Source organism: Ornithinimicrobium cavernae, from assembly GCF_003121625.1.
GTDB classification, from domain to species: domain Bacteria; phylum Actinomycetota; class Actinomycetes; order Actinomycetales; family Dermatophilaceae; genus Ornithinicoccus; species Ornithinicoccus cavernae.
The window spans coordinates 172,241-228,613 of record NZ_QDDJ01000008.1; the positions used below are offsets into that span (position 1 = coordinate 172,241).

Here is a 56,373-nt window from a genome sequence, read left to right on the forward strand (position 1 = left end):
TCGGCGCTCGCCGTCAGGTCACGTCGGGCTCGGCGTCAGCCGACGTCGGCCGGCCCCAGGCCCATCGGGCCGTAGACCTCGTGGTCCCCGTTGAGCAGGGTCACCGACTTCACCCCGGCGTCGGCCAGGTGGTGCCACTCGTCGGAGAGCCAGGCCTCCGCGTCGGCCTGCGTCGGGAAGGCCAGCCCGGTGAGCCCCAGGTCGGGGATCGGTGCCCCGGTCTCGTCGCCGTACCGCCACGTAAAGACATCGCTCATGGGTTCTACCCTAGGCGCAGACGCCCCGGACTGCCCTAGTGTCGGTGCAGGTTCGGTCCGCTCGGGACCGATGGCCCGAAGGGTGGAACACGATGAGCCAGTACGACGAGCTGCTGTCCGCGATCCCCGTGTCCCGGCTCGCGCAGCAGGTGGGCGCCGACGAGGCGGAGGTGGAGCAGGCCGTGCGGCAGGTGCTGCCCGCGCTGGTGGGCGGCCTGAGCGCCAACGCCCGCAACCCCGAGGGGGCCGCCTCGCTGACCGGCGCCCTCGGTGAGCACACCGACCGCGACCCGCTGAGCGACCCGTCCGGCATCGACACCGCCGACGGCGCGAAGATCGTCCATCACATCTTCGGCAACCAGAGCGAGGACGTGGTCAACCAGCTCGGTGGCCTGGGCGGTGCCGGCGGCACACTGATCCGGAAGCTGCTGCCGATCCTCGCTCCCATCGTGCTGTCCTGGCTGGCCAAGAAGCTCAGCGGCAGCGGCGGTCTGGGCGGCGCCCTCGGGGACGCCCTCGGCGGCGGGGACGCGCCGACCCGGACGCCTAAGGCTCCCAGCGGCCCGGCGGACACTCCTGCCGGCGGACCGGCCGGCTCCGGTGAGGTCGGCGACCTCCTCGGGGACCTGCTCGGCGGCGCGCTCGGCAAGACTCCCCAGAAGGGGAAGGCCGGTGCCGCGGGCGGGTTCGGTCTGGACGACCTGCTGGGCGGCCTGCTCGGCGGCCCCAACCGCTGACCCCCTCCCCCCTCCCGACCGAGCGCGTGGTCGCCCGGGACATCACCCGACCGAGCGCGTCGTCGCCCGGGCGGTCACCCCACCGAGCGCGTCGTCGCCCGGGCGGTCACCCCGCCGAGCGCGCTGCAGATGTCCTCGATCTCGTTACGGTGAGGGGATGACCCGACTCCGCCGACTCGCCGCGGTGCTCGCCCTGGCCGTGACGTCCGTTCTGGTCGCCCCGCTGGCTGCGCACGCGGTGGGCTACCAGTTCTGGGGCTACTACCACCTCGTCGACGGCGAGTGGGCCTTCGCCGTCGAGGGCGTGGCCACGACCGTCCCGGAGGACGGCACCGTCCAGGGCCTCCGGTTCGCCGTCTCCTCCGGCGAGGACGTGCGATCGCCCCGCGACGTGCTCGCCTTCGACGACGTGTGCGCGGACGTGCCCGCGGAGGACGGCAGCAAGCGCGTCGCCCTGGTCATCGACCCGGGACGCGATGTCGACGCCCCCGAGGGCGCGACCCCGCCCGGACCGGGCGCCCAGTGCGTCGCCGCCGACCCCGACGCCACCATGCTGGACCTCGTGCGCCAGGCGGTCGGGGACGTGCGCACCGACGAGGCGGACATGCTCTGCGGTCTCGCGCGCTTCCCCGCGACCGGCTGTAGCGACGAGGTCGCCGAGCCGTCGCCGGAGCAGCTGGCTCCGGACGAGCCGATCGAGATCCCGGTCGTGCCGGTGGGCTCCGCCATCGTGACACCGCCCACTGACGGCCAGCCCACGGAGCAATCTCCGCCCACCGAACAGCCGACCGACAGCGGACAGCCGACCGGGCAGACCACCGAGGGCGAGGCCGGAACAGGGACGGCCACCGAGCCGCCGACCGACCCGACCACCGGCGAGGGGACGGCCGGGGACCCCACGACCGAGGAGACCGCCTCCGGGGACGGGGCCGCCAGCACCACCCCCTCGGAGACCCCGGACGAGGCCGCAGCGGAGGACGAGGAGCCCGGCGAGGGCGTGCCCCCGTGGGCGTGGGTGGTGGGCGTGCTGGTGCTGCTCGGCATCCTCGCCCTCGTGGCCACGTCAGCCCGCAACCGGCGCCTGAGGGACGCCCAGGGGATGCCGTATGACGAGGGGTTCCGTGACGCGTCGGACGGCCCGTCCCGAGGGGGCCCCGACGACCGGTCGCCGAGGGACGGGGAGGGCCGCTGACGGAGTGGGCCGGTGGCGTGTCCACCCCACGGGAGTCGACTAGTCTGGGAGCCACTCTCCTCTTCTCCTGAAGGTTCTGGCATGGCTACGACACTCGTGCTGGGTGCAGCACGCAACGGCAAGTCCGCCTACGCGATCTCTCTCCTCGCCGCCCACGAGCGCGTCACCTACATCGCGACCGGCCCCAGGGCGCTCGACGGGGCCGACCCCGGGTCCACCGCACGGGTCGAGGCCGAGCGGGCCCGGCGCCCGGCCGGTTGGCGGACGGTCGAGACCACCGGGCTCTCCCAGGCGCTGGTCTTCTCACGGCACCCGGTGCTCATCGACACGCTGGCCCACTGGGTCTGGCGGATGCTGGAGCAGCACGACCTGTGGCGCGAGCCGGACAGCGCGATCGCGACCCTGGAGCCGGTGCTCGACGAGCTGCTCGTCGCCTACACCGCCCTCCCCCACGACATCGTGGCGATCTCCGACGAGGTGGGCTGGGGCGGGGAGGCGGCCTCCGAGCGGGAGGCGACCTACCGCGCGGTCCTCTCGCACGTGAACCACCGGTTCAGCGCCATGAGCCAGCGGGTCCACCTCATCGTCGGGGGCCGGATCGTGGATCTCAGCGACGCACCGTCAGCGCTCGGCACCAGCACCTTCGCGGCCCTCAGCCGCTGAGTGGGGAGCGGCCCAGCGGCCGAACCGGTGCGCGGCGACCGCCCGGCCGGGGTGCACGGAACCTGCCCCGCCGGGCTGCACGGAACCTGCCCCGCCGGGTGCGCGGCACCCGCCCGGCTGGGCACGGCCTGGCACCACGGTGCATACTGGCCATGATGTCCAAACCACCCGCACGGCGACGCCAGCTCGCCAACAGCCCCTTCCGACCCGACCCCGAGCCGGTCATCGCGGAGTTCGCCCAGGACGACCGGGTGATCCACGACTCCTACGGGATGGGGCGCGTCGTCGGCGTGGAGGCCCACGCGGTCACGGTCGACTTCGGCACCCAGACGGTGCGCATCGTGAGCCCGTTCGCCAAGCTCACCGTCCTCTGACCCCGGTCCCTCACGACGCGTCACGGATCCGGCGCCACCGGTGTCTCCATGGTCACCGGCCCGCCCGGACCGGTCGACCGAGGAGGAGCACCAGATGTCCACCACCAGCCACACGGCACCCCCGAGACCATGAGTGACCCGTTCCTGGAGCACCGCAACCTGCTCTTCACCGTGGCCTACGAGATGCTCTCCTCGGCCGCCGACGCCGAGGACGTGGTGCAGGAGACGTGGCTGCGCTGGTCGGAGGTGGACCGGTCCACGGTCCGGGACCCACGTGCCTACCTGGTCCGGATCGTCACCCGCCAGGCCCTGAACCGGATCCGCACCCTGCAGCGCCGACGGGAGACCTATGTCGGTCCGTGGCTGCCCGAGCCGCTGCTGACCTCGCCGGACGTGGCGGAGGACGTCGAGCTCGCGGACTCGGTCTCCACCGCCATGCTCATGGTGCTGGAGACCCTGAACCCGACCGAGCGGGCGGTCTTCATCCTGCGGGAGGTGTTCGGGTTCGAGTATGCCGAGATCGCGGCGGCGGTGGACAAGTCGCCGGCGGCGGTGCGACAGGTGGCGAGCCGGGCCGGGCGTGCCGTGCGCAGCCGACGGCCCGAACCCGTGCCGACGGCCGAGACCGAGGAGGTGCTGCGGCGCTTCCTGGAGGCCACCTCGGGCGGCGACCTGCAGCCCCTGATGGAGCTCATGGCCCCGGATGTCGTGATGTTCTCCGACGGCGGCGGTCTGAGGCAGGCGGCGCTGCGCCCGATCCACGGCGTGAGCAAGGTGCTCCGCTGGATGGCGGCCGTGTTCGGCAGGTACCCCGGTCAGATGACCTACGACATCGCCTCGGTCAACGGGCACCCGGCGCTGCGGATCTTCGGCGACGGCGTGCTCGACGTCGTGGCGACCCTGCGCATCGAGGGCGGCCTGATCACGGCGCTGTACCTCGTGCGCAACCCCGAGAAGCTGGCCCGGGCGGACGGGGGCGCGGCACCACTGACCCGGTGACTACGCTGGTGCGGCCATGGACACCCGCCAGCTCACCTACTTCCTCGGGGTGGTCACGCACGGCGGGTTCGGCCGTGCCGCCAGCCAGCTGCACGTCAGCCAGCCGGCCCTGTCGCAGGCTGTCGCCGCCCTCGAGCGTGACCTGGGGGTGCCCCTGTTCCACCGGGTGCCCAGCGGTGCCCGCCTGACGGATGCCGGCGCCGCGCTGGTGCCGATGGCCCGGCAGGTGCTGCGCGACCTCGCGGTGGCGCGGACCGCCACCCGCTCGGTCGGCATCGACCACACGGGACGCATCGACCTCGCCCTCATGCCCTCCCAGAGCGTCGAGCCGTTCACCCGGCTGACGCGGCACCTGAGCCGCCGCTATCCAGAGATCACCATCAACGCCCTGGCCACGTTCGGTCGGGACGACTCGGTGGCCCTGGTGCTCAGCGGGGCCTGCGAGCTGGGCCTGGTCGGTGCGCTCGCCAGGCCCTACCCGCCCACGATCGTGCGGCACACCCTGGGCCAGCAGGAGATGGTGCTGATCGCGCCGGCCGACAGCGAGCTGCCCGCCGACCACCCGATCGGGCCCGGCGACCTCGACGGGCAGCGGCTGGTCGTGTCCCCGCCCGGCAGTGTCATGCGGCAGATGGCCGACCAGCTCACCTACGAGTCCACGATGACCATCGCCATCGAGGTCGAGCACCGGTCGGCGATCCTCCCCCTCGTGCTGGACGGCGTCGGCATCGCGGTCCTCTCCTCAGCCTGGGCCGACCTGGCGCGCCGGGCCGGCGCGAAGGTCTGTTCGCTGCAGGAGCCGATGCGGCTCCAGGTCGACCTGATCCACCGCCGGACCCGCCTCACCCCCGCCGCCCAGGCGCTGCTGGACCTCGCCCTCTCCCTGGACTGGCCTGCGGACATAAGCGATTTTGATGACCCACATCCATAACAAGTCTTGGACACGACGGACCGCGCGGACCTAGCGTCGCCGTCCATGACACGCACCTACCGGATCGCGGCGATCCCCGCCGACGGCGTCGGGAGCGAGGTGGTCGAGGCCGGCCGCGCGGTCCTCACCGCCCTCCAGGACCGCCACCCCAGCTTCGCGCTGGAGTGGCAGGACTTCCCGTGGGGAACCGACTACTACCACCAGCACGGCGTGATGATGCCGGCTGACGGTCTGGAGCAGCTCCGCGGCTTCGACGCGATCTACTTCGGGGCCGTCGGCTGGCCGGACGTGCCCGACCACATCACGCTCTGGGGCCTGCGCCTGGCGATCTGCCAGGGCTTCGACCAGTGGGCCAACATCCGCCCCGTCACCTTCCACGCCGGGGTGCCCTCCCCCATCGTCAACGCGCACGACCGCGGGCTGGACTGGATCGTGGTCCGGGAGAACAGCGAGGGAGAGTACTCCGGCTTCGGCGGGCGCAACTTCGGTGGCCGTCAGGGCCCCTCCGAGGTCGCCGTGCAGAGCGCGGTCTTCACCGAGGCGGGCAGCGAACGGATCATCCGCTTCGCCTTCGACCTGGCCCTGACCCGCGAGCGCAAGAAGGTCTCCTGCGTCACCAAGAGCAACGCCCAGCAGCACGGCATGGTCCTGTGGGACGAGGTCTTCGACCGTGTCGCGGCCGACTACCCGGACGTGGTCACCGAGCGCGTCCTGGTCGATGCCATGGCCGCCAGGTTCGTGCTGCGGCCCGAGGACCTCTCGGTGGTCGTGGCCTCCAACCTCCACGCGGACATCCTGTCCGACCTTGGCAGCGCCATGGCCGGCAGCCTCGGCCTCGCCGGCAGCGCCAACCTCAACCCGGACCGGACCGCCCCGTCGATGTTCGAGCCGGTGCACGGCTCGGCCCCCGACATCGCCGGTCAGGGCCTGGCCAACCCCGTCGGCGCACTCATCAGTGCCGCCCTGATGCTCGACCACCTCGACCTCCCCGAGGAGGCGGACCGGATCCGCGGCGCCGTCGACAAGGTCATGGAGTCCGGCACCCGCACCAGGGACGTCGGCGGCACCGCGACCACCGACGAGTTCGTCGAGGCCGTCATCAACGCGCTGTAGGCGGCCCACCTGCCGCCGCACGGCGGCCACTCACCTGCCACACGGCATACCGCCCCCTGCGCCACACACACCGTTGCAGAAACCCACCATCCCCGGCAGCACCCAAGGAGTCAAAGATGATTCGCCAGCGCGCCCTCGCCATCGCCCTCGTCCCCGCCGCCGTCCTCGGCCTGGCGGCCTGCTCGGGGGGCGGTGGGGAGTTCCCCAGCAAGCGCATCGACTACATCCTGCCGTTCGATCCCGGCGGCGAGTCCGACATCACCGCCCGACTGCAGCAGCAGCCGCTGGAGGAGGTGCTGGGCGAGAGCGTGTCCATCTCCTACAAGCCGGGAGCCGGTGGCGCCCTCGGGTGGTCCGAGCTCACCCGCAGCCGTCCCGACGGCTACACGGTGATGGGCTGCAACATCCCGCACATCATCCTGCAGCCGATGCTGCGCGACGACGCGGGCTACGAGACCAAGGCGATCAAGCCGGTCTACTTCTTCCAGAGCACCCCCAACGCCCTGGTCGTCAAGGCCGACAGCGAGTTCGAGACCCTGGAGGACTTCGTGGCGGCAGCCAAGGAGAAGCCCGGTGGTCTCTCCGTGGGTGGCAGCGGTGACTTCAGCGCCAACCACATCGGGACGCTGCAGTTCGCCGACGCGGCGGGCATCGAGGTGTCCTACACCCCCTTCGACGGCACGGGCGCGGCGGTGCCCGCCCTGCTCGGAGGCCACGTCGACGCGCTCATGACCTACACCCCGCAGATCGACGCCCTCGGGGACCAGGTGCGTCCGCTCGCGATCATGGCCGAGGAGCCGATGGAGGGCGTCGACGCCCCGACCTTCGCCGAGGAGGGCTACGACCTCGCCGACGGCGCCTACCGCGGTGTCTGCGTGCAGGAGGACACCCCCCAGGAGATCGTCGACACGCTCGCGGAGAGCTTCGCCGCGGTCAACGAGGACCCGGCACTGGTCGAGGACTTCAAGGCGCAGGCCTTCAACCTGGAGAACTATGACCCGGCACAGTCCCTGGAGCTGATCGACGCGAGGACCCAGGAGTACACCGCGCTCCTGGACAAGCTCGGGATGCTCGGCTGATGGGCGACGCCCTCCAGGGGCTGGTCGACCTCCTCTCGCCCCTCACCCTGCTCCTGGTCCTCGTCGGCACGGTGGCCGGCATGGCGATCGGCGCCATGCCCGGGCTGAGCGCCACGATGGGCCTGGCCCTCCTCGTCCCGTTCACCTTCGCGATGGACCCGGGGGCGGGTCTCGTGCTCCTGGGCGCCTTCTACATGGGCGCCATCTACGGCGGCTCCTTCACCGCGATCCTGGTCAACGCACCAGGCACCCCGAGCTCGATCGCCACCGCGTTCGAGGGCTACCGAATGACCAAGCAGGGGCGCAGCGAGGAGGCCATCGTGGCCGCCACCCTCGGCTCGGTGGTCGGCGGACTGGTGGGCGTCCTCTTCCTGCTCTTCCTGGCCCCGCCGCTCGCGGACTTCTCCCTGCGCTTCGGGCCCCAGGAGTACTTCTGGGTCGCCATCTTCGGGCTCACCATCATCATCGGGATGAGCACCGGCTCCGTCCTCAAGGGCCTGGTCGGTGGCGCCCTCGGGGTCCTGCTGGGCACGGTCGGCATCGCCCCTGTGGGCGGCGACGTGCGGTTCACCTTCGGTGAGCCCTCGCTGCAGGGCGGTGTGCCGCTGGTGCCCGCGCTGATCGGTCTGTTCACCGTCCCCGAGGTGCTCAAGCTCATCGCGCGCCGCTCCCGGGAGTTCGAGGTGCAGCCGGGCGCCGAGGCCGAGTCGCGGCACTGGACGAGGATGACGACGGACCTGTTGCGCAAACCGGTGAACCTGGTGCGGTCCTCGGTGATCGGCGCGCTCATCGGCATCCTGCCCGGAGCAGGTGGCAGTGTCGCCAACCTGGTGGCCTACAACGAGGCCAAGCGGGCCTCCAAGGAGCGCCACAAGTACGGCCACGGCGCCGTCGAGGGGGTGGTGGCCGCGGAGTCCGCCAACAACGCCACGGTCGGTGGTGGCTTCATCCCGACCCTGACGCTCGGGGTGCCCGGCACCCCTCCGGACGCCATCGTCCTCGGCGTGCTGCTTCTCCAGGGCCTGCGCCCCGGCGCCGACCTGTTCACCCAGTCGGGCGACCTGGTCTACACCTTCGCCTTCGCGCTGGCTCTCTCCGCGCTGATGATGGCGCCGGTGGGCCTGCTGGCCGGTCGCGCGCTGCAACGTGGGGTCGTCCTGCTGCCGGCGCGCTACCTGGCACCGGCGATCGCCGTCACCTCGATCGTGGGCGCCTACGCGATCCGCAGCTCGGTCATCGACGTGGCGATCATGGTCGTCCTGGGGGTTCTGGCCTACTTCCTCGGCCGGGTCGGTGTGGGCGTCGCCCCGATCGTGCTCGGCCTGGTGCTCGGGCCGATCGCCGAGCGCGGGCTGGTCCAGGGGCTGCTGGTCTCGACCGACCACGCGCTCCCGTGGCTCACGTTCTTCACCCGCCCCCTCAGCATCGTGCTGATTCTGATGTGCGTGGCGGGCATCGTCTGGCCCATGATCCAGAACCGCAAACAGGCAGTGGTCACCGAGATGGTGGCCGAGGCAGAGAAGGACCGGGCATGAAGAACATCATCACGGCCCTGGGCCTGCTGGTCCTCGTGGCGAGCTTCGTCGTGCAGCGGGACTACCGGTTCCCGCACACCAACCTGCTCCCGGACGCCTCCCTGGTCGTCCTCGGCGTCCTCAGCGTGGTCCTGCTCGTGCAGGGTCTGCGCCAGCGCGCCCTCGCCGGTGCCGCACCGGACGACGCGGCTGTCGACGACGAGGAGGCCGTGGGGCTGTGGGATCTCGGCCGCGCGGTGCTCCTCATGGCCGCCTGGGTCGTCGCCCTGCCGCGGCTGGGCTTCCTGGCTGCCGGCATCGCGTTCTGCACGCTCATCTCGCTGACCATGCGCAGCGAACGGATCACACCCAAGGCAGTCCTCATGGATGCTGCGGTCGCCACCGTGATCGTGCTCGTCCTGTACCTCTCCTTCACCCAGGTCCTGTATGTCCGGCTCCCCGAACTCGGAGGTCAGTGAATGTCATCCCCCGACGCCCGCCGCCCGGTGTCCGTCGCCGTCATCCCCGGCGACGGGATCGGCACCGAGGTGATGGGTCCCACCCTCGGCATCCTGGAGGAGGTGGGACACCGGCACGGCATCGGTTTCTCGTGGCAGCACTACGACTGGAGCTGCGAGCGCTACACCCGGACGGGGGCGATGATGCCCGAGGACGGGCTCGAGCAGCTGGCGGCGCACGACCAGATCCTGCTCGGCGCGGTCGGGTTTCCCGGTGTGCCCGACCACGTCTCCCTGTGGGGTCTGCTGATCCCGATCCGTCGCGCCTTCCAGCAGTACATCAACCTGCGCCCGGTGCGGCTGCTGCCCGGCATCGAGTCCCCGCTGAGGCTGCGCGAGGGCACCGAGATCGACTTCGTCGTCGTGCGGGAGAACAACGAGGGTGAGTACTCCGAGGTCGGCGGCCGGATGTACCGCGGCACCGAGCACGAGCTCGCGGTCCAGGAGTCCGTGTTCACCCGTCGCGGCGTGGAGCGTGCAGCGCGCTTCGCGCTCGACCTCGCGGCGAGCCGTGCCGGCACCCTGGCCTCGGCGACCAAGTCCAACGGCATCGTGCACACCATGCCGTTCTGGGACGAGGTCGTGCACGCCACCGCCGAGGGCTACCCCGACATCGAGGTCCGCGACTACCACATCGACGCCCTGTCGGCCATGTTCGTCCTGGACCCGGGTCGCTTCGATGTGGTCCTGGCGTCCAACCTGTTCGGTGACATCCTGACCGACCTGGGCGCCGCCATCATCGGTAGCATCGGCATCGCCCCCTCGGCCAACCTCAACCCCGAGGGCGAGTTCCCCTCGATGTTCGAGCCCGTCCACGGCTCGGCGCCGGACATCGCCGGCCAGGGCGTCGCCAACCCGCTCGGCCAGATCTGGGCCGCCTCCATGATGCTCGACCACCTCGGGCACCCGGAGGCAGCTGCGGAGCTGGTGGGGGCCATGGAGGCCTCGCTCGCCGCGGGCGTGAAGACCCCAGACCTGGGTGGCACCGCCACCACCACGCAGGTTGCGGAGGCAGTCCTCCAGCACCTGACCGACCGAGAGGCAGCACAGTGAAGATCGTCGATATCAGGGAGCGCACCTTCCCGATCTCCAGCCAGATCCGCAACTCCTTCATCGACTTCTCGAAGATGACGTTGAGCCTGGTCGCCGTGGTCACCGACCAGGTGCGCGATGGCAGACCGGTGGTCGGCTTCGGCTTCAACTCCAACGGTCGCTACGGCCAGGGCGCCCTGATGAAGGAGCGGTTCGCCCCGCGCCTCCTGGAGGCCGACCCGGAGTCCCTGCTGGACGAGACCGGGCTGCTCGACCCCCACCGGGCCTGGGACACGCTGATGACCAACGAGAAGCCGGGCGGCCACGGCGAGCGCTCCGTCGCGGTCGGCGTGCTCGACATGGCGCTCTGGGACGCGTGCGCCAAGCTCGAGGAGCGTCCCCTGTTCGACCTCCTCGCCGAGCGCTACGGCAGCGGGACACCGGACCCGCGCGTCTTCGTCTACGCGGCGGGCGGCTACTACCACCCGGGCAAGGGCCTGCAGGGCCTCAAGGACGAGCTGACCAGCTACCTGGACCGCGGCTACACCGTCGTGAAGATGAAGATCGCCGGCGCCAGCCTCACCGAGGACCTGACCCGGATCGAGGCGGCCCTGAGCATCCTCGGCGAGGGCCAGCGGCTGATGGTGGACGCCAACGGCCGGTTCACCGGCGCGGAGGCGGTGGAGTGCCTCGAGGCGATCAAGGACTACGGCCTCTACTGGTACGAGGAGCCGGTCGACCCCCTGGACTACGAGGGGACCCGACAGGTCGCCGAGCGTGCCGGCACGCTGCCCGTCGCCACCGGGGAGAACCTGTTCTCCCACTGGGACGCCCGCAACCTGGGTCTCTACGGCGGCATGGACAGCACCCGCGACTTCCTGCAGTTCGACTGTGCGCTGAGCTACGGGCTCGTCGAGTACCTGCGCACCCTCGAGGCGATGAGCGAGCTCGGGTGGGCACCCGACCGCTTCATCCCCCACGGCGGGCACCAGATGTCGCTCAACATCGCCGCCGGTCTCGGGCTCGGCGGCAACGAGTCCTATCCCGACCTCTTCCAGCCGTTCGGCGGCTTCCCCGACGGGTGCACCGTCGAGGACGGCTACATCCGTATGCCGCAGCTTCCGGGCATCGGTTTCGAGGGCAAGTCGGACCTGGCCGAGGTCTGTGCCAGTCTGCTCTCCTGAACAGGAGTCGGTCGGCAGGGAGGCCAGGATGGGTCAGCGGTCAGGCGCGGGTGAGGGGACGTCGGCACTGCGGGTGCTGATCGCACCCGACAAGTTCAAGGGCACGCTCACGGGCCCGCAGGCGGCGGCTGCGATGGCCGCCGGCGTGCGGGCCGTGCTGCCCGACGCCGTGGTCGAGCAGCTCCCCCTGGGTGACGGTGGCGAGGGCACGGTCGAGGCCGTCCTCGCCACCGGTGCCGGGGTACGGCGCCGCACGTGCACCGTCCCCGGGCCGCTCGGCGATCCGGTCGAGGCGCACCTGGCACTGCGGGGAGCGACCGCCGTCATCGAGGTGGCCCAGGCCTGTGGCCTGCAGCTGCTGGACCCGACGCCGGACAGCGCGCTGCGGGCCAGCAGCGCGGGCGTCGGCCTCCTCGTCCGCGAGGCCTGGGCCGCGGGTTCCACCCGGGTGATCCTCGGTCTCGGAGGTGTCGCCTGCACCGACGGCGGGGTCGGCCTGGCCACGGAGCTCGGGGCGGAGTTCCTGGACGCCGACGGTGCCGCCGTCGGGCCGGGCGAGCTGCACCGCGTGAGCCGGGTGCGCGTGGACGGACTCGACCCGCGCGTCTCCAGCACCACCTTCGTGGCCGCCACCGATGTCACCAACCCGCTTCTCGGGCCGACCGGCGCCGCCGCCGTCTACGGCCCCCAGAAGGGCGCCGGACCGGACGAGGTGGAGCTGCTGGACCGCGGCCTGCGCACGGTCGCCGATGTCGTCGAGACGGACCTGGGGACCGGCGTGCGCGACCTGCCGGGCGCGGGGGCGGCCGGGGGCCTGGGGTGGGGACTAGTGACCTTCCTGGACGCCCGGATCCAGGCCGGCGGCGACCTGGTGATGGACCTCATCGGCCTCCCTGCTGCCCTGACCCGCGCCTCCCTGGTGCTCACCGGAGAGGGCAAGCTGGATGCGCAGAGCCGCTACGGCAAGGGACCGGTCGCGCTGGCTGCCCGTGCCGCCGGTGGCGGCGTGCCGACGATCGCGGTGGCGGGCACCGTGGACGCCGAGGGGCGCGAGGACACGGGCTTTGCCGCCGTGTGGTCGCTGGTCGAGGAGGTCGGCGTGGACGCGGCGCTCGACGACACCGCCACGAGCCTCACCGAGGTGACCGCCCGCGCCCTGCGCCGCTGGATCGAGCCCGCGGGCCACGCATAGGGCGTGCGGGCCCGCGATGAAAAGGCGGGCGGATCCTGCGAGACCGCGACGAAAGACGGGTCACACCTACGAGACCCCTACGAAAACGCGGGGAGCACCTACGAGACCATACGAAAATGCGGGGCTACTCGCGGACGCCGACCTCGACGAACGGCGGCTTCTTGACCACGGCCGTGACGTCACGGCCCCGCACGTCGATGACGACCTCGTCGCCCTCGGCGGCGGTGCGGTCCAGCAGCGCCAGCGCGATGCCCCTGCCCAGGGTCGGCGAGAAGGTGCCGGAGGTGACGGTCCCGATGACCGTGCCGTCAGGCGACCTCACCTCGCAGTGCGCACGCGGGATACCGCGTCCGGTGACGTCCAGGCCCCAGGAGATCCGCGTGTTCTTGGCCTCCTTCTCGGCCTCGAGCGCCGCCTTGCCCCAGAACGCGTCCTTCTTCCAGCCCACGGCCCACCCGGACCGGGCCATGACCGGGGTGATCTCCGGCGAGAGCTCGTTGCCGTGCAACGCGTAGCCCATCTCGGTCCGCAGGGTGTCCCGCGCGCCGAGGCCGGCGGGTGCGCCGTCGTACGGCTTCATCGCGGTCAGCAGGGCGTCCCACAGGTCACCCGTCGCGCCCCACGCCGGAAGGAGCTCGTAGCCGCGCTCCCCCGTGTAGCCCGTGCGGCACACGATGACGGGCTGCCCCTCCCAGCTGGCCTCCACGAAGCTCATGTAGTCGTGGCCGACCGGCAGGCCGAGCGCCGTGAGCACCTCGTCGCTGTGGGTGCCCTGCACAGCGATCACGCCGTAGTCGGTGTGCTGGTCGATCACCTCGATGCCCTCGGGAGCGGCCTCGGTGAGCATCCGGATCACCTCGGCGTTGTTGGCGGCGTTGGGGATCAGGAAGATCTCGTCGTCGGAGCGGAGGTAGGCGATCAGGTCGTCGACGACACCACCGGACTCGTTGCAGCACATGGTGTACTGCGCCCGGCCCGGCTCGATGCGGTTCAGGTCGTTGGTGAAGCAGCTGTTCACGAAGTCCTTGGCCCCGGGCCCCCGCACCAGTGCCTTGCCCAGGTGACTGACGTCGAAGACGCCCACCCGCTCACGCACGGCGGTGTGCTCGGCCTTCACCCCGGCATACTCGATGGGCATCTGCCACCCGCTGAAGTCGGCCATCTTGGCGCCGAGTGCAACGTGACGGTCGTGGACGGGGGAGGTCTTCGGCGACTCGGCAGACATGGCTCACACGGTAGCCCCCGGTGCCGTTAGGCTCAACGCGGCCCCAACGCACCGTCGACGACGACTGAAATGGACAACGATGACCACTCTCACGCTGACTGACAGCAAGATCGCGACCGCCAAGGTGGACGCCCTCGTGCTGGCCTCCACGGCCGGCGAGGACGGCGCGGTGCTGTCGGAGGGCACCGAGCTGCCCAAGAACGCCCTGACCCACGTCAACCAGAACCTCTCCGCGACCGGGGCCACCGGCAAGGCGGACGAGGTCGTCAAGCTGGCCGGGGTGCCCGGGGTCTCAGCAGCACTGGTCGTGGTGGTCGGCACGGGCAAGGCCGACGCGCCGGTGCCGGACGCCGCCGAGCGCTACCGCCGGGCCGCGGGCGCCGCGACCCGCGCGCTGGCCGGCAAGGAGTCCGCGCTGTTCGCCCTGGGGGGCGGCGCCGAGCAGGCCCGAGCGGTGGCCGAGGGAGTGCTGCTGGGCGGCTACGCCTTCCAGACCTTCCTGGGCGAGGGCAAGGCGGCGAGCGCCAAGGCGCCCCTGGCGACTGCACAGGTGCAGCTGAAGGGCCGCCACAAGGAGGACATCGCGGGGCAGGCCAGCACGGTCGCCGAGGCCGTCCGCTACGCCCGCGACCTGGTCAACACCCCGCCCAACGTGCTCTTCCCGGAGAGCTTCGCCGAGTCGGTGTCCCGGCGCGCGGACGGCAGCAAGGTCACGCTCGAGGTGTGGGACGCCGACCGCCTGCAGCAGGAGGGCTGCGGCGGGATCCTCGGTGTGGGGCAGGGGTCCGGCCGCCCGCCGCGCCTGGTCACGATGACCTACAAGCCGCGGGGCGCGAAGGCGCACCTGGCCTTCGTCGGCAAGGGCATCACCTTCGACTCCGGCGGCCTGTGCATCAAGCCGGGCACGGGCATGGTGACGATGAAGTGCGACATGGCTGGGGCCGCCGCCGTGGCCGCCTCGATCCTCGCGCTCGCCGAGCTGAAGGTCCCGGTCGCCGTGACCGGCTACCTCTGCCTGGCCGAGAACATGACCGGCGACCTGGCGCAGCGCCCCGGTGACATCGTCACCATGCGCGGCGGCCGGACGGTCGAGATCATCAACACCGACGCGGAGGGCCGCCTGGTGATGGCCGACGGCATCGCCCTGGCCTCCGAGCAGCAGCCCGACGCCATCGTCGACATCGCGACGCTGACCGGAGCCTGCATCATCGCGCTGGGCAACCGCACGATGGGTGTCATGGCCAATGACGACGAGCTGCGGGAGCGTGTCACGGGCGCGGCCACCGTCGCCGGGGAGGCGGCGTGGGGCATGCCGCTGCCGGAGGAGATCCGCGGCTCGATGGACTCCCCCGTCGCGGACCTGAAGCACACCGGCGACCGCGCCGGCGGCATGATGGTCGCGGCGAAGTTCCTCGAGGAGTTCGTCGGCAAGGACGGCTCGGGGCAGGCGATCAAGTGGTCGCACATCGACATCGCCGGCCCGGCGTTCAACGAGAAGGGCGCCTGGGGCTACACCCCGACGGGCGGCACCGGCTCCGGGGTCCGTGCCCTGATCGAGCTGGCTCGTTCCTACGCCTGACAGCGACCGTATGCCGAGGCTCCCGTCCCCCGGGCAGCGCACCTCCGCTGGCACCTGGGGACTGGTGGTCCTGCTCCTTCCGCCGTTCACCCTCGGCGTCGCGGTCCTGGCGTTCCTGACCTCGGTCGTGCTCGGACTGGAGCGACCGGGCACCCTCTGGGGATGGGTCGGGTTCCTCGGCATCGTCGCCGGAGCGCTCGCCTTCGCCATCCGGACGGGCGTGCGGGCAGCGCCGTGGTGGCTGGCGATGCTCAGCGTCCTGGTGCTCGTCGGCGGCGGCTACGCACTGAGTGCGAGCGAGTGGAGCGCCCCTGGTGTCGCGACGGCTGCGGTCGCCCTCATGGTCGTGCTGCGCAGGCAGCCCCGGCTGCCGGACACCAGCCTGCCGCCGACCGGGTTCTCCCGGGCACCGGCTCCGCCGGCCCGGCCGGGCCCCACCGTCTCCGGGCCGGCCCTGCCACCCCGCTCGCTGCCCCTCGCCGGACCTCCGGTCCGGATCCGCCTGCTGTCTCCCCTGTCCTCGATCGGCCTCACCGCCTGTGGCCTGCTGGTGCTGGCGCTCGGCGCCTGGGTGGGGTGGCTGCTGTGGACCCAGCCGGAGCCCGTCCCGCTGGTGATCAGGCTCGTGATGTCGTGCTTCGCCGGCTTCCTGGCCCTGCTGGGTCTGGCGGTCACCGTCGCGGCCGTCGAGGCGTGGGGCGACACGATCGAGGTGAGCTCCCGCGGGCTGCGACGCTTCGGCGTCGCCCTCGGGTGGACGATCGGCTGGGAGGAGGTGCTGGCGATCGGGCTGATGGACAACTCCCGCGTCATCCCGCACGGCCTGACCCCGACGCCGCGCCGGCTCCGGGAGCGACGCGACGTGCGGCTCGTGTTCGCGCTGACCGACGACCGCGTGGCCGAGCGTGCTCATCTGCTCCCCGACCCCGGGCTGCCCGCTCCCTTCCGGCACCAGCAACGGCTGACCGAGCTCGCACCGTTCCGGCGGGGCAAGGGCCTGGTCCCCGAGCTCGACCGGGCGCTCGCCGGGCGCGTGCCAGACCGTTACCTCGGCTCTCGCGTCCAGCGCCCCGACCAGCAGCTGCCCTGACCGGTGTCGTGCCCGGCCTGCCGTGACGCAGGCACCGGTGCCGACGACGACGATGCCCCGGACCGCAGACGGTCCGGGGCATCGTCGGTGGCTCAGCCGCCGCTCTTGCGGCGGAACATCTGCTGCGCGCCGGAGGTCTTGGCGCGGCGTGACCCGGCGACCTTGCCGTGCTCGGAGTGGTCCGAGACGTCCTTGCCGCCGTGCGCGTGCTTCCTGTCCAGGGCCTCCCGGAACTTGCGCTTCACATCGTCCTCGACGTGCTCGTTGTGACTGTCCGTGTCTGTGGGCCTGTCCTGCGTCATAGGGCGCCTCCCGTAGTCGATGCGTCCGCACAGCCTCCCATGAGCCGCGCCACGACACGACCGCATTTCAGGACTTCTTGTGCCGCCGGTTCCACTCGCGCATCCGGGACGGGTAGCCCGTCTGGTTCACGTCGTAGACCGGGATCCCGAGCAGCCGGCCCAGCTCGAACCCGGCCCTGGGGGTGCCCACGGCGCGGCGGGTCCACTCGCCGTCGGTCGCGATGAGGATGACGGTGGTCGTGCTCACGTTGGTGGCCGGCTCGACATACGCCTCGACGCCCTTGTGGCTGGCCACCCAGCCCTCCATGTGGGCCCGCACGGCCTTGTGGTCGATCGCCATCGACGGCCCGTCCGTGCGCCCCCGGACGGTCCCGACCGCCCCGTCCGCGCCACGATTCTTCCGTCGCCTCCACCACGCCATAGGTGGGAGATTACCGCGCGTGGCCGACTGTTCCGGCGCGTCAGCGCCCGTGACGCCCCCTCGGTGGTCCGCCGCCCCGGCGTTTGACAAGATGACCCCATGCCTCAGACCGCACCCGGTGCAGACAGTGCCTTCGACGTCGTCATCCTGGGCGGGGGCAGCGGCGGCTACTCCTGCGCGCTGCGGGCCGCACAGCTGGGTCTGACGGTCGCCCTGGTCGAGAAGGACAAGCTCGGGGGCACCTGCCTGCACCGCGGCTGCATCCCCACCAAGGCGCTGCTGCACGCCGCGGAGGTGGCCGACTCGGCCCGCGACGGCGCCCGGTTCGGCATCAACGCCACGCTGGACTCCATCGACCTCGACAAGGTCCACTCCTACAAGGACGGGGTCGTCGGCCGGCTCCACAAGGGCCTGCAGGGCCTGGTCAGCTCGGCCACGATCGAGTATGTCGAGGGGCACGGCACCCTCGCCGGTCCCGGTCAGGTGGTGGTCGGGGACCGCACCCTCACCGCGCGGAACGTCGTGCTGGCGACGGGCTCCTACGCGCGCAGCCTCCCCGGCCTGGAGATCGGCGGCCGCATCATCACCAGCGACCAGGCGATGACCCTCCCGGAGCTGCCGGAGCGCGTCATCGTGCTCGGCGGCGGGGTGATCGGCGTCGAGTTCGCCTCGGTGTTCCGCTCCTTCGGCTCCGAGGTGACCGTCGTCGAGGCGCTCCCCCGCCTGGTCGCCGCCGAGGACGAGGCGGTCTCCAAGACGCTGGAGCGCGCCTTCAGGAAGCGCAAGATCACCGTCAGGACCGGGGTGAAGTTCACCGGTGCCACCCAGGACGAGCGCGGCGTGCAGGTGTCCCTGGAGTCCGGCGACACGCTCGAGGCCGACCTGCTGCTGGTCGCCGTCGGCCGCGGCCCGGTCACCGAGGGCCTGGGTTACGAGGAGGCCGGCGTCACCCTCGACCGCGGTTTCGTCACCACCGACGAGCGCTGCAGGACCGGCGTCGAGGGTCTGTATGCCGTGGGAGACATCGTGCCCGGCCTCCAGCTGGCGCACCGCGGCTTCGCCCAGGGCATCTTCGTCGCCGAGCAGATCGCCGGCCTCGAGCCGACACCGATCGACGAGGCGGGCATCCCCCGCGTGACCTACTGCGACCCTGAGATCGCCTCCGTGGGGCTCACCGAGGAGCAGGCCCGGGAGAAGCACGGCGAGGTCACCACCTACGAGTACAACCTGGGGGGCAACGGCAAGTCCCAGATCCTGGGCACCGCCGGCTTCGTGAAGCTGGTGCGGGCCGCTGACGGGGCCGTCGTCGGCGTGCATATGGTGGGTGCCAGGATGGGTGAGCAGGTGGGCGAGGCCCAGCTGATCTACAACTGGGAGGCACTGCCGGATGATGTGGCGCAGTTGATCCACGCACACCCCACCCAGAACGAGGCGCTGGGCGAGGCGCACCTGGCCCTGGCGGGCAAGCCGCTGCACGCCCATGCCTGACGCGCCACCACACACGTCCTGCCATCAGGCAGGAGAATCCGTAGACTGCAAGGCCCCGGACGAGGAGACGTCGAATGTCTGAACGCGTGACCATGCCGGCCCTGGGTGAGTCCGTCACCGAGGGCACCGTGACCCGCTGGCTGAAGAACGTGGGTGACACCGTCGAGGTCGACGAGCCCCTGCTGGAGGTCTCGACCGACAAGGTCGACACCGAGATCCCATCGCCGATCGCCGGCGTGCTGCAGGAGATCCTCGCGCAGGAGGACGACACAGTCGAGGTCGGCGGCGACCTCGCCGTGATCGGTGACGGCTCCGGGGGTGGCGACTCCGCCGGTGGCGGCGAGTCCGCGAGCACCGAGACGCAGGCCGAGGAGGCGCCGGCCGCACCTGCGGAGGAGGCACCTGCCGAGGAGGCCGCACCGGAGGCCCCTGCACAGGAGGCCCCCGCACAGGAGCCGCAGGCCGAGCAGTCCCAGCCCGCCCAGGGCGGCGACAGCGGTGGCGGCGAGGGCGAGACGGTCACGATGCCGGCCCTGGGTGAGTCCGTCACCGAGGGCACCGTGACCCGCTGGCTGAAGGCCGAGGGTGACACCGTCGAGGTCGACGAGCCCCTGCTGGAGGTCTCGACCGACAAGGTCGACACCGAGATCCCCTCACCCGTCGCCGGTGTGCTCACCAAGATCCTCGCCCAGGAGGACGAGACAGTCGAGGTCGGTGGCGCCCTCGCTGTGGTCGGTGGATCCGCCGGTGGCTCGGCCGCAGCCGCTCCCGCCGAGGAGCCCACGGCGCAGGAACAGCCGGCCGAGGAGCCCACCGCGCAGGAGCAGCCCGCTGCACAGCCGCAGGCAGAGGCGCCCGCGCAGCCGCAGGCGCCCGCCGAGCAGGAGCCCGCGGGCGAGGAGACGCCCGACCTGGCCGAGGACGCCCGGCTGCACGAGCAGGCCGCCGAGCAGTCGTCGCAGGCGAGCGGTGAGAAGGCAGCCGCGGCTCCCTCCGGCGACTCGCCCAACCAGGCCAGCGGTGTCGGGACCCCGGAGCAGTCCGGCAGTGACGTCAGCGCGTATGTGACCCCGCTGGTCCGCAAGCTCGCGGCCCAGCACAAGGTCGACCTGAACACCCTGAGCGGCACCGGTGTGGGTGGCCGGATCCGCAAGCAGGACGTGCTCGACGCGGCCCGCAAGGCCGAGGAGGCCGCCAAGGCCACGCCGCCCGCGGCCGCCCCGGCGGCCGCAGCCCCCGCTGCGTCTGCAGGCCAGGCTGCGCCGGCTCCAGCGGCCGCCCCCTCGGCGCCGTCCGCCGCTCAGGCCGCGGCCTCGCCCAAGCGCGGCACCACCGAGAAGATGTCGCGGCTGCGCAAGGTCATCGCCACGCGCATGGTCGAGTCCCTGCAGACCAGTGCGCAGCTCACCACGGTGATCGAGGTCGACCTCACCAAGGTCGCCCGCCTGCGCAACAAGACCAAGGACGACTTCCTGGCACGCGAGGGCGTGAAGCTCTCCTACATGCCGTTCTTCGTCCTGGCCGCGGTCGAGGCGCTGAAGATCCACCCCAACGTCAACGCCAGCGTCGAGGACGACCAGATCATCTACCACCCGACCGAGAACGTCGGCATCGCGGTGGACACCGAGAAGGGGCTCATCGTCCCGGTGATCAAGGATGCCGGTGACCTCAACATCGCCGGCATCTCCCGCAAGGTCGCGGACCTCGCCGAGCGCACCCGCACCAACAAGGTGATGCCGGACGAGCTGGGTGGTGGCACGTTCACGATCACCAACACCGGCAGCCGCGGGGCGCTGTTCGACACCCCGATCATCAACCAGCCGCAGGTCGCGATCCTGGGCACCGGCTCCGTCGTCAAGCGACCGGTCGTCGTGGTGGACGAGGACGGTGGCGAGACGATCGCCATCCGCTCGATGGTCTACCTGGCCCTGACCTACGACCACCGGGTCGTGGACGGTGCCGACGCCGCCCGCTTCCTCGGGACCGTCAAGGAGCGCCTCGAGGAGGGATCCTTCGAGGTCTGATCCCCCTCGGCCCCAGCGGGCCCGACGACAGGCAGGCAGACAGTGACGTCAGAGCCGAGCAGTCCGCACCACCTCGTTGCCCTCACCGGCTCGAGCGGACTGCTCGGCTCTGCGCTTTCTGCGGCCCTGCGGGCACGGGGCGACCAGGTGGTGCACCTGGTCCGCCGCGATCCCGCCCGCGACGTCCCGCCGGGGGTCCGCGAGGTGCGCTGGGACCCCGAGACGGGACTGTCCGACCGGTCGGCCCTCGAGGAGGTGACTGCGGCGGTCAACCTCGCGGGGGCAGGCCTGGGTGACCGCCGGTGGACGGTGCGTTACAAGGCCGAGCTGGTCCAGTCCCGCATCACCACCACGAACACGCTCTGCCATGCCCTGACCGCGCTCCCCCGGCGGCCACGGCTGCTGTCCGGGTCGGCGATCGGCTTCTACGGGAGCCGCGGCGAGGTGGAGCTGACCGAGCAGAGCGCACCGGGCTACGGCTTTGTCGCGGGTCTGGTCCGGGACTGGGAGCACGCGACCTGGGCCGCGCACGAGGCCGGCCTCCCGGTCGCCCACCTGCGCACGGGGATCGTCCTGAGCCGCACCGGCGGGGCACTGGCGCGGCTGATGCCCATCGTCCGGGCCGGTCTGGCCGGACCGATGGGCAGCGGGCGGCAGTACTGGTCCTGGATCACCCTCCCGGACCACGTCGCCGCGATGCTCTGGCTCATCGACCATCCGGAGATCACCGGGCCCGTGAACCTCACCGCCCCCGAGCCAGCACCGCAGGCCGAGGTGGTGGCCGCCCTCGCCGGCGTGCTGCGCCGACCGTCGATCATGCCCGCACCGACGATCGCGCTGCGGCTGGCCCTCGGCGAGATGGCCAGCGAGGTGCTGGGCAGCCAGCGGGTGCTCCCGACGGTACTGCTCGGGAGCGGCTTCCGGTTCCGGCACCCGGACCTGAACAGCGCGGCGGCCTGGGTCACCGGCACGACGGGCTGAGTCGCCGCACGCACGTCCCGCCAGCGTTCAGCCATGGCCCGCGCCGGATAGCGTGTCCGACCATGGCGATCGACTACTCCTCCCTGCACCGGACTCCCCCGGCGCGGGAGGTCGCGGCCTGGCGGGAGCGCATCCGCACGGAGGACGAGCGTGCCGGCCGCCACGGCCCTGCCTCGGACGGGCCCCGGCTGGACGCCCCGGCATGGGTCGGGATCGGCGCCACGGTCGCGGCCTTCCTGTGCGTCATCAGCGTGATCACCGGCGTCGTCATGGTGGTGTCCGACGGTGACGGCTTCGGCCTCCTGCTCGCCGCGGGGCTGGCCGCGGTGGCCTTCGGCGTGCTCTGGGCCGTCTTCCGGTGGCGGGTGCACCGGGCCGCCAGGGGGTGGCGGGGCCACTACCGGCTGATGGCCTTCGCCAACGACAACGGGTTCGACGCCGCGCCGGTGGCCGACCCCGCCGACCTCCCGGGGCGCATCTTCGGCCGAGGGCTGGACGGCAACCGGGTCCGCCACGACCTCGTGGCCTGGACCCAGGGCGGCCGGACGTGTCATGTCGCCACCGAGTCCTGGCACTCCGGCAACCCGGCGGACGGCGGCCCTCCGCAGGACCACGGCACCTGCCGCTACCTGGCGGTGCTCCTCTCCGACGAGCCGCTCCCGCGGGTCGTCCTCAGGGACGGGCGGCTCGAGGCCGACCCGGGCGAGGACGACCTCGCAGCGACCGTGTTCACCCCGCGCGTGCTGGACCTGCTGGATGGCTCGGACCAGCCTGGTGCCGCCCGGGACGGCGGCCGCGGCGGCTCGCGCGCGGCTCCACCCTGGGAGGCCGAGACCGCCGGCGGATGGTTCTTCGCCTACCAGTCCGGCGACCCGGACCCCCTGGACGCGAGCACCTGGAGGCGCACCTTCGCCCTGGTCGACGCGCTGCCGGCAGCCCGGCTGTCGGCAGCCCGGCTGTCGGCACCGGAGGGTGAGCAGCCCGAGGGGTGACCCCTCGTCCGGTTGATGCCGGGGAATTCGGAGGCACTGCCCGGCGTTGCCCGGCTACTGTGATCACGATGTCCACCGCCACCGGCTTCGCTCCCCTGACCGGCACCCGCCGCTCGGGCGTCGAGCGCTGCGCCGTGGCCGTGGACTTCCTGCGCGACGGCGCTGAAGTCTGACCCTCCTCCCGCTTCAGCAGGACCCACGGAGGAGGGTCGGCCACCCATCCCGGGCACCACTGCCGTCAGGCAGGACAGCGTTCCCGTCCCCGCGGTCCTGGCGCGGAGTCCCCCTCTGATCAGGGGCCTTGCGGTCCCCCGGCACCCGCCCGCGCGAGCCAGCCCGCCGGCATACGCAGAGCACAGAGAGCAGAACGACCATGGCCAAGAGCCAGTTCATCCGGTCCAAGCCGCACCTCAACATCGGCACCATGGGTCACGTCGACCACGGCAAGACGACGCTGACCGCGGCGATCACCAGGGTCCTCGCGGAGTCCACCCCCGAGGCCAACACCTTCGTGGCCTTCGACGGGATCGACCGGACCCCCGAGGAGCTGCAGCGCGGCATCACGATCAACATCTCGCACGTTGAGTACGAGACCGCGACGCGGCACTACGCCCACGTCGACATGCCCGGCCACGCCGACTTCGTGAAGAACATGATCACGGGAGCGGCCCAGGTGGACGCGGCGATCCTCGTCGTCTCCGCCCAGGACGGTGCCATGCCGCAGACCCGCGAGCACGTGCTGCTCGCGCAGCGGGTCGGCGTGCCCTACCTCGTGGTGGCGATGAACAAGGCCGACACCGTGGACGACCCCGAGCTGCTCGACCTGGTGGAGCTCGAGGTCCGGGACCTGTTGAGCGAGTACGGTTTCCCCGGCGACGAGGTGCCGGTCGTGCCGGTCTCCGCGCTGGGCGCCCTCGAGGGTGACCCGCGCTGGACGGCGTCGGTGACCGCGCTGCTGCAGGCGGTCGACGACTACGTGCCGCTGCCCGCGCGCGAGCTCGACGGCCCGTTCCTCATGCCGATCGAGAGCGCCCTGACGATCAGCGGCCGGGGCACCGTCGTCACCGGCGCCGTCGAGCGCGGCTCCCTGCGGGCCGGTGAGAGCGTCGAGGTCGTCGGGCTCGGAGAGACGCTGACGTCGGTCGCGATCGGGATGGAGACCTTCGGCAAGACGCTGGAGACGGTCGAGGCGGGAGACAACGCCGCGGTGCTGTTGCGTGGCGTCCGCCGTGAGGACGTCCAGCGTGGTCAGGTCCTGGCCCTGCCGGGGTCCGTGCAGCCGCACCAGGGTTTCACCGCCACGCTGCACACGCTGACCGCGGACGAGGGAGGACGACACACCCCCTTCGCCGGCGACTACCGGCCGCAGTTCTACTTCCGGACCACGGACGTGCCCGGCCGGATGGAGCTCGGCGGTGTCGACCTGGTCATGCCCGGTGACACCGTCGAGGTGACTGTCCACCTCGACAAGCCGATCGCCCTCGAGCCCGGCCTCGGCTTCGCCGTCCGCGAGGGCGGCAGGACTGTGGCCGCAGGGACGGTGACGGCGCTCGTCTGAGGGCCGGCACGACCGGCCCGGCACCCTCGTGGTGCCGGGCCGGTCACTCTCAGCCCCTCCCTCAGATGCGCCACCCCCGCTCAGCCCACCCCCGCTCAGCCCCACCCCCAGATGCGCCAGCGGCATCGCTCAGCCCCACCCCCAGATGCGCCACCCATCGTCGGTCAGCCGCAGCTCCAGCTCCACCACCTCCGAGGTGGCCGGGTGCGCCACGGTGCCGTGAGGAGTCACCTCGTCGTACCCCGAGCGCTCCACCTCGACCTCGAGGACCACCCGCTCGGGGCCGGAGGCAAGGACGATGGCGTGCTCGACGCTGAACTCCAGGCCGCGGTAGCTCACCTCCAGCGCCCGGGCGCTCGTGAGCGACTCGGCCTCCTGCTCGTAGGCCGGGGAGCCGGCCACGTGCACGTCCGCCAGGTCCGTCGACTCTCCCGAGCGCCAGGTCGCCGCCCGGGCGTCGAGGAGCACCTGCGCAGAGGCCTGCGGGTCGGCGGCCGGCGCAGGGACCGGACGCTCGGTCACGGCAGGCTCGGGGGCAGGGTCCGGCTCGGAGTCCGGTTCCGGTGGCGACTCACTCCCCGTGGCCGGGCCGTGGGTCGGCGCCGACGCAACCAGACCGAGGGCGTCCGCGACGGCAGCCGGGGGCTCCCCCTCACTCCGCGCCTCGGAGGAGGACCCGGTCCCGAGCAGCGCCCCCAGCAGCACGGCCACCATGACGGCCACGACGACAACCGCCCCCGCCCCGGCCACCAGCAGGCCCGCCGCCCGTGACGACCGGCGCTCACTGCGGCCGGTCCGGGAGTCGCGACCGGTCCGGGAGTCGCGACCGGTCGGGGAGTCGCGACCACGATCACCTCCGGTGGCACCAGCACGTCGGCTGAGGAGAGCGCGCGGGTGCGGGAGCCGGCGCCGGCCGCGAGCGTCGGAGTCACCGCCAGCGGACTCGTCCACCCCCTCGCCCGCGCCGCGGTGGGCCGCCCGGATCCGCTGCGTCAGCCCGGCCGCAGGGTCCGCACCGGGGGCCAGCGCGACCGGCTCGGGGCGGGTCACGGCATACAGCGCCACCGCGACCTCCTCGGCCTCCGGCCGGTCTGAGGGCTCACCCGACAGACAGGACGTGACCAGGGACACCAGCGCCTCGGGGAGCTCGGGCCGCAGCTCGGCGAGCTCAACGCGCGTCCCGACCCAGCCCGGGACCTCACCCACGAGGCTGCGCCACGCGAGGGCTCCCAGACCATAGACGTCTGACTCGGCCGTCGGCGCGAAGCCCTCGATGACCTCTGGGGCCACCATCCCGTCCGTCCCGTAGGTCTCCTCCAGCACCTCACCCGCGATCCGCGACACGCCCAGGTCGGCCAGGAGCGGCATGCCGTCGGCCCGGAAGAGCACGTTGCCGGGCGAGATGTCCCCGTGCACCACACCGGCCCGGTGCAGCTCGGCCAGCGCCCCCGCCAGCGGCGAGCAGACCGTCACCAGCTCGCCCGGTGTCAGGTGGCCGCGGGCACCCAGCACCTCCGCCAGGGAGCCGCCGTCCGCCAGTTCCATCGCCAGGGCGACCCCACCCGGACGGCCATCCTCCCCGGGGACCGGCACCACGTCATACAGGTGGATGACGTGCTGATGGCGCACCCGGGCGAGGATGCCCGCCTCACGCAGGGCGGCCGAGACCTGGTCGGGCCGCGTGGGCACGACCTTGAGCGCGACGGGCAGGTCGTCGGCGGTCCGCCGGGCCCGCCACACCTGCGCGCTCCCGCCGGACCCGATCCGACCGAGCACGTCGTAGCCCGGGATGCTCGGAACGTCCATGCCCGCACCCTGCCCCACGTCGCCCCGCCCGCGCAGAAGTTGTCCACAGGCCGCGGCGTACAGTGACAGGCATGCGCATCGAGCACGTCGGTTTCGCCCCGGACTATGTCGACTACCAGCAGGCGTGGGACCGCCAGCGGGAGGTGCACGCCCGGGTCGTCAGCGGTGAGCAGCCGGACACGCTCCTACTGCTGGAGCACGCGGCCGTCTACACCGCGGGCAAGCGCACCGAGCCCCACGAGCGTCCCACCGACGGCACGCCGGTCATCGACGTCGACCGCGGCGGCAAGATCACCTGGCACGGGCCAGGGCAGCTGGTGGGGTATCCGATCGTGCGACTGCCCTCCCCCGTCGATGTCGTCGCCCACGTGCGGCGCCTGGAGCAGCTGCTGATCGACGTGTGCACCGAGATCGGCGTGGAGACCACCCGCGTCGAGGGCCGCAGCGGCGTGTGGGTGCTGGCCGACGAGCGTGGCCCCGACCGCAAGATCGGCGCCATCGGCATCCGGGTGAGCCACGACGTGACGATGCACGGTTTCTCGTTCAACGCCGACTGTGACCTGTCCTGGGCCGACGCCTGCATCCCGTGCGGGATCACCGACGCGGGCGTCACCTCGCTGACCGCAGAGCTGGGTCGCCCCGTCACCGTGCAGGACGTGACTCCGCTGATCGAGGCCCGCGTGTCGAGCATCACCGCGGAGGTGCCGGCCACCACAATGGCCTGATCCGGCCCGTTCCCGTGCGGCTGGCTCTCGATGGGGGTATGCCGTGGAGCTGGTGGCCGATGACGGGCTCGCCGTCGCGACGCGAGGGTTGCGCAAGACCTTCGCCGGGGTCCGTGGCCGGAGGGCTGCCATCCACGGTCTCGACCTGGATGTTCCCGCCGGCGGGGTGCACGGTTTCCTGGGCCCCAACGGCTCGGGAAAGACCACCACGATCCGGATGCTGCTCGGCCTGCTGCGTGCCGACGGCGGCACGATGCACATCTTCGGTCAGCCTGTGCCGCACCGGCTCCCGCAGGTCATCGGCCGGGTCGGCGCCATCGTGGAGAGTCCCAAGTTCTATCCGTCCTTCACCGGTCGCAGGAGCCTGAGCCTGCTGGCCGACGCCATCGGCACCGACCAGCGGCGCGTGGACGAGGTGCTCGAGGAGGTCGGGCTGGCCGACCGCGGCCGCGACCGGTTCGGGGGCTACTCCCTCGGCATGCGACAGCGCCTGGCGATCGCGGCAACCCTGCTGAAGTCGCCTGACCTGCTGATCTTCGACGAGCCCACCAACGGACTGGACCCGGCAGGCATCCGGGAGATCCGCGAGACCATGCGCAGCCTCGGCACCCAGGGACGCACCGTCCTGGTGAGCAGTCACATCCTGTCCGAGATCGAGCACATCGCCGACACGGTGTCGATCATCGGGCGGGGCCGCGTCGTGGCCCAGGGGTCGGTCCAGAGCCTGATCAACGAGCAGGTGGGCGTCGGCAGCGTGGACGTCGGCATCGACAGTCCCGAGGCCGCCGTCGCCGTGCTCCGCCGGGTCGGCATGAGCGCCGAGCTGACCGCAGACGGTCTGCGGGTCACCGGGGCCGACCGCCCTGCCGACGTGACCAGGGCGCTCGCGGCGCAGGGCCTCTACGTGAGCCGTCTGCTGCCGGTGCGCCGCGACCTGGAGTCGGTCTTCCTGCAGCTCACCCAGGACGACCAGCTCGGTGCTGCCCCACCGCATACCGATGAGACCAGCGACCCCAGCGCCGAGGAGGTCACCCGATGACCTCCCTGATCCGCGTCGAGCTGCGGCGCATCCTCTCCCGCAAGATCCTGCACCTGTCCGTCCTGGCCATCCTCGCCGTGGCCCTCCTGGCCTTCTGGGGGCTGTGGCAGAGCGTGCAGCCGCTGGAGAACTACGAGGCGCAGGCACGGGCCGACTTCGAGCAGGTCCACGCCCAGTGGGAGCAGGACCAGGAGTTCTATGACGAGGAGGCTGCCGCGCAGTGCCTGGAGGACCAGGCTGCCGAGCGGGAGCGGATGGGTGACCCGACCATCGAGTTCGGCTGCGAGTGGCCGGAACCCACCCTCGAGGACATGCTCGGCTCCTACGCGCCGCCGTCGATGATCAGTCTCTACACCCAGAACCTCGTGGACACCGGGATGATCGTCTACCTCCTGGCCCTGCTCGGCGGCTCGACGGCCACCGCCGCGGAGATCGCGCACCGGACGCTGGGGACCTGGCTGACCTTCGAGCCGCGACGCGGCAGGGTCTTCGCCAGCAAGGTGCTGGCCTCCGGGCTGGTGGCACTGCCGGTCACCGCGGTGTTCCTGGCACTCTTCCTCGGCGGGATCCCGCTGATCTACCGCCTCAGGGGCGTCGACGACGCGGTCACTGCGGCCGAGTGGGCGGACCTGGGCTGGATGAGCGCCCGGATCGCCCTGCTGGCCGCCTTCCTCGGCATGGTCGGCGCGGCCGCCGGGCTGCTCCTCAAACACACCGGCGCAGTGCTCGGCATCGCCGTCGGCTACCTGCTGGTCGTGGAGAACATGGTCCGCGGGCTGTTCCCGCAGCTGAGCACCTACCTGCTCAGCGACAACCTGCTCGCCTGGGTCAGGGACGGACACGACCAGCGCCGCTGGGAGTGCGGCCCGGTCGAGGGCGGCGGGGAGAACTGCCGGGAGGTCGTCACCCACCTGACCCTCGAGCACGGTGCGCTGGTGCTCGGCGTCATGGGTGTCACCGTCGTCCTGTTGTCCTGGCTGACCTTCCGCCGCCGCGACGTCGCGTGACGCCTACCTGAGGGCCTCGGCGATCGGGGTGCCCCCACCGACGAACTCGTAGGTGCTGCCGACCGTCGTCTCGTCCGCCAGCACCGCAGCCACCACGCCGGCGACGTCCTCGCGGGAGACGCTGGTCCCGTCGTGCGCCCGGTCGTAGTCGCGGTCCACGTGGATCGTGCCGGCACCCGGCTCGAGATCAAGGTGCCCCGGCGCCACGATCGTCCACTGCAGTCCCGACGAGCGCAGGTGCGCGTCGGCGGCGGCCTTGGCCCGGGCGTACGTGCTGAACGGGTTGTCAGCCGGGATCTCGTCCTTGCCGGCGCCCCGGTAGGACACCATGACGTAGCTGAAGACCCCGGCCCTGGCCGCGGCGTCCATCGAGGCGATCGCGGCGTCCCGGTCGACGGCGTTGGTGCGGGCGGGGTCTCCGCCACCGGCGCCGGCGGACCAGACGACCGCGTCGTGACCGGACAGCACCTGCACCAGTGACTCCACGTCGGCCCGCTCGATGTCCAGGACGACCGGCCGTGCACCGGTCGCTGCGACGTCGGCCTCGTGCTCGGGGTTGCGGAAGACCGAGGTCACCTCGTCCCCTCGCCCGCTGAGCTGGCGCGCCAGGTGCAGCGCCACCTTCCCGTGGCCTCCGATAATCACGATCCTGCGCATGCCAGACCTCCGTCAGTCGATGGGGTGGTTCACCCGGGACAACCTCCCCGGGACGGGGACTGTTCCCTCAGGCGGCCGTATGCCGTGTGTCCAGCAGTCCCAGCAGCAGGCCAGCACCGGTGGCGGGGTCGTCCACCGTCGCCACGAAGCGGCGACCAGCGTGCTCGACCTGCAGGGCCGCACCCCGGCGCGTGATCAGGCCCAGCGCGCGGGGCACGCGACGGATGCCGAACCCACCGAAGTCGGCCGGCGACACCTGGACGACACAGGCGCCGGTGATGTCCTCCAGCGGGACGTGTCCGCGCGGCACGCCCAGACCCGACCGCCAGGTCAGGCCGCGGGCGTCCACGGTGACCGTGAAGCTGGTGACGCCCGCCACGAGCACCGCCAGCAGCGCGACGAGCAGCCAGAGCCACCAGGTGCCGGCAGCCAGGGCCGCGACGGCGACGACAACCGTGCTGCCCCCGAGGGCCAGCAGCACCACGGTGCTGCTCGTGGCCCGACCGAACCAGGAGGCTCGCTCACCCGGCGCGAGGACCACCGGGGTAACCGGCTCGTGCACGCTGCGGGGCAGACCCGGCGGCACGACGAGGGCCACCAGGGCACCCGTGACGAGGGCCACCCCGACCGCCAGCAGGACCACCCACGGTCCCAGCCGCGCGTCCTCCGGCGCGGCGGCGCCACGGTTGGCAATGATCACGGCGACGAACAGGGTGACCAGGCCGGCCGGCATACCGGCCAGGAACCCGGCGAACAGCCGGGCCCGCTCGCCGCGCCACCACTCGGACACCGCAAAGATCACCACGAGCAGAGCCGGCAGCCCGACCGCGACCAGCCCGAAGAGGGTCAGCGCCCACACCCGCGGCATCGAGTCGTCCGACGCGCCGGAGAGGTCGAAGTGGGTGGCCAGCCGATCGGGCAGGTCGCCCGCCCAGAGCAGCGTCGCTCCGAGCAGCACCAGTGCTGCCGCCGCGGTCGCTGTGGAGGTGGCCGCCAGGTGCGCCCGGCGGACGCGCCGCTCGGCCGGGTGGGTGGTGGTCTGGTTCATCGCTGGGCTCCTTCGTCGAGCGCCTGGTGGATCCGGGACAGGGGGATGCGGTGCCGCCGGGCCACCTCGAGCAGCTCGGCGACCGCCTCGCCCACCTCCGGTGCGGCGGTGGGCTGCTCCAGGACGACCGCGCCGCGGCCGCGCCGCAGGTCGATGACCTCGGCGTCGCGCAGCTCGGTGTAGGCCCGCAGCACGGTGTGCATGTTGACGTCCAGGGAGCGCGCCAGCTCCCGGGCGGCCGGCAGCCGCTCCCCCGCGGCCACCTCGCCGGAGGCGATGGCGCGCCGCAGCTCGCGAACGATCTGCTGGTAGATCGGCTCGCTGCCTCGGGGGTCGATACGGATCAGCACACGGTGATCATATAGTTATAGTTGCTCTAGAACAAACCATCGTGCGACTTTTCTGATTGGGAGTTACCAATCAGTTACGGTGACAACCCAGACCAAGGATTTACCCCAGGCTCTGGCGCCCTCTCGAAGCGGCTGCGACGCTGATGGTCCACCCCATCCGACAGTGAGGTCGAAACATGTCCCTGTCCCCCCAGAAGACGCTGGCAGCAGCCGGCGCCACCATCCTCGCCGGCTCGCTCCTGCTGAGCGCCCCCGCCTCCGCGATCCCTGAGAACTCGCACTGCGGGCCCATCGACGGCAACAACAACGACGCCTTCGTCAACCACGCTCAGCTGACCGCCAAACTGCAGCAGATCGAGCGGACCACGGGCGGCACCGTCGACGTGGAGGTCGCCGGCTACAGCAACCAGGGTCGCGAGATCTACCAGGCCCGGGTCGGCCACGGTGACACCGTGCTGCTGGTCCAGTCCCAGATCCACGGCAACGAGAACCACGGCACCGAGGCCCTGCTCAACCTGCTCCCCCAGTGGGGCGGCAACACCCCGGAGGCCCAGGCGCTGCGCGAGGAGGTCACGATCGTCGCGGTCCCTCGCCTCAACGTCGACGGCGGCGAGAACGACACCCGCCAGAATGAGAGGACCTGGGACGAGGTCGTCGAGGACTTCCCGCAGCTCGCCGGCGTGGAGCCGGCGTGGAACTACCGCGAGTCCGTGCCGGGGTTCGACGTCAACCGCGACTTCAACCCCGACCTGGACTACGTGCCGGCGCCCGAGGACTTCCCGGGCAACAGCGCGGACACCGGGTGGTACATCACACCGGAGGCACAGACGGTCCGCGACCTCTACCGCAACCTGGAGACGGAGTTCGGCACGGTCGACTACTTCGTCGACCTGCACAACCAGTGGTCCTGCTACGCCGTCGAGGGCACGGGCGAGCTGTCGCCGCTATCGATCTCGGCCCGGTTCATCGCCGACCCGACCGAGTTCGGTGACTGGCCGAAGTTCGACTACGACGCCTCGCGACGCGCCAACGTGGCGGTCTACGACGCACTGCAGGGCCAGGGCAACTCCGGCTTCGGCAACCTGACGCTGTACCCGCAGGACACCAACCTGCCAGGCACTGCCCTCGGCTCGTTCGCCCTGCGTGGCAGCGCGACGGTGTTGTTCGAGACGTCGAGCAACACCCAGACCGACGGCCAGAAGCGCAACGGCATGTTGACAAAGCAGGTCGCGACCGGCCTGGACGGCCTGGTCGACGCCATCGCCGACGGGAGCATCGACACGCTCGACCCGGAGGCCTACGAGGCGATCCCGAACCGGGTCTACCTCCCGGGCGACTGACGCCCGACCGCTCACCCGGCTGACGGCATACCGCCCGACGCCGTGCAGCAACCGGCCCCGGGCCGACCGGAGAGATCTGGCCGGCCCGGGGCAGCGCTGTCCCCGGCCCCCGATCGTGGTCGGACCGACCCGCGGGGCTAGGCTGACGGGGACCAGTTCGTCTGCAAGGAAGTGGAACGAGTGACTGTCGCACCCGAGGGCCGGCGCCTGCTGCGGGTCGAGGCCCGTAACGCCGAGACCCCGATCGAGCGCAAGCCCGAGTGGATCCGGACCACCGCCAAGATGGGGCCGGAGTACCAAGAGCTCCACAGCATGGTGAAGACCGGTGGTCTGCACACCGTCTGCCAGGAGGCCGGCTGTCCCAACATCTTCGAGTGTTGGGAGGACCGTGAGGCGACCTTCCTCATCGGCGGCGACATCTGCACCCGCCGCTGCGACTTCTGCGACATCGCCACCGGGCGTCCGACCGCGCTGGACCTGGACGAGCCGCGCCGGGTCGCCGAGTCGGTTCGCCAGATGGGGCTGCGCTACTCCACCGTCACCGGCGTCGCCCGCGACGACCAGCCCGACGGCGCGGCGAGCCTGTATGCCGAGACGATCCGGCAGATCCACAAGCTCAACCCCAACACGGGCGTGGAGATCCTCCCGCCGGACTTCGGTGCCGTCCCCGAGCTGGTCAGCCAGGTCTTCGACGCCCGGCCCGAGGTGTTCGCGCACAACCTGGAGACGGTCCCCCGCATCTTCAAGCGGATCCGCCCGGCCTTCACCTACGACAAGTCGCTGCGGGTGCTCACGATGGCCCGCGAGGCCGACCTGGTCACCAAGTCCAACCTGATCCTCGGGATGGGCGAGGAGGACCACGAGATCGAGGCCGCGCTGCACGACCTGCACGACGCCGGCTGCGACATCCTCACCATCACCCAGTACCTGCGCCCCTCCAAGCTGCACCACCCGATCGACCGGTGGGTCAAGCCGGAGGAGTTCGTGCACTGGTCCGACCTGGCCGAGCAGATCGGCTTCAAGGGCGTCATGGCCGGGCCGCTGGTGCGCAGCTCCTACCGCGCCGGCCGCCTGTGGGCCCAGGCCATGCGCCGGTGGGGCCGTCCCATTCCCGAGCACCTGTCGCACCTGGGCGAGGCCGCCAACGACCCGGCACGACAGGAAGCGTCCTCGCTGCTGGCCCGGGCCGCAGCCAGCGCGTCCTGACACCGCCACAACCCACGTATCCTGGAGTTATGTCCACCACGAACGACTCGACCGAACCGAGGCGCAAGCGCCGGTTCGGCCGCAAGAACAAGCCCCTGAGGGACCCGAACAACCCGGGGAGGTGGCAGCAGTTCAAGCAGGTGTGGTCGATGACCCGCAAGCACGACCCTGCTGCCGTGTGGTGGATGCTGCTCGCCGCCCTGGCCGTGCTGGTCGTCGGCCTGCTCGTGGGCCTCTGGCTCAACATGGTCATCTACGTGATGGTCATCTCGGTCCCCCTGGCCATCCTGGCCGCGGTCTTCATCCTGGCGCGGCGGGCCGAGCAGGCCGCCTTCAGCCAGATCGAGGGCCAGCCCGGCGCCACCGCCGCGGTGATGGGCACCCTGAAGCGCACCTGGTACTACGACCAGGAGCCGGTCGCTGCCGAGGCCGGGGGCAAGGTGCGCGGCATGCGTGACCTGCACAACGCCGCGATGGTCTTCCGCGCGGTGGGCCGCCCCGGGGTCGTGCTCCTCAACGAGGGCCCGAAGGCCGCCGCCAAGCGCCTCGTCGAGAGCGAGCGCAAGAAGGTCGCCCGCATCGTCGGCACGGAGGTCCCGGTCCACGTCCTGCGGATCGGCCGCGACGAGGACGAGGTGCCCCTGTCCAAGGTCGTCAAGACGATGAAGAAGCTGGACAAGAGCATCACCAAGGAGGAAGCCGTCGTCGTGCACAAGCGGCTCAAGGCGATCAGTGCGACCGCCAAGCCGCCGCTGCCCGCCGGCGTCGACCCGCGCAAGGCCCGGATGGACCGGCGCGCCCTCCGCGGACGCTGAGTCACTCCTCGCCGAGCTGCACCAACCCGCTGCGGAAGGCCAGCACGGCGACCTGCACGCGGTCACGCAGCTGCAGCTTGGTGAGCAGCCGCGAGACGTAGGTCTTCACCGTCGCCTCGCTCAGAAAGAGCCGCTGCCCGATCTCGGCGTTCGACAGGCCGTGGGCCACGAGTCTGGCCACCTCTGCCTCCCGCTCGGACAGTCCGGCCAGCGCCGGAGGCAGCTCTCCAGCCCTCGGCCTGGTGGTGAACTGCTGCAGCAGCCGGGAGATCAGCGCGGGTGCCAGCATCGACTCGCCCCGGGCGACCACGCGGACGGCGTGCACGAGGTCCTCGGGGGTGACGTCCTTGAGCAGGAAGCCGGAGGCGCCGGCGCGGACAGCCTCGTAGACGTACTCGTCCAGGTCGAAGGTGGTCAGGACCAGGACCCGCGGCCTGTCCCCCACCAGCTGCATGATCCGGCGCGTCGCCTCGACCCCGTCCAGCCGGGGCATCCGGATGTCCATGAGCACGATGTCGGGTCGCAGCGACCGCACGGCCTCGACCGCCTCGAGGCCGTCGCCGGCCTCGCCGACGACGTCGAACCCCGCACGCTCCAGGATCAGGCGGAAGCCCATCCGGACGAGCTCCTGGTCGTCCACGACGACGACCGAGGTGACCTCATCGCTCACGGTGCGCCCCGTCATACCGGCTCCAGCGGCAGCACCGCACGGACGGTGAACCCGCGCTCCCCCGCCGAGGTCTCGACGTGACCGCCGAACAGCGCGGCCCGCTCCCGCATGCCGACGAGCCCGTGTCCCGCCCCGGCGGACTCCTCCTCGCGCGGCGGTCCCACGTCGCGCACCGTGATCTCCAGGTGGTCGGCGCCGAACTGCATCGCGACGTCGGCGCGGGTGGCGCGGGAGTGGCGGCGCACGTTCGTCAGGGCCTCCTGCACGATCCGGTATGCCGTGAGGTCCAGCCCCGCAGGCAGCTGCGGACGGGATCCGGTCACCTGCAGGTCCACGGTCAGGCCCGAGGCACGGGCGGCCTCCAGGAGCTCGGGCAGGGACCCGGTGCCCGGCTGGGGTGTGAGCTCCCCGCCGGCGTCGGGATCGCGCAGCATGGCCACCACCCGGCGCATCTCGGCGAGCGCCTCGGCGCCGGTCTGCCGGATGGTGCCCAGGGCCCGGCGGGCGAACACCGGGTCGTCGTCGACCAGCTGCTCGGCCGCCCCCGCCTGGACGACGATGACGCCGACGGAGTGGGCGACCACGTCGTGCAGCTCCCGGGCGATGCGGGCGCGCTCCTCGGCGACGGCGGCCAGGGCCTGCTCACGCGCGGCGGCCTCAGCCGTGTGGGCACGCACCGCCTGCGCCGCGGCCCGCTCTGCGGACGTGCGCAGGGCGTGGCCCAGCAGGAAGCCCAGGGTCACCACGCCCCAGTGGAAGATCAGCTCGCTGGGCTCCTGCAGCACCGGCACGAACAGGTCGGCGACGGTGACGAACAGGATGCCGCTGGCCGGACCGATCCAGCGCAGGGCTCCCTGCGCGTGCCGGGCCAGGGAGTACACGAGGACGACGACCGGCACCAGCTGGCCGAAGAAGAGGAGCAGCTGCTGGCCGGTCATGATCCCCAGCACGGGCCACACCAGGAAGGCGGACAGCGCCACCCACGGCCGGGACCGGCGCTGGCTGAGCAGGCTGGTGAAGAGGAGCACCCCGATCGAGCCGGTCACCCGCGACCCGTCGCCCTGCACCGAGTCCAGCGGCAGCCAGATCTCGACCATGCCGATGGTGGCGAGCAGCAGCGCCAGGGCGAGGTCCTGGACCCACGCTGATCGGACCATCCGGCTCATGAGCCAAATCTAGGGGTCGGGGCCCACCGCTGTCGTCATCCTGAAGTTGATGAGCACCCCTCGGACGTCGCGGCCGGGTGCACCCCACGGTCGACCGGCCCTCCCCCCGGGGTTGCGGTGCCGCGCGCAGTTCGTCGGCCAGGGGTGACTGGGGGGGGCACCTCACGGCCGATCCGCAGCGACCACCGGGGCTCCTACGGTCGGGACCGGGCCGGCCAGCGGGGCCGCCCGCCACCAGAAGGAGCCACCATGAAGGTCCCCCAGCTCGCCCGTGCCACCACTGCCATCTCGCTGGTGGTGGGCCCGGCCCTGATGATCGTCAGCTACCTGTCCATGCCGGACTTCGGCGGCGGCCACGCCGAGCGCCTCACCGCGATCGCTGCCGCCCCAGGCACGGCCACCCTCTCGGCGCTGTGCTTCATCCTGTTCCAGCTGCTCCTGCCGGTCGGCGTGCTCGGCGTCGTGCGCCTGGTGCGGCGCCGGGTGCCCCTGCTCGCCACGACTGCCCTGGTCCTGGTGTGTCTGGGGGCGTTCGGGCACGCCGTCTACGGCGGCGTCAACGTCATCATGCTCGCCATGGCGCAGGACCTGCCGGCTCTGGAGACCCACGCGGAGGTCCTGGCGGTGGCGGAGCAGGGTGTGGGGCTGCCGTTCATGGCGGCCGGGCTGCTCGGCAGTGTGCTCGGCTTCGTGCTGCTCGGCGTCACGGTGTGGCGGGGCGGCCTGGGGCCTCGCTGGCTCGGACCGGCACTGATCGTCTGGGTGCTGCTGGAGTTCCTCGGCAGCAGCCTGTCCGAGTGGGCCGGCTACGCCTCCGGCCTCGTCTTCGCCGTGGTCTTCGCGGCGCTGGCGATCGCGGTGTGGCGCTCCTCGATCGGGCACTGGCAGACCGCCGCGGAGGGTGAGCTGGTCACCACCGAGCCGGTCCCGGCGTGAACCGGGTGCGGGCCGGTCGGCTCACCCCCTGAGCCGGTCCGTGGGCGGACCGGGCGCGCGGTGAACCGCACGTTGTCGGTGCTCTGCCGGGCTGGTCACTTCACAGCCGGCCCGGAGTCCGCGGTCCCGGCGAACCACTCGCTGCTGATCGCGAGGTCGGCGATCTCGTAGGCCGTGCGCAGCTGGGTGGCACCGTCGGCGCCGGGGAGCACCTCGCCCTCCGGTGTCACGGCGGAGCCGGTGAAGGAGCCCAGCAGGGTGCGCCCCATCACCTGCCCGGCGTAGCGCTCTGGCGGGATCCCGACCAGCTGCGCGAGGGTCGGCAGCACGTCGATCTGCCCGCCGGGCGTGGAGATGCGACGGCCGTCGGACCCGGGGACGTAGACGAGGAACGGGACCCGGCCCTGGTTGCCCTCGAGCCAGCGCTCGTCCTCGGGGGCATAGCGGTGTGGTCCCTCGTGGTCCCCCACCACGATGATCGCCGAGCGCTCCAGCAGGCCACGCTCGCGCAGGTCGCGTTCGAAGGCGCCCAGGGCCGCGTCCGTGTAGTGCACCGCCTGCAGGTAGCGGCTCGTCGCGTCGTCCCCTGGCAGGTCCAGCTCCTGGAGGTGCTCGGGCAGCTCCCACGGCAGGTGGGAGCTCGTGGTGATCAGGTGCATGTAGTGCGGGCTCCCCACCCGGTCCAACTCGCGCAGCGCCTGGTCGAACAGGTCGGTGTCCGCCAGCCCCATGCCCAGCGGGGTGCCCCGCGCGAACCCCTCCTGCCCGATGTACCGCTCGAAGCCGAGGTGCGGAAAGACGCGGTCCCGGTTCCAGAACGTCGCAGAGTCGTTGTGCAGGGCGATCGGGTGGTAGCCCTCGCCGGTGAGCAGCCGCGGCAGGCTGGTGTAGCCGGCGTTGTCCGGGAACCTCAGGAAGGCCGCGCCCGACTGCACCGGGTAGACACCAGCCAGAGCGAGCAGCTCGGCGTCGGAGCTGCTGCCGTCACGCACCTGCGCGAGGACGTGGTCGAACACCAGGCTCTCCCCCAGCCAGCGGTTCAGCGTCGGCGTGACCTCCTGCCCGTGGGGGGAGGCACCGAGGACCACCTGCTCGAGGGACTCGAACTGCACGTAATACAGGTCCCGACCCTCCAGGAGCCCCACGAGGTCCGCGTGCTCCGGTGCCACCTCGTGATAGGCCTCGTTGGCGGCGAACCAGTCGCGCACCCGCTGGCGCTCCTCGGGCGTCAGTCGATCGTTGGTGTCCACCAGCTCCTCGTAGCCCTCGTAGGCGTGCGCTCCCAGCGGTGAGAGCGACACCACGCGCAGCCGGGGGTCGGAGGTCTGCGCCACGACCTGCACCCCGAAGGCGAGCACCGAGCCGACGACGACGAACGCGACGGCCCGCACCCGTGCGCGTCGCCCGCGACGCAGCCACCGCCGCACCGCGGGTGGCGTGGCCGGCACGGCGGGCCAGCGCAGCGGCACGCCCCGGAAACGAGCGACGAGCGCCAGCACCGCCAGGACCACCAGGTCGGCCACGACCAGCACGTCCCACCACCGCGCCATCGCCCACACCGAGGACCCCATGCCCTCGAACCCGCTGGGCTGCGTCATCATGTGCAGGCTGAGCAGGCGGCCGGACGCACGGGCGTTGAGCAGGTCGGCGAGCAGCAACAGACTGACCAGCAGGTCGGCTCCCAGGAGGTATGCCGTACGCCCCCGACCGCGCAGCAGCAGGCTCGGGCAGAGCAACAGTGCGATGAGGGGCAGGGCGCTGACGGTCACCAGCGCGGCCCACGGCTGGCTCCCCAGGACGGCGGCGGCGACGGCCACCGACTTGGCCACCAGGGCGACGGCCACCAGGGCGAGCAGGCGCACCGTTGCCTACCGGCTCTTCAGGAGCACCGTGCCGGCGACCCGGTCGTGCAGACCACGGCCGTGCCGGTCCACGATGAAGGCGGGGATCACCAGGCACAGCAGGACGGTGCGGATCAGGGCTGTCCTGAGCCCCGGCATACCCGGCCGTCCGTCCTGGAGGGCAGCGAGCCGGTGCACCCGCAGACCCAGCAGACCGTGGCCCAGGGTCAGGCCTGCGGTGCTGATCAGCAGGACGTTCTCGACGGCAAACAGTCCCAGCGGAAGGAGCGACTCGGTGCCGGTGAGCCCACCCCACGGGACCCGCAGGGCGGCGAGCACGATGAAGGTGCAGGCGAACCAGTCGATGAAGATCGCGACCAGCCGGCGCGGGAATCTCGCGACGGAGCCCGCGCCGCGCTCCGGGAGGCCCAGGGCGGCACCCGGATACGCTGTGTCGGTCACCCCAGCAGGGTAACCCGCGAAACACGCGGGAAACATCAGGGTTACGGTCAGGAAACCGGGCAGGTCTACTGTCGTTTCCCGAAGCGGGACGCGACCCGTGCGGCAACCAGGAGGATGGATGTTTACCACTGCAGAGGAGGTCCTCGCCTTCATCAGGGACGAGGACGTCAAGTTCATCGACATCAGGTTCTGCGACCTGCCCGGCGTGATGCAGCACTTCAACGTGCCGGCGGCCTCGTTCGACGAGGAGGCGTTCCAGACCGGGCAGATGTTCGACGGCTCCTCCATCCGTGGCTTCAAGTCCATCCACGAGTCCGACATGAAGCTGATCCCGGACCCCCGCACGGCCTACCTCGACCCGTTCCGGACCGAGAAGACCCTGATCATGAACTTCGCGATCGTGGACCCGTTCACCGACGAGCCCTACGAGCGTGACCCGCGCCAGATCGCCGCGAAGGCCGAGGAGTACCTCCGGTCCACCGGGATCGCCGACACCGCCTACTTCGGTGCCGAGGCCGAGTTCTACGTCTTCGACGACGTGCGCTTCTCCACCGGGCCGAGCGGTGGGTACTACCACATCGACTCCATCGAGGCGGCGTGGAACACCGGCCGCGCCGAGGAGGGCGGCAACCGCGGTTACAAGACGCGTTACAAGGGCGGCTACTTCCCCGTGCCGCCGGTTGACCACTTCGCCGACATGCGTGACCGGATGTGCCTGGAGCTGGCGCAGGTCGGGCTCGACGTCGAGCGCTCCCACCACGAGGTCGGCACCGCGGGCCAGCAGGAGATCAACTACCGGTTCAACACGCTGCTGCACTCCGGCGATGACCTGATGAAGTTCAAGTACGTCGTCAAGAACTCGGCCTGGGCCGCCGGCAAGACCGCGACCTTCATGCCCAAGCCGCTGTTCGGTGACAACGGCTCCGGCATGCACACCCACCAGTCGCTCTGGAAGGACGGCGAGCCGCTGTTCTATGACGAGAGCGGCTATGGCGGCCTGTCCGACATCGCCCGCTGGTACATCGGTGGCCTGCTGTCGCACGGACCCTCGCTGCTGGCCTTCACCAACCCGTCGATGAACTCCTACCACCGACTGGTGCCCGGCTACGAGGCCCCGATCAACCTGGTCTACTCCGCCCGCAACCGCTCGGCGTGCGTGCGCATCCCGATCACCGGCAACTCCCCCAAGGCCAAGCGCGTGGAGTATCGCGTGCCGGACCCCTCGGCCAACCCCTACCTGGCTTTCGCGGCGCAGCTGATGGCTGGCCTGGACGGCATCCGCAACCGGATCGAGCCGCCGGAGCCGGTCGACAAGGACCTCTACGAGCTGCCCCCGGAGGAGCTCGACGGCATCGCCCAGCTGCCGACCTCCCTGCCGGAGGTGCTGACCGCGCTCGAGGAGGATCACGACTACCTCACCGAGGGTGAGGTCTTCACCGAGGACCTGATCACGGCGTGGATCGACTACAAGCGCAAGTTCGAGATCGACCCGATCCGGCTGCGCCCCCACCCGCACGAGTTTGAGATGTACTTCGACATCTGATCGAAGAGCGTCAGCGGCGGGGCGAGAGCGTTGGACGAGCTCTCGCCCCGCCGCTCGTCTGTCCGGCGCCTTGGCCCGCCGAGAGTCCACCGCGTGCACCCAAACCGGTGACGTCACGACCAGCCCGAGCAGACAGCCCCCTGACCAGTCAGTTTGTGCGGAGCGTCTCGACGTCACCGGTTCGTGTGCTCGTTGCTGCCGGTTGTTGCGCTCGCTCATGCGCCTGGTCTTCGTCCCCGTCGCTGCAGGAAGTTGCGCCGCGGTCGGCGGCAGAAGCGGACCTCGGGGTGAGGCGGGCGAGTCCGCCACTGAGATCCTGATGACGTGAAGATCCGCAACACGCATCGGCGTCACCTGGCGGCCACGACCGATGAGGTGGACACCTTGCTGAGCGGTCTGGGGAGCGACACCGACGCACTGTGGCCACGTCATGAGTGGTTCCCCATGCGCCTCGACCGGCCAGTCGCCGCTGGCGCCAAAGGCGGGCACGGCCCGGTGCGGTATCGCTGCACCGCGCGCACCCATGGTTGCGTGGTCTTCGAATTCGACTCAATCCTCGGATCCCCTCGCTGGCACGGCGAGCACCGTTTCGTCGTTCACCCCCGTCCGAATGGATCTGTGCTCGTCCATGAACTCGAGCTGGAGGTGCCGCTTCCGCAATACATGCAGTGGATCGTGCTGGTGGGCCCGCTTCACGACGCAGTGCTCGAGGACCTTCTCGACCGGGCCGACGGCGTGACAGCAGCCCGCTGGTCCCTCTGGGTCCGCCTGCTAAGGCACGCCCTGCCCGGCGTGCGCGCACGGCGCCCGATCAACCCCTGACCAGGACGTGAATCGTGGTCCTTCCATCGCAACGGTTGGCCGGTTTCAAGCTTTGTCGGTGACTCGTGGTTCCACGACAGCGGGCGTCAGGACGTCTCGTCGTACTCCGGGTGGAAGAGTTCATCGGGCACCGGTGGCCACGCTGACTCATCCCAGGGCACTTCTTCGTACCCGTCCTGGAGGTAATCCGCCACCATGAGGTCCTTCGCTTTGAGCGCCTCTTCGTCGCTGTCTGCCACGGTTCGTGTCATCCAGCCCTCACGCCCCCTCCCTCCCAGCTGAAGGAAGGTGCGCCCGCGGACCCGAAGCATCACGAACTCCGTCCGAAAGAGTCGCTGACGTTGTACGCGAGCCATGGCGTCAGTCACGCCATGAGACTACTTTGCGACCGCCGGGGTCGGCTCCGAGTGCCCCTCGCGAAGCGCAGCAGGTGCTGCTGCCGGGCGGCCACGAAGGCCGCGTGGTCCGGGTCCATGTCCCCCATCGAGCACCCTTCTCTGAATCGTGCCACTACCGCACCGCAGTGGCAGATGGTTGCGGCGCGACGCGCGACGCCTTGACCGGTGCACTAGCGTCGAGGTGAGAAGCCCCTAGCTCCCCGGAGGTCACAGTGAACATTGCCGAGAACATGGTGGCCCAGCTGGTCGCCAACGGCGTCCGGCGCGTCTATGGAATCTCCGGAGACTCGCTCAACGGCTTCACCGACGCCATGCGCGCCGACGGGACCATGCGGTGGGTGCACGTGCGCCACGAGGAGGGTGCCGCGTTCGCCGCCGCGGCCGACGCCGAGCTGACCGGTGAGCTCGCGGTGTGCGTGGGCAGCTGCGGTCCGGGCAACCTGCACCTGATCAACGGCCTGTTCGATGCCAACCGCAACCGGGTGCCCGTGGTCGCGATCGCCGCCCAGATCCCGAGCAACGAGATCGGCAGTGGCTACTTCCAGGAGACCCATCCGCAGCACCTGTTTGCCGAGTGCAGCGTCTACACCGAGCTCGTCGCCCACCCCTCGCAGATGCCACGCGTGATGGAGATCGCGATGCGCACCGCCATCGAGAAGCGCGGTGTCGCCGTCATCGTCATCCCCGGAGACGTCGCCCTGCAGGAGATCGCGGACGACCGCGTCAGTGTCATCACCCAGGCCCGACCCACCGTGGTGCCGGCGGAGGACGAGCTGCGCGCCGCGGCCGAGCTGCTCAACGGCGGCGACCGGGTCACCATCCTGGCCGGTGCCGGGGTCCAGGGCGCCCACGACGAGGTCGTCGCCCTGGCGGACACGCTCGGCGCTCCGATCGTGCACGCCCTGCGCGGCAAGCAGTTCATCGAGCACGACAACCCGTTCGACGTCGGCATGACCGGTCTGCTCGGCTTCGCCTCGGGCTATCGCGCGATGATGGAGAGCGATGTCTTGCTGATGCTCGGCACCGACTTCCCCTATCAGCAGTTCTTCCCCCGCAAGGCCAAGGTCGTGCAGGTGGACCTGCGCGGTGAGCAGCTTGGCCGCCGGGTGCCGCTGGACCTGGGGCTGGTCGGTGACGTCGGGGACACTGTGCGGGCGCTGGCACCGATGGTGCAGCGCAAGAAGAAGCGCCGTCACCTCGAGGACTCGCTCAAGCACTATCGCAAGACCCGGGACAAGTTGGACGACCTGGCGACACCGAGCAAGCGGGGCCGGGCCATCCACCCGCAGTATGTCGCTCGGCTGGTCGACGAGCTCGCTGCCCCGGACGCGGTGTTCATCCCGGACGTGGGGTCCCCGGTCGTCTATGCCGCCAGGTATCTCACCAGTGGCGGCGGGCGCCGCATCATCGGGTCGTTCATCCACGGCAGCATGGCCAATGCGGTGCCGCAGGCCGTCGGTGCCCAGTCGGCCTACCTCGACCGGCAGGTTGTGACCCTGTCCGGTGATGGTGGCGTGACGATGTTGCTCGGTGAGCTGCTCACCCTCACCCAGAACGATCTGCCGGTCAAGATCGTGGTCCTCAACAACTCCTCGCTCAACTTCGTGGAGCTGGAGATGAAGGCAGCCGGCTATGTCAACTATGCGACCGACCTGGAGAACCCGGACCTGGCCGCCGTGGCAAATGCGTTGGGGCTCAAGGGTGTCCGGGTGGAGAAGTCCAAGGACCTGCCCGATGCGATGCGCGAGTTCCTGGCGCACGATGGTCCCGCCCTGCTCGACGTGGTGACCGAGCGCGAGGAGCTCACGATCCCGCCGTCGATCCAGGCCGAGCAGGTCAAGGGCTTCACGCTCTATGCGATCCGCACGGTCTTCTCCGGGCGCGGCGACGAGCTGCTCGACCTGGCGCGCGCGAACTTCCGCCAGTTGTTCTGAGGGTGGGAACAGCCCGTCGTATGCCGCCTGGCTGACCCTGCGGACGGGCGCGCCACCGACCTGGTGTCGGCGGGGTCTGGCACAGTGCTGGCGTGCCCTCTCGCCCGCAGGACGAAGCCGTCGACGCCCCGCCGGCCGTCGTGGACGCTGCCCACGCGGCGGTGGCTCGGGCGACCGCACGCGAGGTGGCCGTCCACCAGGCCTACGACCGGGCGCGCAACGTGCTGCGGCTGCAGGCGCGGCGTCGCGCCCTGGTGCCGCTGACCCGCGAGATGTTCAGCACGCCGGGACGATTGGATGCCCACGCAGGACGGTCGATGCCCGCCTATGCCTGGGGCGTGCCGGTGGCCCGGCGCCGACACCTCCTGGCGGTGATCTGCCCGACCGCGAGTGCGATCACACCAGCGATCCGGGCTGTCCTGGCCACCACCATGATCGTGGTGGCCTCCGCGGCCGAGGAGGACCGCCTCGCCCGGGTCACCGATCCGCGTCAGCGGTTCGCGCTGCTCTCCGTGCGCGTGCCGGAGCCGACCCACGAGGAGATCGTGGACTTCGCGCGCCGCAACCCCACGCCCCGCCGCCCCGATTGACTGCCGCCCCGACTGACTGCCGCGCCGACTGACCGGAGCCCCCGGAGCACGTCGTCGTGGGCGGGTCAGGCCGCGTGCCAGGCAGCAGCGAGGAGCTCGTGCGAGCGCACCCTGAGCCTCGGGTCGTGGGTGACCGAGGTGATGAGCAGTTCGTCGGCTCCCGTGGCGCGCTGCAGCACCTTCAGTCCGGCCACCACCGTCTCGGGGCTGCCGACGAACCGGGTGCGGACGCGGTCGTCGACCAGCGCCGCCTCGGCCTCCCCCAGGGGGTTGGCGAGCGCCTCCTCCGGACGCGGATAGGGGATGGCGCCAGCCCCTGATCGGATCGAGTGGACCCAGTGGCCATAACCGGCCGCGAGATGATGCGCCTCCTCATCGGTCGGCGCGACGACCACGTCGGCGGACACGATGACGTGCGGCGCGTCCAGGTCCTCGCTGGGTCTGAAGCTGTCGCGATAGTGCTGCACAGCGTCGACGATCCCCGAGGGAGCCACGTGATAGTTGGCACCAAACCGCAGGCCACGCTCACCTGCCAGGGCGGACGACTCCCCGCGCGAGCTGCCCAGGATCCACAGCTGCGGCGGGACCGGACCCACGACCGCGGCCTCGGGCAGAGCCAGGTCGTCAACCTTGAGCGAACCACTCAGGACATCCTGGATGAGGGCGACCGTGTCGGCATACGGTGCCGACTCTGCCCCCGGGAGGAACTGCAGCCGGCTGGCCACCTGGAACCGTGGGCTGGATAGCAACCCGCCCAGGGGAACGGGTGCGGGGATCAGCAGCCCCTCCGGCGTGCGGCGCTCCTGCGGCAACGGTCCCTTCGGGGCGATCGTGCTGGAGGGCTTGGCGCGGTTGCCCGAGCGTCCCAGCCCGAGGTCGATCCGCCCGGGATAGGCCGCCTCCAGCAGGCCAAACTCCTCGGCGATGGACAGGGCGGTCCGGTGGCCGGTCAGGACTGCGCCGGAGCCGATCCGGATCGTGCTGGTCGCGGCACCGGCGAGGGCGATCGTCACGGCCGGGCTGGACCCGATCACTCCCGCGTTCAGGTGGTGCTCGGCGAACCAGTGACGGTGATAGCCCGCAGCCTCGGCGCGCCGCGCGAGCTCAACGCTGTCTGCGAGGGCTTTGGCCGGCGTCGAGCCGCTGCTCACCGGGACGAGGTCAAGGACTCCCAGGGGGACGGGCATGGTGTTGCTCCTGTTCGCGCGGGTCACATGTGCTTGCAGCGCGTCGGAGCGCTGCCCGGTCATCACCTGGGGCACCCCGTCACCATGTCGAAGGGTTGCCGTCCGACCAGCCAGGGCTGTGAGGTCGGACTCAGGACCTGGGCCTGACGATACACACCGACACGACCCAATCCATAACCGGGTTGACTGATGCTCCTTGCATGGTGTTATGTTTCTTCTTGTCAAGAGATCCAGCGACAAGCCCTGGCTTGCTGGGCGGCAACCCTCTCTCGCAGTGGGGTGCTCCAGGTGATGACTGGGCTGGTCCGCAATCGCGGTCCGGCAAGTGCGATCCCGAAGGAACGACCAGTGAGCGTCAGCACCTCCTCGCCCCACCTCCCCGGCTCGATGCGCCCACAGGCACCGGCCTGTCGCGCAGTCCGCGCCCGCTGGGGTTGTCGTTGTTGCTGCTCGCCCTGCTGTCTCTGAGCACGACCCTCAGCACCACCTTCTGCACCACCCTCTGCACCGGAAACCCGCACTGCCCGTGACTGATTCACGGGGAGGTGCGCTGCGTCTCCCCGCTGCACGGGCCCAATGGCGGACCCACTTATGACTCGAGCAAAGGACCTTCCGCATGACTTCTTCGCTGTCCCCGATCCACCTGGCCATCGCTCTCGACGGCACCGGCTGGCACCCCGGCTCCTGGCGCCAGCCCCACTCCAGAGCCGCTGAGGTCTTCTCCGGCGCCTACTGGACCGACCTGGCACGCGAGGCCGAGCACGGCCTCGTCGACTTCGTCACCATCGAGGACTCCTTCACCGTGCAGGGCGCCTCGCCGCTCGACCCGACGCCGGTGCCCGGAGGGGGCCGGCTGCGCGGTCGGCTCGACGCCAGCCTGCTCGCCTCGTTCGTGGCGACGCGCACCGAGCACATCGGCCTGGTGCCCACCATCACCACCACGCACACCGAGCCATTCCACGTGTCCAAGAACCTGGCGACGCTCGACCACGTCAGCAACGGCCGCGGCGGCTGGCGGGTGCAGGTGTCTGGACGGCCCGGTGAGGCCGAGCACTTCGGGCGCCGCAGGATCCCCGGCTTCTTCGACCCTGAGGCCTCCTCCGAGGAGAAGTCGGCACGGGTCAATGAACTGTTCGACGAGGCGGCCGACGTCGTCGAGGTCGTCCGCCAGCTCTGGGACAGCTGGGAGGACGGGGCCGAGATCCGGGACTCCGCGACCGGACGCTTCATCGACCGCGACAAGCTGCACTACATCGACTTCGAGGGCGACTTCTTCTCGGTGCGCGGCCCCTCGATCACCCCGCGCCCGCCACAGGGCCAGCCGGTGGTGACCGCGCTGGGCCACGCCACGATCCCCTACGAGCTGGCCGCACGCGGCGCCGACGTCCTGTTCGTCACGCCGCACGACGACGACTCGGCCGCCCGGATCCTCGGTGAGGTCCGGGACGCCGAGGCCCGGGTGCGCGCGGACGAGACTCCGCTGCTGGTCTTCGCCGACCTCGAGGTCGTCCTCGACACCCCGGAGGCCAGTGGAGCACAGCGACTGACCGCGCTCGACGAGGCTGCGGGCCAGGAGTTCGCCTCCGACGCCCTCATCGTCACCGGGAGCGTCACCGAGCTCGCGGCCCTGATCGGCCGCTGGCAGGCACTGGGTTACGGCGGCTTCCGGCTGCGTCCCGCAGAGCACGCGGTGGACCTCCCGCTCATCACGGGGTCACTCGTCCCGCTCCTGCAGGAGGCCGGTGCCTTCCGCACGGCCTACGACCAGACCACCCTGCGCGACCGGCTGGGTCTGCCGCTCGCCGCGAACCGCCACGCCACCGCGTCCTGACCAGAAAGGCCACTGTCATGCCCAAGCAGGTCATCCTCGGAGCCCACTTCCCCGGGGTCAACAACACCACCGTCTGGAGCGATCCCCGCTCCGGCAGTCACATCGAGTTCGAGTCGTTCCGGCGATTCGCACAGGCCGCCGAGCGCGGCCGGTTCGACTTCCTCTTCCTCGCCGAGGGACTGGCCCTGCGCGAGCAGCGCGGGCACATCCACGACCTCGACGTCGTCGGCCGCCCGGACACCCTCCCGGTGCTGGCCGCCCTCGCGGGTGTGACCGAGCACCTCGGACTGGTCGGCACCATCAACGCCACCTTCAACGAGCCCTACGAGCTGGCCCGCCAGTTCGCCACCCTCGACCTGCTCTCGCAGGGGCGTGCGGGGTGGAATGTGGTCACCAGCTCCGACGCCTTCACCGGCGCCAACTTCCGCCGCGGCGGCTACCTCCCCCGCGAGCAACGCTACGCCCGGGCGCAGAGCCAGGTCACCGCCAACCGCCACCTGTGGGACAGCTGGGGCCAGGACGCCGTCGTCGCAGATCGGGAGGCCGGCCGGTTCACCGACGGCCCAGCCGGCGAGTTCGCCTACGCCTCCGAGTTCTTCGACATCCACGGCACCTTCAACACGCCCCGCCCGCCCCAGGGCCACCCGGTGATCTTCCAGGCCGGCGACTCCGAGGACGGCCGCGAGTTCGCGGCCCGCACCGCTGACGCGATCTTCACCGGGCACGGCTCCGGGGATGACGGGCGGGCCTTCTATCGCGACATCAAGAGACGCCTGGCCTGCTACGGCCGCCGCCCCGAGGACCTGAAGATCCTGCCGGCCGCGACCTTCATCGTCGGCGGCACCGACGATGAGGCGCACCGGATCTCCGATGAGGTGCGCCGCCAGCAGGTCAGCGGCCAGACCGCGCTGCTGATCCTCGAGCGCATCTGGAACCGCGACCTGCGTGACTATGACCCCGACGGCCCGCTGCCGGACATCGAGCCGGAGACGCAGCCCGGCACGCTCATCCAGGGCCGGGTGCAGCATGTGAAGGACCCGGCCGCCGAGGTCGCCCGCCTCCGCGAGCTGGCCAGGGACAAGAACCTGTCACTGCGCGAGGTCGCCATCGAGATCAGCGCACGGCAGAACTTCGTCGGCAGCCCGGAGACCATCGCCGATGCGCTCATCGACGCCGTCGAGACCGGGGTCAGCGACGGCTACATCCTGGTCCCGCACATCACGCCCGGCGGGCTGGACGACTTCGTCGACCAGGTGGTGCCGATCCTCACCGAGCGCGGGGCGCTGCGATCGGAGTATGCCGAGGGGTCGACTCTTCGAGACCACCTCGCCCTGGGTGCAGCCCGGCCAGCGACGGACTGGGAGGCCGGATCCGCTGCGGGACAGGCCGACCTGTCCGGTCACGAGTCAGCCAGTCACGACCTGCCGAGCCATGACCTCACCGAGCAGAAGGAGTCAGCATGAGCACCGTCATCCTGGTCGGCAACCCGCGCGCCGGGTCCCGCACCGCCACGCTGGCGACGACCCTGACCCAGCAGCTGGCCCAGGCGCTGCCCGCCGTGGGCACCGACTCCCCCGAGGTCCTGGAGCTGGCCGACCTGGCCGGCATCACCTTCACCGACGAGCCGGCCGTGGCCACGAGCCCGCACCCCGACCCGTGGGGCGTGGTGCGGTCGGCCACCGTGCTGGTGGTGGCCACACCGACCTACAAGGGCACCTACACCGGGCTGCTCAAGGTCTTCCTGGACGCCTATCAGGCCGGCGACCTGGCCGGGGTGCTCGCCGTCCCGGTGGCGATCGCGGGCAAGCCCGACCACCAGGAGTCGGTGGGCGCCACCCTGCGCGACCTGCTGGTCGAGCTCGGCGCGAGCGTCCCGGCGCCTCCCCTGGTGCTCCTGGAGCCCCAGGTGCCCGAGGCCGCCGAGCACGTGACCGACTGGGTCCGCGAGCATGCGCATGCCCTGGACGCTGCCCTGTCGACGGTGGGAGCGGTCCGGTGACCGCCCAGATCGCTGCTGCCAGCGCTGGCGCCCCCAGCACTCGGACGACCGACGCGGCGGACCTCAGCGCTGACTTCCGGGCCACCTTCCGCAACAGCGTCGGCACCGTCAGCGTCATCACGGCCGGGACCGGGCTGCGCCCCGTCGGCTTCACCGCGACGTCCCTGACGTCGGTGTCGCTGGACCCGCCGATCGTCAGCCTCAACATCTCGCGCACCGCCTCCAGCTGGCCGACCGTCTCCCGGGCACGGCACCTGGCGGCCCACCTGCTCGCCGCCGAGCACCAGCAGACGGCGCAGATCTTCGCCACCAGCGGGATCGACCGCTTCGCCGCGGTCGGTGACTGGGCCACGGGACCGCACGGCATCCCGGTGCTGACCCGGTCCCTGGCCCGGCTGGTGCTCGAGGTGCACAGCTGCACCCACATCGGCGACAGCGCGGTCCTGTTGGCGCAAGTCCAACAGATCGAGCGCTCCGAGGGTCAGCCCCTGATCTACCACGCCGGTGACTACCGCCACCTGCCCGGCTGACCCGCCCCACGGCATACCTGCCCCTCTCCCCCACTCCCTGAACGGTGACACCCATGACAACACCCAGCTCCCGAGCCGCCCTGCGGCTCACCGTCCTCAGCTCCGCCGCGTTCCTGCTCGCCGCCTGCAGCGGCGCCGGGGCGGCCAGCACCGCCAACAACGGCGCCGACCCCGCCGCGCAGACCGCGCAGGCACCCGACGAGGTGACCCCGGGCGGCACCCTGAGCTTCGCCGTCGGCTCCGACCAGGGGTGCGTCGACCCCGCGCAGGTCGGCAGCAACGACACCATCTACTCCGTGCGCCACCTCGTGGACTCGCTGACCGACCAGGACCCCGAGACCGGCGAGATCGTGCCGTGGCTCGCCGAGTCGTGGGAGATCAGTGACGATGCGAGCGAGTTCACCTTCACCCTCCGCGAGGGCGCGACCTTCAGCGACGGTGCCCCCGTGGACGCCGAGGCGGTGCAGGCCAACTTCGACCGGCTGACCGAGCTGGGCGCGCGCGCCACGCTGGCCCGCGGCTACCTGGCCGGCTATGAGGGCACCGAGGTCGTCGACGAGCACACTGTGACCGTCTCCTTTGAGGCTCCCAACGCCCAGTTCCTGCAGGCCACCTCCACGCACACGCTCGGCCTCCTCTCCCCGGAGTCCGCAGCGCGCAGCGACGACGAGCGGTGCGCGTCGGTGATCGGCTCGGGTCCCTTTGTGCTGGAGGACTACACGCCCAACTCCTCGATCACGCTGACCCAGCGGGCGGACTACGCCTGGGGCTCCTCGCTGTGGCAGCACGAGGGCGCCGCCTATCTGGACCGCCTGGAGTTCTCCGTCGTGCCCGAGTCCGGCGTCCGCCTCGGCGCGGTGCAGTCCGGAGAGGTCGACGTCATCGGCAACATCGCCGCCCAGGACGAGCTGGCCCTCGCCGGCACCGACGTGCAACTGCTCCCCCGCTCCAACCCGGGTATCCCGTTCGGCCTCTACCTCAACCACGACACCCCAGTCCTCAGTGATCCTGCTGTGCGAGAGGCGATCTCGCTGGCCATCAACCGCGAGGAGATCACCGGCGCCGTCTATCCCTCGTTTGCCCTGCCGGCGACGAGCTCGTTGTCGTCGACCACCCCCCTGTATGCCGACCAGTCGCCTCTGTTGGGTCACGACCCGGCCGCGGCCGAGCAGGTTCTGCAGGAGGCTGGCTTCACCCAGGGCGCTGACGGCATCTACGAGCGGGACGGCGAGCGCGCCGCGTTCGAGATCCTCTGGTTCAATAACGCCGCGACCAACGCCCCCACCCTGGAGCTGATCCAGCAGCAGCTGGCCACCGTGGGCATCGAGGTCACGCTGTCCGAGGGGCAGGTGGCCGACTGGGGCACCCGCATCGCCGAGGGCGACTTTGAGGCGAACTGGGGCAACCTGACCCGGGCCGACGCCGACATCCTGCGGACGTCCTACTCCAGCGAGGGAGCCAACTCCTATCGCCTCCCGGCCTCCGAGCTCGACCAGGTGCTGGCCGCGCAGGCTGCCGCCGCCGACCCGGCCGAGCGCGCCGACCTCGCGGCCCAGGCACAGGAGGGCGTGCTCGCCGGCCACCACACCGTCCCCGTCGTGGAGCTGACCACCGTGCTGGCCGCGGGTCCCACCGTCTATGGCGTCGCCTATGACGCCAGCTCCCGCGTCCAGCTGTTCGACGCCTGGATCGGGCAGTAGCCGATGGCTCGCTACATCGCGGTCCGGCTCGCCCTGGCGGTGGGCGTGCTCTGGGCGGCCTACACCGTCTCCTTCGTCATCCTCTATCTGGTCCCCGGCGACCCCGTGGCCGCAATGGCCTCCGGAGGACAGGAGGGCACCCCGGTGAGCGCGGCGGAGCTGGCGGCGATGCGTGCCGAGTACGGCTTCGACGACCCGCTGCTCGTGCAGTACGGGTCCCGGCTCTGGTCGGCTCTCCAGGGTGACTTCGGGGCCTCGATCCAGACCGGGCAGTCGGTCACCGCTGCCATCGCGTCTGCCCTGCCCAACACGGCCCAGCTCGCGGGGAGCGCCTTCGTCCTGGCGGTGGTGCTGGGCGTCGGGCTGGCCCTGGTGGCAACGTTCACCCAGGTGCGCTGGCTCAAGCAGTTCCTGCTCGGACTGCCCCCGGTCGGCGTCTCGCTGCCGACCTTCTGGGTGGGGCTGGTGCTGGTGCAGTGGTTCAGCTTCCAGCTCGGGTGGTTGCCGGCCCTCGGTGAGCACGGCTGGCGGTCCCTGGTGCTGCCGGCCATCACCCTGGCGATCCCGATCGGCGCGATCCTGGCGCAGGTCACCGCCAGCTGCCTGCAGGAGGCGCTGGACGAGCCCTACATCGTGACGGCCCGCGCCACCGGCATCACCCGCCGGGCGATCCACCTGCAGCACGCCCTGCGCAACGCGGCCCTGCCCGTGCTGACCGTGGCCGGCCTGGTCGTGGGTGGCCTGCTCGCCGGGTCCGTCGTCGTCGAGACCGTCTTCAGCCGAGCGGGGGTCGGTCGCCTGACCGTCACCTCGGTCGGGTTCCAGGATCTGCCGGTCGTCCAGGGCATCGTCGTCTTCGCGGCAGCGATCTTCGTGATCGCCAACCTCGTCGTCGACCTGCTGCTCCCCCTGGCCGACCCGCGGGTCACCGTCGGAAAGGCACGCGCATGAGCACCGACACGAATGTCTCGGTCCGCTATCCCAGCACGGCAACGCCCCATCAGGTCACGGCTAGTCAGGCCACGTCGGCTGGCCAGATCCCAGTGGTTGCCGCCCTGCCGGTCCAGCAGACAGGAGGCGCGGCGAGGTTTGGCGCGCTCCCCCGGCCGGCCCGGTTCGTGCTGCGGCGGCCGGGGCTGCTGCTGAGCGTCGCACTCCTGGCCGTGGTGGTGCTGGCGGCCTTCGCGCCGTCGGTCCTGGCGCCTGGCGACCCGCTCACCGGGGACACCACCCAGAAGTTGCTCGCGCCCAGCACGCAGCACTGGTTCGGCACCGACCACCTCGGGCGCGACCTGTTCACCCGGATGGTGCACGGCACGGCCCTGTCCATGCGCACGGCCCTGCTCGCGGTCACCATCGCGGCCGTGGTCGGTGGCCTGTTCGGGCTGACCGCCGGGTTCGTCGGCGGCTGGGTCGACAACGCGGTGATGCGCGTCGTCGACGTGCTGATGGCCGTCCCGTCGCTGCTGCTGTCCCTGGCGCTCATCGCGGCCCTGGGCTTTGGCAGCACCAACGTGGCCATCGCGGTCGCCATCGGCAGCATCGCCGGCTTCGCCCGGATCGCCCGCTCCCAGACCCTGCGGGTCAGTCAGGCGACCTATGTCGAGGCGGCCCGCTCCCTCGGGTCCCGGTGGCACGTGACGCTGCGGCGCCACATCCTGCCCAACGCGTCGGGCCCGATCCTGGCGCTGGCCGTGCTGGAGTTCGGCACCGCCATCCTGGCCGTCTCGGCCCTGAGCTTCCTGGGCTACGGGGCTCCGAGGCCGGCGCCGGAGTGGGGAGCCCTGGTGTCCGAGGGGCGCAACTTCCTGGCCACCGCGGGCTGGCTGACCATGCTGCCCGGACTGACCATCGCCGCCACGGTGCTCGCGGTCAACCGCGTCTCCAAGGCACTCGACGGAGAGTGGAGGACCTTCCGATGAGCACAACCTTCACCCAAGCCCCACACGATCAGCCTGCCGGCGCGCACGAACAGCCTGCCGACGAGACACTGCTGCGGGTCCGGGACCTGCACGTGAGCTATCAGACGACCAAGGGCATCGTCCCCGCCCTGCGCGGAGTCGATCTCGACATCGCGCGCGGCGAGGTCGTCGCGCTGGTGGGCGAGTCCGGATCGGGCAAGAGCACGCTGGGGCACGCGCTGATCGGGCTGCTGGCCGACAACGCCCAGATCGACCACGGGTCCATCACCCTCTCGGGACAGGACGTCGCCGGTTGGAGCGAGAACCGCTTCCGCAGCATCCGCGGCCAGGACGTCGGGCTCATCCCGCAGGACCCGACGGTCTCGCTCAACCCGGTCAAGCGGATCGGAGCCCAGGTCATCGGAGCACTGACGGCCCACCGACGCCTGCCCCGTGCCCGGGCGCGCGTCGAGGCGGCCGCGCTGCTGGAGCGGGCGGGTCTGGACCAACCGGAGCAGCGGATGCGGCAATATCCGCACGAGCTCTCCGGCGGCATGCGTCAACGGGTGCTGATCGCGATCTCGATCGCCTCCGACCCCGAGCTGCTCATCGCCGACGAGCCCACCAGCGCCCTCGACGTGACCGTGCAGCGCCGCATCCTCGACCACCTCGAGACGCTGACCAGGGAGTCTGGAACCTCGGTGCTCCTGGTGACCCACGACCTCGGTGTCGCCGCCGATCGTGCCGACCGGATCGTCGTGCTCAACCACGGCCTCGTGGTGGAGCACGGGCCGACCGAGGAGGTGCTGAGCAACCCGCAGGACAGTTACACCCGCCGTCTGCTGGCGGCCGCTCCCGGGCTGGGTGGCCCCACCCTCCGGCCGGCCAGCACCGTTCCAGAAACACTGGCCGCAGGCCCATCTCCAACCACAGCCGCATCCCCACCCCTGCTCGCAGACGGGTCGCCCGAAGGTGACCCACGATCCACCGCGCGCACCCTGCCCGCGCGCGCCTCGGCATACCGGGCGTCGCAGGACACCGCACCACTGGTCGAGGTGCGCAACCTTGTCAAGGAGTTTCGACTCCGCGGCGCTCACCGCAGCGGCACCCCGGTGCTGCGCGCCGTCGACGACGTCAGCTTCTCGCTGCACCGTGGCCGCACGCTGGCCCTGGTCGGCGAGTCTGGCTCGGGCAAGTCGACCACCGCGCGCCTGGTGCTGCGGCTGGCCGACCCCACGAGCGGTTCGATCACGTTCGACGGGGACGACATCACCCACGCCACGGGGGCGACGTGGCGCGAGCTGCGACGGCGGGCGCAGCTGGTCTATCAGAACCCCTATGCCTCCCTCGACCCCCGGTTCAGTGTCGAGGAGGTCGTCACCGAGCCGCTGCGGGCGTTCCGCGTCGGCGACCGGCGCAGTCAGCGCGTGACGGCAGCTCGCCTGCTGGACCGGGTCGCGCTGCCGGAGGACACCCTGAGCCGTCGGCCGGCCGAGCTCTCCGGCGGTCAGCGTCAGCGGGTGGCGATCGCCCGGGCGCTGGCGCTCAACCCGGACCTGGTCGTGTGTGACGAGGCGGTCTCCGCCCTCGACGTGTCGGTCCAGGCGCAGGTGCTCGAGCTGCTCGTCGAGCTGCAGGAGCAGGAGAACCTCACCTATCTGTTCATCACCCACGACCTCGGCGTGGTCCGCCAGATCGCCCACGAGGTGGCGGTCATGCGCTCCGGCCAGCTGGTCGAGCTGGCACCCACCCACCAGATCTTCGACCGCCCCGATCACCCCTACACCCGCGAGCTGCTCGGCGCGATCGCCGGCACCCGTCGCCCCACCCGACCCGATGGAGACGCCTCATGAAGTTCCTAGTCCTCACCCTGATCACCCACGTGCCCGACCCCGTCACCGGGGTGCAGGTCTCCACCCACCAGCGACTGCGCGATGTCGTTGACCAGGCCGTCCTGGCCGAGGAGCTGGGGTTCGATGGGTATGCCGTGGGCGAGCGTCACGAGCGCCCGTTCATCTCCTCCTCCCCGACAGTGATCCTCAGCCACATCGCTGCGCGCACCAGCCGGATCCGGCTGTTCACCGGGGTCACCACCTTGAGCCTGCTCGACCCGGTGCGGGCGTTCGAGGATTACGCGACGCTGGACAACCTGGCCGACGGTCGTCTCGAGCTGATCATCGGCAAGGGCAACGGGGCCGCGCAGCGCGACCTGTTCCACGTCACGCCGGAGGATCAGTGGGCGCGCAACCGCGAGTCCTATGAGGTCTTCCGCCGGCTGTGGCGCGACAACAAGATCACCTGGTCGGGCCAGTTCCGGCCGCCGCTGGAGGATGCCGAGGTCTGGCCGCAGCCGCTGCAGCGTCCGATCCGGGTCTGGCACGGCAGCGCCACCAGCCGCGAGTCCGTGGACGTTGCCGTGGAGTTC

General features: G+C 71.2%; 54 protein-coding genes and 2 riboswitches (1 of these 56 running past the window's edge). Of the genes, 40 read left to right on the plus strand and 14 right to left on the minus strand.

The window, feature by feature from the left end; all coding sequences use genetic code 11:
- Window positions 1-35: 35 nt before the first annotated feature.
- Entirely contained in the window at window positions 36-257 is a 222-nt protein-coding gene (locus DA085_RS11030) for a hypothetical protein (RefSeq protein ID WP_109473017.1), read from the minus strand.
- Window positions 258-349: 92 nt separating this feature from the next.
- Between DA085_RS11030 and DA085_RS11035 the strand changes: the two genes are divergently transcribed.
- The 13 genes from DA085_RS11035 (at window position 350) to DA085_RS11095 (ending at window position 12,785) form a co-directional block, all read left to right on the plus strand.
- The gene (locus tag DA085_RS11035; RefSeq protein WP_109473018.1) at window positions 350-994 is read left to right on the plus strand and encodes a DUF937 domain-containing protein; all 645 of its coding nucleotides are present in this window, start codon (window positions 350-352) and stop codon (window positions 992-994) included.
- Between the two features lie 157 nt (window positions 995-1,151).
- Window positions 1,152-2,186 (plus strand): SCO2322 family protein, encoded by a 1,035-nt coding sequence (locus DA085_RS11040; protein ID WP_109473019.1) that lies wholly within the window; start codon window positions 1,152-1,154, stop codon window positions 2,184-2,186.
- Between the two features lie 81 nt (window positions 2,187-2,267).
- A complete protein-coding gene (locus DA085_RS11045; RefSeq protein WP_109473020.1) occupies window positions 2,268-2,849 on the plus strand; it encodes a bifunctional adenosylcobinamide kinase/adenosylcobinamide-phosphate guanylyltransferase in 582 nt (193 codons plus the stop codon).
- A gap of 155 nt (window positions 2,850-3,004) precedes the next feature.
- The gene (locus tag DA085_RS11050) at window positions 3,005-3,223 is read left to right on the plus strand and encodes a hypothetical protein (protein WP_109473104.1); all 219 of its coding nucleotides are present in this window, start codon (window positions 3,005-3,007) and stop codon (window positions 3,221-3,223) included.
- 129 nt (window positions 3,224-3,352) lie between these two features.
- Window positions 3,353-4,222 carry an RNA polymerase sigma-70 factor gene (locus tag DA085_RS11055; protein ID WP_109473105.1) on the plus strand — a complete coding sequence of 290 codons (870 nt, stop codon included), beginning with the start codon at window positions 3,353-3,355 and terminating at the stop codon, window positions 4,220-4,222.
- A 16-nt stretch (window positions 4,223-4,238) separates the two neighbouring features.
- The gene (locus DA085_RS11060; protein WP_109473021.1) at window positions 4,239-5,153 is read left to right on the plus strand and encodes a LysR family transcriptional regulator; all 915 of its coding nucleotides are present in this window, start codon (window positions 4,239-4,241) and stop codon (window positions 5,151-5,153) included.
- Window positions 5,154-5,198: 45 nt separating this feature from the next.
- On the plus strand, window positions 5,199-6,266 hold the full coding sequence (locus DA085_RS11065) for a tartrate dehydrogenase (RefSeq protein WP_109473022.1): 1,068 nt from the start codon (window positions 5,199-5,201) through the stop codon (window positions 6,264-6,266).
- A gap of 116 nt (window positions 6,267-6,382) precedes the next feature.
- On the plus strand, window positions 6,383-7,345 hold the full coding sequence (locus DA085_RS11070; protein ID WP_109473023.1) for a Bug family tripartite tricarboxylate transporter substrate binding protein: 963 nt from the start codon (window positions 6,383-6,385) through the stop codon (window positions 7,343-7,345).
- The gene (locus DA085_RS11075; RefSeq protein ID WP_109473024.1) at window positions 7,345-8,880 is read left to right on the plus strand and encodes a tripartite tricarboxylate transporter permease; all 1,536 of its coding nucleotides are present in this window, start codon (window positions 7,345-7,347) and stop codon (window positions 8,878-8,880) included. The genes DA085_RS11070 and DA085_RS11075 overlap by 1 nt, the downstream gene beginning before the upstream one ends.
- On the plus strand, window positions 8,877-9,338 hold the full coding sequence (locus DA085_RS11080; protein ID WP_109473025.1) for a tripartite tricarboxylate transporter TctB family protein: 462 nt from the start codon (window positions 8,877-8,879) through the stop codon (window positions 9,336-9,338). The genes DA085_RS11075 and DA085_RS11080 overlap by 4 nt, the downstream gene beginning before the upstream one ends.
- Entirely contained in the window at window positions 9,339-10,430 is a 1,092-nt protein-coding gene (locus DA085_RS11085) for a tartrate dehydrogenase (RefSeq protein WP_109473026.1), read from the plus strand.
- Window positions 10,427-11,593, plus strand: a complete 1,167-nt coding sequence (locus tag DA085_RS11090) for a mandelate racemase/muconate lactonizing enzyme family protein (RefSeq protein ID WP_109473027.1) — start codon at window positions 10,427-10,429, stop codon at window positions 11,591-11,593. The genes DA085_RS11085 and DA085_RS11090 overlap by 4 nt, the downstream gene beginning before the upstream one ends.
- 28 nt (window positions 11,594-11,621) lie before the next feature.
- The gene (locus tag DA085_RS11095; RefSeq protein WP_109473028.1) at window positions 11,622-12,785 is read left to right on the plus strand and encodes a glycerate kinase; all 1,164 of its coding nucleotides are present in this window, start codon (window positions 11,622-11,624) and stop codon (window positions 12,783-12,785) included.
- A 124-nt stretch (window positions 12,786-12,909) separates the two neighbouring features.
- Here the strand turns inward: DA085_RS11095 and gcvT are convergent, their stop codons facing one another.
- Window positions 12,910-14,010, minus strand: a complete 1,101-nt coding sequence (gene gcvT, locus DA085_RS11100) for a glycine cleavage system aminomethyltransferase GcvT (protein WP_109473029.1) — start codon at window positions 14,008-14,010, stop codon at window positions 12,910-12,912.
- A 79-nt stretch (window positions 14,011-14,089) separates the two neighbouring features.
- Between gcvT and DA085_RS11105 the strand changes: the two genes are divergently transcribed.
- Together DA085_RS11105 and DA085_RS11110 are read left to right on the plus strand one after the other, a co-directional pair.
- Entirely contained in the window at window positions 14,090-15,589 is a 1,500-nt protein-coding gene (locus tag DA085_RS11105; RefSeq protein ID WP_109473030.1) for a leucyl aminopeptidase, read from the plus strand.
- A 10-nt stretch (window positions 15,590-15,599) separates the two neighbouring features.
- Window positions 15,600-16,679: a hypothetical protein gene (locus tag DA085_RS11110; protein WP_109473031.1), complete on the plus strand. Its 1,080-nt coding sequence runs from the start codon at window positions 15,600-15,602 to the stop codon at window positions 16,677-16,679.
- Between the two features lie 92 nt (window positions 16,680-16,771).
- Here the strand turns inward: DA085_RS11110 and DA085_RS11115 are convergent, their stop codons facing one another.
- Complete coding sequence (locus tag DA085_RS11115) at window positions 16,772-16,981, minus strand: DUF5302 domain-containing protein (protein ID WP_109473032.1); 210 nt, start codon at window positions 16,979-16,981, stop codon at window positions 16,772-16,774.
- A 67-nt stretch (window positions 16,982-17,048) separates the two neighbouring features.
- Window positions 17,049-17,402: a hypothetical protein gene (locus DA085_RS11120; RefSeq protein ID WP_109473033.1), complete on the minus strand. Its 354-nt coding sequence runs from the start codon at window positions 17,400-17,402 to the stop codon at window positions 17,049-17,051.
- 99 nt (window positions 17,403-17,501) lie between these two features.
- On the opposite strand from DA085_RS11120, the gene lpdA reads away from it, so the two are divergent.
- The 5 genes from lpdA (at window position 17,502) to tuf (ending at window position 24,445) form a co-directional block, all read left to right on the plus strand.
- Window positions 17,502-18,890: a dihydrolipoyl dehydrogenase gene (gene lpdA / locus DA085_RS11125; protein WP_109473034.1), complete on the plus strand. Its 1,389-nt coding sequence runs from the start codon at window positions 17,502-17,504 to the stop codon at window positions 18,888-18,890.
- A gap of 74 nt (window positions 18,891-18,964) precedes the next feature.
- Window positions 18,965-20,914, plus strand: a complete 1,950-nt coding sequence (sucB, locus tag DA085_RS11130; protein ID WP_109473035.1) for a 2-oxoglutarate dehydrogenase, E2 component, dihydrolipoamide succinyltransferase — start codon at window positions 18,965-18,967, stop codon at window positions 20,912-20,914.
- A gap of 42 nt (window positions 20,915-20,956) precedes the next feature.
- Entirely contained in the window at window positions 20,957-21,895 is a 939-nt protein-coding gene (locus DA085_RS11135; protein ID WP_109473036.1) for a TIGR01777 family oxidoreductase, read from the plus strand.
- A gap of 62 nt (window positions 21,896-21,957) precedes the next feature.
- Window positions 21,958-22,887, plus strand: a complete 930-nt coding sequence (locus tag DA085_RS11140) for a hypothetical protein (RefSeq protein ID WP_109473037.1) — start codon at window positions 21,958-21,960, stop codon at window positions 22,885-22,887.
- A 373-nt stretch (window positions 22,888-23,260) separates the two neighbouring features.
- Window positions 23,261-24,445: an elongation factor Tu gene (tuf, locus tag DA085_RS11145; RefSeq protein ID WP_109473038.1), complete on the plus strand. Its 1,185-nt coding sequence runs from the start codon at window positions 23,261-23,263 to the stop codon at window positions 24,443-24,445.
- 129 nt (window positions 24,446-24,574) lie between these two features.
- Here the strand turns inward: tuf and DA085_RS11150 are convergent, their stop codons facing one another.
- Window positions 24,575-26,251 (minus strand): serine/threonine-protein kinase, encoded by a 1,677-nt coding sequence (locus DA085_RS11150; RefSeq protein ID WP_109473039.1) that lies wholly within the window; start codon window positions 26,249-26,251, stop codon window positions 24,575-24,577.
- A 71-nt stretch (window positions 26,252-26,322) separates the two neighbouring features.
- Between DA085_RS11150 and lipB the strand changes: the two genes are divergently transcribed.
- Genes lipB through DA085_RS11165 form a run of 3 tightly spaced genes read left to right on the plus strand, consistent with a single transcriptional unit; the run spans window position 26,323 to window position 29,022 of the window.
- Window positions 26,323-26,976: a lipoyl(octanoyl) transferase LipB gene (gene lipB, locus DA085_RS11155; protein ID WP_109473040.1), complete on the plus strand. Its 654-nt coding sequence runs from the start codon at window positions 26,323-26,325 to the stop codon at window positions 26,974-26,976.
- A 43-nt stretch (window positions 26,977-27,019) separates the two neighbouring features.
- Window positions 27,020-28,015, plus strand: coding sequence for an ABC transporter ATP-binding protein (locus tag DA085_RS11160; RefSeq protein ID WP_202619192.1), 996 nt, complete (start codon window positions 27,020-27,022; stop codon window positions 28,013-28,015).
- Window positions 28,012-29,022: a hypothetical protein gene (locus tag DA085_RS11165; RefSeq protein WP_109473041.1), complete on the plus strand. Its 1,011-nt coding sequence runs from the start codon at window positions 28,012-28,014 to the stop codon at window positions 29,020-29,022. The genes DA085_RS11160 and DA085_RS11165 overlap by 4 nt, the downstream gene beginning before the upstream one ends.
- A 3-nt stretch (window positions 29,023-29,025) precedes the next feature.
- Here the strand turns inward: DA085_RS11165 and DA085_RS11170 are convergent, their stop codons facing one another.
- The 3 genes from DA085_RS11170 to DA085_RS11180 all read right to left on the minus strand — a co-directional run bounded on the left by DA085_RS11170 (window position 29,026) and on the right by DA085_RS11180 (window position 31,077).
- The gene (locus tag DA085_RS11170; RefSeq protein ID WP_109473042.1) at window positions 29,026-29,679 is read right to left on the minus strand and encodes an NAD(P)H-binding protein; all 654 of its coding nucleotides are present in this window, start codon (window positions 29,677-29,679) and stop codon (window positions 29,026-29,028) included.
- Window positions 29,680-29,746: 67 nt separating this feature from the next.
- A complete protein-coding gene (locus tag DA085_RS11175; RefSeq protein WP_109473043.1) occupies window positions 29,747-30,727 on the minus strand; it encodes a DUF1648 domain-containing protein in 981 nt (326 codons plus the stop codon).
- Window positions 30,724-31,077, minus strand: coding sequence for a GntR family transcriptional regulator (locus DA085_RS11180; protein ID WP_109473044.1), 354 nt, complete (start codon window positions 31,075-31,077; stop codon window positions 30,724-30,726). The genes DA085_RS11175 and DA085_RS11180 overlap by 4 nt, the downstream gene beginning before the upstream one ends.
- Before the next feature lie 176 nt (window positions 31,078-31,253).
- Between DA085_RS11180 and DA085_RS11185 the strand changes: the two genes are divergently transcribed.
- The 3 genes from DA085_RS11185 (at window position 31,254) to DA085_RS11195 (ending at window position 34,438) form a co-directional block, all read left to right on the plus strand.
- Window positions 31,254-32,417 carry a M14 family zinc carboxypeptidase gene (locus tag DA085_RS11185; RefSeq protein ID WP_109473045.1) on the plus strand — a complete coding sequence of 388 codons (1,164 nt, stop codon included), beginning with the start codon at window positions 31,254-31,256 and terminating at the stop codon, window positions 32,415-32,417.
- 180 nt (window positions 32,418-32,597) lie between these two features.
- Window positions 32,598-33,623 (plus strand): lipoyl synthase, encoded by a 1,026-nt coding sequence (lipA, locus tag DA085_RS11190; RefSeq protein ID WP_109473046.1) that lies wholly within the window; start codon window positions 32,598-32,600, stop codon window positions 33,621-33,623.
- Window positions 33,624-33,652: 29 nt separating this feature from the next.
- Complete coding sequence (locus DA085_RS11195) at window positions 33,653-34,438, plus strand: DUF4191 domain-containing protein (RefSeq protein ID WP_109473047.1); 786 nt, start codon at window positions 33,653-33,655, stop codon at window positions 34,436-34,438.
- Window position 34,439: 1 nt separating this feature from the next.
- Here DA085_RS11195 and DA085_RS11200 read toward each other — a convergent pair whose 3' ends face one another.
- Complete coding sequence (locus tag DA085_RS11200) at window positions 34,440-35,123, minus strand: response regulator (protein ID WP_109473048.1); 684 nt, start codon at window positions 35,121-35,123, stop codon at window positions 34,440-34,442.
- Window positions 35,120-36,274 (minus strand): sensor histidine kinase, encoded by a 1,155-nt coding sequence (locus DA085_RS11205; protein ID WP_109473049.1) that lies wholly within the window; start codon window positions 36,272-36,274, stop codon window positions 35,120-35,122. Before DA085_RS11205 ends, DA085_RS11200 begins: the two co-directional genes overlap by 4 nt.
- Before the next feature lie 249 nt (window positions 36,275-36,523).
- On the opposite strand from DA085_RS11205, the gene DA085_RS11210 reads away from it, so the two are divergent.
- Window positions 36,524-37,210, plus strand: a complete 687-nt coding sequence (locus DA085_RS11210; protein WP_109473050.1) for a hypothetical protein — start codon at window positions 36,524-36,526, stop codon at window positions 37,208-37,210.
- A gap of 95 nt (window positions 37,211-37,305) precedes the next feature.
- Here DA085_RS11210 and DA085_RS11215 read toward each other — a convergent pair whose 3' ends face one another.
- A complete protein-coding gene (locus tag DA085_RS11215; RefSeq protein ID WP_109473051.1) occupies window positions 37,306-39,072 on the minus strand; it encodes an LTA synthase family protein in 1,767 nt (588 codons plus the stop codon).
- 6 nt (window positions 39,073-39,078) lie between these two features.
- Entirely contained in the window at window positions 39,079-39,513 is a 435-nt protein-coding gene (locus DA085_RS11220) for an RDD family protein (RefSeq protein WP_237565452.1), read from the minus strand.
- 118 nt (window positions 39,514-39,631) lie between these two features.
- Between DA085_RS11220 and glnA the strand changes: the two genes are divergently transcribed.
- The gene (glnA, locus tag DA085_RS11225) at window positions 39,632-41,056 is read left to right on the plus strand and encodes a type I glutamate--ammonia ligase (RefSeq protein WP_109473053.1); all 1,425 of its coding nucleotides are present in this window, start codon (window positions 39,632-39,634) and stop codon (window positions 41,054-41,056) included.
- A 324-nt stretch (window positions 41,057-41,380) separates the two neighbouring features.
- Entirely contained in the window at window positions 41,381-41,878 is a 498-nt protein-coding gene (locus DA085_RS11230) for a hypothetical protein (protein ID WP_109473054.1), read from the plus strand.
- Between the two features lie 86 nt (window positions 41,879-41,964).
- Here DA085_RS11230 and DA085_RS11235 read toward each other — a convergent pair whose 3' ends face one another.
- The gene (locus DA085_RS11235) at window positions 41,965-42,246 is read right to left on the minus strand and encodes a hypothetical protein (protein WP_154402176.1); all 282 of its coding nucleotides are present in this window, start codon (window positions 42,244-42,246) and stop codon (window positions 41,965-41,967) included.
- Window positions 42,247-42,488: 242 nt separating this feature from the next.
- Between DA085_RS11235 and poxB the strand changes: the two genes are divergently transcribed.
- Both poxB and DA085_RS11245 read left to right on the plus strand, forming a co-directional pair.
- Window positions 42,489-44,210 carry a ubiquinone-dependent pyruvate dehydrogenase gene (poxB, locus tag DA085_RS11240; protein ID WP_272914485.1) on the plus strand — a complete coding sequence of 574 codons (1,722 nt, stop codon included), beginning with the start codon at window positions 42,489-42,491 and terminating at the stop codon, window positions 44,208-44,210.
- A 92-nt stretch (window positions 44,211-44,302) separates the two neighbouring features.
- A complete protein-coding gene (locus tag DA085_RS11245; protein WP_154402177.1) occupies window positions 44,303-44,800 on the plus strand; it encodes a hypothetical protein in 498 nt (165 codons plus the stop codon).
- Window positions 44,801-44,865: 65 nt separating this feature from the next.
- Here DA085_RS11245 and DA085_RS11250 read toward each other — a convergent pair whose 3' ends face one another.
- Window positions 44,866-45,987 (minus strand): LLM class flavin-dependent oxidoreductase, encoded by a 1,122-nt coding sequence (locus DA085_RS11250; protein WP_109473057.1) that lies wholly within the window; start codon window positions 45,985-45,987, stop codon window positions 44,866-44,868.
- A gap of 24 nt (window positions 45,988-46,011) precedes the next feature.
- Window positions 46,012-46,125, minus strand: a riboswitch (SAM riboswitch).
- 81 nt (window positions 46,126-46,206) lie between these two features.
- A riboswitch (SAM riboswitch) is annotated at window positions 46,207-46,321 on the plus strand.
- A gap of 282 nt (window positions 46,322-46,603) precedes the next feature.
- Between DA085_RS11250 and DA085_RS11255 the strand changes: the two genes are divergently transcribed.
- The 9 genes in view from DA085_RS11255 to DA085_RS11295 are tightly spaced (at most 53 nt apart) and all read left to right on the plus strand, a layout consistent with a single transcriptional unit that may run on beyond the window.
- Window positions 46,604-47,818, plus strand: a complete 1,215-nt coding sequence (locus DA085_RS11255; RefSeq protein ID WP_109473058.1) for an LLM class flavin-dependent oxidoreductase — start codon at window positions 46,604-46,606, stop codon at window positions 47,816-47,818.
- Between the two features lie 17 nt (window positions 47,819-47,835).
- Complete coding sequence (locus tag DA085_RS11260; RefSeq protein ID WP_109473059.1) at window positions 47,836-49,281, plus strand: NtaA/DmoA family FMN-dependent monooxygenase; 1,446 nt, start codon at window positions 47,836-47,838, stop codon at window positions 49,279-49,281.
- The gene (locus DA085_RS11265; RefSeq protein ID WP_109473060.1) at window positions 49,278-49,817 is read left to right on the plus strand and encodes an NAD(P)H-dependent oxidoreductase; all 540 of its coding nucleotides are present in this window, start codon (window positions 49,278-49,280) and stop codon (window positions 49,815-49,817) included. The genes DA085_RS11260 and DA085_RS11265 overlap by 4 nt, the downstream gene beginning before the upstream one ends.
- A complete protein-coding gene (locus DA085_RS11270; RefSeq protein ID WP_202619193.1) occupies window positions 49,814-50,347 on the plus strand; it encodes a flavin reductase family protein in 534 nt (177 codons plus the stop codon). Before DA085_RS11265 ends, DA085_RS11270 begins: the two co-directional genes overlap by 4 nt.
- Window positions 50,348-50,400: 53 nt before the next feature.
- The gene (locus tag DA085_RS11275) at window positions 50,401-52,047 is read left to right on the plus strand and encodes an ABC transporter substrate-binding protein (RefSeq protein ID WP_109473061.1); all 1,647 of its coding nucleotides are present in this window, start codon (window positions 50,401-50,403) and stop codon (window positions 52,045-52,047) included.
- A 3-nt stretch (window positions 52,048-52,050) separates the two neighbouring features.
- Complete coding sequence (locus DA085_RS11280; RefSeq protein WP_109473062.1) at window positions 52,051-52,998, plus strand: ABC transporter permease; 948 nt, start codon at window positions 52,051-52,053, stop codon at window positions 52,996-52,998.
- A complete protein-coding gene (locus DA085_RS11285; protein WP_109473063.1) occupies window positions 52,995-53,969 on the plus strand; it encodes an ABC transporter permease in 975 nt (324 codons plus the stop codon). Before DA085_RS11280 ends, DA085_RS11285 begins: the two co-directional genes overlap by 4 nt.
- Window positions 53,966-55,801, plus strand: a complete 1,836-nt coding sequence (locus tag DA085_RS11290; protein WP_109473064.1) for a dipeptide ABC transporter ATP-binding protein — start codon at window positions 53,966-53,968, stop codon at window positions 55,799-55,801. The genes DA085_RS11285 and DA085_RS11290 overlap by 4 nt, the downstream gene beginning before the upstream one ends.
- Window positions 55,798-56,373, plus strand: partial view of an LLM class flavin-dependent oxidoreductase gene (locus tag DA085_RS11295; protein WP_109473065.1) — the 5' portion only. The gene runs 519 nt beyond the window's last position; 576 of the gene's 1,095 nt are visible here — the first part of the coding sequence; its start codon is at window positions 55,798-55,800; its stop codon lies beyond the right edge, outside the window. Before DA085_RS11290 ends, DA085_RS11295 begins: the two co-directional genes overlap by 4 nt.

Bases quoted from the DNA above. Each gene is read 5' to 3' on its own strand.
- DA085_RS11120 (WP_109473033.1), bottom strand. From the start codon at position 17,402: ATGGCGTGGTGGAGGCGACGGAAGAATCGTGGCGCGGACGGGGCGGTC.
- DA085_RS11255 (WP_109473058.1), top strand. From the start codon at position 46,604: ATGACTTCTTCGCTGTCCCCGATCCACCTGGCCATCGCTCTCGACGGC.
- DA085_RS11080 (WP_109473025.1), top strand. From the start codon at position 8,877: ATGAAGAACATCATCACGGCCCTGGGCCTGCTGGTCCTCGTGGCGAGC.
- DA085_RS11055 (WP_109473105.1), top strand. From the start codon at position 3,353: ATGAGTGACCCGTTCCTGGAGCACCGCAACCTGCTCTTCACCGTGGCC.
- DA085_RS11085 (WP_109473026.1), top strand. From the start codon at position 9,339: ATGTCATCCCCCGACGCCCGCCGCCCGGTGTCCGTCGCCGTCATCCCC.
- DA085_RS11200 (WP_109473048.1), bottom strand. From the start codon at position 35,123: ATGACGGGGCGCACCGTGAGCGATGAGGTCACCTCGGTCGTCGTCGTG.
- DA085_RS11030 (WP_109473017.1), bottom strand. From the start codon at position 257: ATGAGCGATGTCTTTACGTGGCGGTACGGCGACGAGACCGGGGCACCG.
- DA085_RS11035 (WP_109473018.1), top strand. From the start codon at position 350: ATGAGCCAGTACGACGAGCTGCTGTCCGCGATCCCCGTGTCCCGGCTC.
- DA085_RS11195 (WP_109473047.1), top strand. From the start codon at position 33,653: ATGTCCACCACGAACGACTCGACCGAACCGAGGCGCAAGCGCCGGTTC.
- DA085_RS11280 (WP_109473062.1), top strand. From the start codon at position 52,051: ATGGCTCGCTACATCGCGGTCCGGCTCGCCCTGGCGGTGGGCGTGCTC.
- gcvT (WP_109473029.1), bottom strand. From the start codon at position 14,010: ATGTCTGCCGAGTCGCCGAAGACCTCCCCCGTCCACGACCGTCACGTT.
- DA085_RS11105 (WP_109473030.1), top strand. From the start codon at position 14,090: ATGACCACTCTCACGCTGACTGACAGCAAGATCGCGACCGCCAAGGTG.
- DA085_RS11165 (WP_109473041.1), top strand. From the start codon at position 28,012: ATGACCTCCCTGATCCGCGTCGAGCTGCGGCGCATCCTCTCCCGCAAG.
- DA085_RS11110 (WP_109473031.1), top strand. From the start codon at position 15,600: ATGCCGAGGCTCCCGTCCCCCGGGCAGCGCACCTCCGCTGGCACCTGG.
- DA085_RS11265 (WP_109473060.1), top strand. From the start codon at position 49,278: ATGAGCACCGTCATCCTGGTCGGCAACCCGCGCGCCGGGTCCCGCACC.
- lpdA (WP_109473034.1), top strand. From the start codon at position 17,502: ATGCCTCAGACCGCACCCGGTGCAGACAGTGCCTTCGACGTCGTCATC.
- DA085_RS11115 (WP_109473032.1), bottom strand. From the start codon at position 16,981: ATGACGCAGGACAGGCCCACAGACACGGACAGTCACAACGAGCACGTC.
- DA085_RS11065 (WP_109473022.1), top strand. From the start codon at position 5,199: ATGACACGCACCTACCGGATCGCGGCGATCCCCGCCGACGGCGTCGGG.
- DA085_RS11075 (WP_109473024.1), top strand. From the start codon at position 7,345: ATGGGCGACGCCCTCCAGGGGCTGGTCGACCTCCTCTCGCCCCTCACC.
- DA085_RS11140 (WP_109473037.1), top strand. From the start codon at position 21,958: ATGGCGATCGACTACTCCTCCCTGCACCGGACTCCCCCGGCGCGGGAG.
- DA085_RS11040 (WP_109473019.1), top strand. From the start codon at position 1,152: ATGACCCGACTCCGCCGACTCGCCGCGGTGCTCGCCCTGGCCGTGACG.
- DA085_RS11095 (WP_109473028.1), top strand. From the start codon at position 11,622: ATGGGTCAGCGGTCAGGCGCGGGTGAGGGGACGTCGGCACTGCGGGTG.
- DA085_RS11260 (WP_109473059.1), top strand. From the start codon at position 47,836: ATGCCCAAGCAGGTCATCCTCGGAGCCCACTTCCCCGGGGTCAACAAC.
- DA085_RS11275 (WP_109473061.1), top strand. From the start codon at position 50,401: ATGACAACACCCAGCTCCCGAGCCGCCCTGCGGCTCACCGTCCTCAGC.
- DA085_RS11185 (WP_109473045.1), top strand. From the start codon at position 31,254: ATGTCCCTGTCCCCCCAGAAGACGCTGGCAGCAGCCGGCGCCACCATC.
- DA085_RS11150 (WP_109473039.1), bottom strand. From the start codon at position 26,251: ATGGACGTTCCGAGCATCCCGGGCTACGACGTGCTCGGTCGGATCGGG.
- DA085_RS11290 (WP_109473064.1), top strand. From the start codon at position 53,966: ATGAGCACAACCTTCACCCAAGCCCCACACGATCAGCCTGCCGGCGCG.
- DA085_RS11210 (WP_109473050.1), top strand. From the start codon at position 36,524: ATGAAGGTCCCCCAGCTCGCCCGTGCCACCACTGCCATCTCGCTGGTG.
- sucB (WP_109473035.1), top strand. From the start codon at position 18,965: ATGTCTGAACGCGTGACCATGCCGGCCCTGGGTGAGTCCGTCACCGAG.
- DA085_RS11285 (WP_109473063.1), top strand. From the start codon at position 52,995: ATGAGCACCGACACGAATGTCTCGGTCCGCTATCCCAGCACGGCAACG.
- tuf (WP_109473038.1), top strand. From the start codon at position 23,261: ATGGCCAAGAGCCAGTTCATCCGGTCCAAGCCGCACCTCAACATCGGC.
- lipB (WP_109473040.1), top strand. From the start codon at position 26,323: ATGCGCATCGAGCACGTCGGTTTCGCCCCGGACTATGTCGACTACCAG.
- DA085_RS11170 (WP_109473042.1), bottom strand. From the start codon at position 29,679: ATGCGCAGGATCGTGATTATCGGAGGCCACGGGAAGGTGGCGCTGCAC.
- DA085_RS11060 (WP_109473021.1), top strand. From the start codon at position 4,239: ATGGACACCCGCCAGCTCACCTACTTCCTCGGGGTGGTCACGCACGGC.
- glnA (WP_109473053.1), top strand. From the start codon at position 39,632: ATGTTTACCACTGCAGAGGAGGTCCTCGCCTTCATCAGGGACGAGGAC.
- DA085_RS11070 (WP_109473023.1), top strand. From the start codon at position 6,383: ATGATTCGCCAGCGCGCCCTCGCCATCGCCCTCGTCCCCGCCGCCGTC.
- DA085_RS11175 (WP_109473043.1), bottom strand. From the start codon at position 30,727: ATGAACCAGACCACCACCCACCCGGCCGAGCGGCGCGTCCGCCGGGCG.
- DA085_RS11050 (WP_109473104.1), top strand. From the start codon at position 3,005: ATGTCCAAACCACCCGCACGGCGACGCCAGCTCGCCAACAGCCCCTTC.
- DA085_RS11250 (WP_109473057.1), bottom strand. From the start codon at position 45,987: ATGCCCGTCCCCCTGGGAGTCCTTGACCTCGTCCCGGTGAGCAGCGGC.
- DA085_RS11205 (WP_109473049.1), bottom strand. From the start codon at position 36,274: ATGAGCCGGATGGTCCGATCAGCGTGGGTCCAGGACCTCGCCCTGGCG.
- DA085_RS11045 (WP_109473020.1), top strand. From the start codon at position 2,268: ATGGCTACGACACTCGTGCTGGGTGCAGCACGCAACGGCAAGTCCGCC.